Origin of the sequence: Anaeroglomus insulsum (genome assembly GCF_050689095.1) — a bacterium.
GTDB classification, from domain to species: domain Bacteria; phylum Planctomycetota; class Phycisphaerae; order Sedimentisphaerales; family Anaerohalosphaeraceae; genus Anaeroglomus; species Anaeroglomus insulsum.
Map to the genome: position 1 here is coordinate 57,672 of NZ_JBOGCL010000009.1, position 57,671 is coordinate 115,342.

Consider the following 57,671-nt stretch of genomic DNA (forward strand, 5'->3'; position numbering starts at 1 on the left):
AGGAATGATATTCATAAAAGGCCCGTTTATCGGTACTAATGTGATACCGTGCCCCAAATGCCTCCGGAATCAGCATCATCATGGCGTGCGGCATACTCCGGCCCGCACGGACCAATAGCTCCAGCATCTCGTCAAAATTGGCCGAATCACTGGCGCCGGGAGTCAGGACGGGAATCAAATCGGACAAATCTTCTCCAAGAATCGGCGACTTAAGATTTTGTTCCCGCATGCGCATACAGTTTCGATTGCCGCTGAGGGTGTTGATTTCGCCATTGTGCGCAATGCAACGGAAGGGGTGAGCCAGTTTCCAATTGGGAAAGGTATTGGTACTGTATCGCTGATGAACAATAGCCAGCGCCGATGTCATTCGCTCATCCGATAAATCCGGATAATATGCGAACAACTGCCAGGCCATGAACATTCCCTTATAACAGATGGTCCGGCAAGACAGGGTACTGACATAGAAATCATCCCCTTGCCTGCCGAGAGCAGCAACCTGTTTTTCCGCCCGTTTGCGGGCCATATACAACCGACATTCCAGGGCTTCGTCGCGATACGCCTTGCCATCCACAAACAGTTGTTTAATAGAGGGTTCCGCCTGTAAAGCGATCGGTCCAAGGCAATCATTCTTATAAGGTACATCACGCCAGCCCAGGACTTTCATCCCGTAATGTTCGATGGCCCGTTCCAAGATTGCATCACACTTGGCACGAAGCTGGGGATCCTTGGATCCGAACACCATCCCAACGCCGTAGGTGCCGGGATGCGACAGTTCAATCCCCTGCGTCTTACACACATCTGCAAAAAAATCATGCGGAATCTGGAACAGGATACCGGCGCCGTCGCCCGTAATATCATCGGCACTGGCCGCCCCGCGATGATGCAGATTCAAGAGCACCTGCTTGCCATATTCAAGGATCGCATGATCCCTACGCCCATTGATATTCACCACGGCACCGATACCACAAGCGTCGTGTTCATATCGTGACTCATATAAACCCTGATTTTCTGGTACCAAAATCATTCTCCGTTGTCTGGTTATAGTCCTATTTCTTTTTAGGGGTTACAAAATTCGGAATAGTTTAGCGAAATCCCCCTTCACTGTCAAGATTCAACCTTTTAGATGATGAAGATTTCTGCATTAAATCCGCATTTGTCGATAAAAAAACCCTGCTGGTCAATTTCCGCCAGCAGGGCCAATCTGTAAATTGTTGCGTTGTTATATCGCCTACCTCTTACCTTACAAACAGCATCTGAGCGTATGTGGGCAGCGGCCACATGTCAGCATCCACCAGCGTCTCCAGTTCGTCGGATGCCGCACGCACTTCGGCCATGGCCGGAACAACAATATCTTTGTAGGCATCGGCCTTTTTCTCGATGTTGGAAATCGCCTTTGCTTTGGCCATTGCCGCAGCTAAGGCGTCCAGGCCGTTGCTGAGACGATCAATTAACTCCGTCACCTTTGTCAGCAATTTCTTCTGTGAGTCGCAGGATGCCCCGGCATCGGAAACCGTGTTGAGACTGTCAGCGACGACCCCCGCAAATTCCATCGCCGCCGGCACAATCTGGCGACGACCGATATTGAGCATGGCACCCGCTTCGATGTTCAGCGTCTTGGCGTAATTTTCCAGCAGGATTTCCTCGCGTGCATGCAGCTCAACTTTACTCAGGACGTTATGTTTGCTGAACAGCTTAACATGTTCCGGCTCAGTGATGGTCTTGATCGAATCAACACAGTTGCGAATATTGGGCAAACCGCGTTTTTCCGCTTCGACAACCCAGTCTTCAGAATAGTTATCACCATTGAAGACAATACGAGCATGTTCCTTGGCGATCTTCTGGAGCAGCTTTTGAACATCTGCGTTGACACTCTTACTCTTTTCAAGCTGATCGGCAATTTCGCACAATACATCAGCCACGATAGTATTCAGCACAAACATCGGGCCGGCGGTGGATTGCGACGACCCAACCATACGAAATTCAAACTTGTTGCCGGTGAAAGCAAACGGACTGGTGCGGTTGCGGTCTGTGGTATCTTTGGGCAAAGGCGGCAGCGTAGTGACGCCAACTTTCATTTCACCGCCCTGCTTGCTGCTTTTAGCCTTGCCGGTAGCAAGCTGCTCGAAAATATCCGTAAGCTGATCGCCCAGGAAAATAGACACTATGGCCGGAGGTGCTTCGTTGGCCCCCAGACGATGATCGTTGCCGGGAGTTGCCACGGACGCACGAAGCATCTTGGAATATTTATCCACAGCCCGAATCACCGCACACAGGAAAACCAGAAACACCATATTGTCATGAGGCGTATTGCCCGGCTCCAGAAGGTTGACGCCGGTATCGGTGCACATGCTCCAGTTGTTGTGTTTGCCAGAACCATTGACGCCTGCAAACGGCTTTTCGTGCAGCAGGCATACAAATCCGTGCCGAAGAGCTGTTTTCTGCATCACATCCATCGTCAGCTGGTTATGATCCGTGGCAACATTGACCGTCGAAAAAATCGGGGCCAGTTCATACTGAGCCGGAGCCACTTCATTGTGCTGGGTCTTGGCCGAGACCCCCAGCTTCCACAGCTCGTTGTTCACTTCGTTCATATAGTTTGCAACGCGTTCATTCAGCGAGCCGAAATAGTGATCTTCCATTTCCTGGCCGCGAGGTGAGGGAGCCCCAAACAGCGTGCGGCCGGCCAGCATCAGATCCAGTCTCTTTTCGAAGAACCTGCGATCCACCAGGAAATATTCCTGTTCTGGCCCCAGCGTGGCCATCACCGACTTGACCTCGGTATTTCCAAGTACTTTCAGTACGCGCACTGCCTGTTTGCTAAGGGCTTCCATTGAGCGAAGCAGCGGCGTCTTCTTATCAAGAGCCACCCCCGTATAGCTGCAAAAAGCACAGGGAATATAAAGCGTAACATTTTTGCCAACCTCACGAATGAATGCCGGAGAGGTAATATCCCAGGCAGTGTAGCCACGGGCTTCAAATGTGGCCCGAAGTCCTCCGGAAGGGAATGAAGATGCATCTGGTTCGCCCTTGATCAGCTCTTTGCCGCCAAATTCAAGGATGGTGCGACCGTCGGCAGTAGGATTGATGAATGCATCATGTTTCTCAGCAGTCAAGCCTGTCATCGGCTGGAACCAATGGCAATAATGGGTTGCCCCCTTTTCAATGGCCCAGTCTTTCATGGCGTTGGCAATCACATCGGCAACCGCAGGGGTTATTTCCTGATTCCCCTTGCGAGCCTGGACAAATGCCTTATAGATATTCTTGGGAAGCCGCTCACGCATGACGGCATCATTAAATACATTTGACCCAAAAATCTCTTTAGTACATTTTGGCGTCTCCATTACAAGTTCTCCACAAAAAAAGTCTTCATTTCTTTGGTCATCATATGAGATTTACACGATGCAAATCCTATATCAGACACTGGACAATTACAATTTATTTAATCTTCATACAAATGCCGTGAATGCCCAACGATTCATTTGCATGATTTACCGGCAAGGGCCGACCCCGGAGAAACCGGAAGTCGGCCTGCATGAAGAACACCAAAAACGCAAAGAACCAGTCGTCCCCATTCACTATCCCCCCGCTATGAGTCTCATTTGAATTCACCCTGCCGCACTTTCGGCTGATCCCAAATGACTCACTGACTGCTGGTGGTTTTAGGTATTCTTCAGCAATATCCAATAATTATATTTGGTTTATATGCATATAGCGTGCCAAATTAGAAAATTCCCAAAAAAATCATTAACCTCTTACCAGACAGATAGTTACAGAGCATCCACCAGTCGCATCAACAATATCCAGAAATACAAATATGTAATTTAATAACCCGACATCTACATAATTGTAATGTTTTTTTACTATCCCCATAGAATCTCACATTCCTGGAGGACTGTACCAGACGCTGCAAAGCCCAAAATCCTCAAATAAAGAGCCCGGGGTTACATATTTGTAACCCCGGGCTTTCTTTGTAAAAAGCAGTCTGCCTATCAAGCAGCAGCGTTATCCAATCGCTTTCCCTCCCCTTTCACCGGTTCGTATGCGAATGCAATCCACCAGGTCCATGACAAATATTTTACCATCACCAATCTGACCGGTTCGTGCCGAACCAATGATTGCTTGGATGGTTTTCTCGACGAAATCTTCGTTCACAGCGATTTCGAGACGTATTTTCTTGAGCAGATTGACTTCAAATTTGACACCACGATAACTTTCCTCATACCCCATCTGGGCGCCGCAGCCCAGGGAATTAGTGACCGACATTTTTCCCACGTCGGCTTTGGCCAGGGCCTGTTTGACTTCTTCCAGTTTATGGGGTTGTATATAGGCAATAATCAGTTTCATCTGGATTCTCCATTTTACATTGTGCTAAAGACTTGAAATCCGCTATACGCTTCCATACCGTGTTCGCCAATATCCAGGCCGCGAAGTTCTTCTTCCCGGCTGACTCGAAGGCCCACGGTAAGGTCAATCACTTTGAATATAATCCCCATCATGATGACCACAAAAACAAGGGTGCTGAAACTGCCTACCATTTGAATGCCCAGTTGTGTGGGATTCCCGCTGTAAATAAATCCATCATTGGCCAATCCCAGAGAGCTTTTGCCGAATATGCCAATACAGATTGTACCGAATATACCGCACATGCCATGCACCGGCACAGCCCCCACTGGATCGTCAATATGCAGCTTATCCAGCAATTCAACACCAAGAACCACGATGATACCGGCAATGATTCCAATCACCATCGCTGCCCACGGATCCACATAGGCACAGGGGGCGGTAATTGCCACCAGACCTGCCAGGGCACCGTTCATGGCCATGGATAAATCCGGCTTGCCAAAACGGAACCACACCGTAGCCATCGCTGCAATCCCGCCTAACGCCGCAGCCAAATTGGTATTAATCGAAATCCGCGAAATAAGATCGCCATTGCCCACAGACAGGGTTGAGCCGGGATTGAACCCAAACCAGCCGAACCACAAAATGAACACGCCCAGCGAAGCCAGCGGGATATTATGGCCTGCCAGCACACGCGGCTTTCCATCGATCCCATATTTACCAAGACGCGGTTTGAGCATCACCGTTCCCACCAGAGCAGCAATACCGCCCACGGTATGCACCACCGTTGAACCCGCAAAGTCAGCAAAGCCCATTTTGCTCAGCCAGCCGCCGCCCCAGACCCAATGCCCCACAATCGGATAAACCAAAGCAGAAATGAGGAATGAATAGCTTAAATAGGCGACAAACTTCATCCGTTCAGCCATGCCGCCGGCAACGATGGTAGCAGCTGCTCCGCAAAATGCAGCCTGGAAAAGCCAGAACGCATATAAGGGAAGCCCGTTGACAGTGGAATCCAGCCCCGCCAGACAAAATCCCTTGATTCCGATGAATCCATTGCCATCGCCAAACATCAATCCATATCCTACCACAAAAAAGCCCAGCGAGGCCATGCAGAAATCCAGGAAGTTTTTGGTTAATATATTACAGGCATTTTTAGCTCTGATGAATCCGGTTTCGACCATACCAAAACCAGCCTGCATAAAAAATACCAGGAATGCTGCAATCAAGACCCATGCAGTATCCAATCCCTGCTTGAGGTCGGCCAGATTGATCCCTTCCTTGTCATCGGCCAGGGTAAGGCCGGGCATTGCCAACACCATCAAAAGGCACACACTTGTCAACCATCTACGACTTTTCACTGTTGTCATTTTGTTTTGACTCCCAAAATTATAGTTCGAATGCTGTTGTCACACTGGATTAATTCTTATAACAAAATCCATACCAGAACAAAAAACCCACGAAAAAGATACGTATCTTGTTTTAATGTATAGGGTTACAAATATGTCTCACGTGGGCCTGTATCTACATAAATGTAATCCATAGGCAACAAAACGACATATTTGTATGTTTAGATAATGACTCAAATATAAACCGGCGGTATCCTGGACAACAAGACACCGCCGGCTTTGGAGGAGGGTAATGCGATGGAACTTAACCGATGGCCGGAGATCCCCGCTCACCGGTTCGAATTCGGATGCAGTCTTCCAGATTAATCACAAAGATTTTACCATCACCAATTTGACCGGTACGTGCGGCCGAGATAATCGTATTGATGGTCTTTTCCACAAAAGTTTCGTTGACGGCAATTTCAAGGCGCACTTTCTTGAGCAAATTCACCTCAAATTTGACACCACGGTAACTTTCTTCATATCCCATCTGGGCCCCGCAGCCAAGCGAATTGGTGACCGACATTTTGCCCACCTCGGCTTTGGCCAGAGCGGCTTTGACTTCTTCCAGTTTATGGGGTTGTATATAGGCTATAATCAGTTTCATATTGATTCTCCGATAAGATGTTAACTAAAGATTTGAAATCCACAATAGGCTTCCATACCATGTTCGCCGATATCCAGCCCTTTACGTTCTTCTTCTGGATTCACGCGAAGCCCGACCGTTTTCTTCAGGAGAATAAACAATACCAGCCCTAATCCGAATGCCCAGAGAAACGCGGTTCCGGCACCCAGCAATTGAACACCCAGTTGTTTAAATCCGCCGCCATAAAACAACCCGCCATCCATAGCAAATAATCCATACGAAATCGTGCCCCACAATCCATTCACCCCATGCACACTGACCGCACCCACGGGGTCATCAATTTTAAGCACATAATCAAAGAATAAGACACTCAATACAACCAGAATACCTGCTACAGAACCAATGGCAATTGCACCCATTGGGGAGACGCCATCACACGGAGCAGTGATGGCGACCAGACCCGCCAGCGCACCGTTCAATGACATCGAGATATCCGGTTTTTTGATGACAACCCACGACGTAATCAATGCCAATACCGCACCAGCCGCCGCAGCCAGGTTGGTCGTAACGGCAATATAGCCAATGGACCCATTGCCCGCAGTTGTGCTGCCGGGATTGAATCCAAACCAGCCAAACCACAGGATAAACACACCCAGTGCAGCCAGCGGCAGATTGTGTCCCATGATCGCTTTGGGTTTTCCATCCGGTCCATATTTACCAATACGGGGACCGAGAATGATCGCACCGGCTAAGGCCAGCCAGCCGCCGATAGAATGGACCACGGTTGAGCCTGCAAAGTCATGAAAGCCCATTTTCGCCAGCCAGCTGTTATTATCGGTCAGCAGCAGATTGCCCCATGCCCAGGAACCGAATATGGGATATATGATCAGCGATATGATCGCACTGTAAATCAGATACGAAATAAATTTGGTTCGTTCGGCCATCGCGCCGGAAACAATCGTCGCGGCCGTTGCGGCAAAAACAGTCTGGAAGATCAGGAATGTCCAGTTCCAATCCGCTCCGGGTTCCGTTCCGGCCAGCCCAAACAGGCTCGTGCCGCAGAAACCGCTGCTATTGGCTCCGAACATCAGCCCAAAGCCAATCACAAAAAACACCAGACTGCCGATAGAAAAGTCCATCAGATTCTTCATTAATATATTGACCGCATTTTTGGCCCGGGTAAATCCGGTTTCCACCATCGCAAATCCGGCCTGCATGAAAAAGACCAGAAATGCAGCAATACAGGTCCAGACAATATTCAAATTGGTTTGTAATTCGGTTTTTGCCTCCGCCACCGGGTCCACGGGAGCTGGAGCGGCCTCGTCTGCCAGCGCCGCCCCCGCCCCAAGCATGAACAGCAAAATACCCGCAAAGAGTATGCTTTTATTTAGTTTGAGATTGTGTCGCATCTTCAATGCCTTTCCATTTTGATAGATTTGTTTAGAAACTGGTTGATAGGGTTATGCCGGTAAAGACATAGTCACTGTCGTTGTTACCGCGATACGTCGCATAGGTGTCTGCCGCACGCACATCACTATCCAACAGCGTTACATAATTAACACTGGGGGTCAATGTCCACCCCATGATGGGTATGGGAAAACCAATCGAGAGGGTCAGGTCCTGCATAGCACTGTCCGACAGGTTGCCCCAGTAAAACTTATTATACCCTTCGCTGCCCCAGCCGATACTGGCCGATGCAGTCATTCCAACCGGCATATCGGGGGATAATTCCATAATTTTTTCAATGGAATGGCTGACACTGAATGCAACGTAGGTTCCGTCCCCTTCATCGATGTCGCGGTACAGGGTCAGAGTCGGACTTAGCGGAATATCCAGGCCCAGGCCGGCATACACTTCCACGGTATCGCTGTCATCGGGTATACTCGGAAAGTAATAATAAATAGCTCCTACCGAATATTTAAACATGTCGAGTCCCGGAATCTTGTCGGCGTACCCAATTGTCCAGTCGTATTCGGTAAATTCCCAGTCATTGTCGTGGTAATCGGTCATATCGACATTGCCCCACAGCGATGCAGACCAATTCCCGTAAGTGAATCCCACCGAAGGCTGCATCACGTAGTCATCATTGAGCAGCTGGCCGCGCCAGATATACTTGCTCATGAATGCTGCGGATACGCCAACGCCCAGCGCAGGTTCATCGGACACAGCCGCTGCAGTGGTTTCTTCCGCATAGGTCGTCCAGGTCAATACACATACCAGTGCACATACGATTGCTTTTGCTGTTCTTGTCTTACTCATTGCATTCTCCATAATTCATTGTTCATTGTTTTGGTTTCTACTACAGGGTGTGAAGCTCAGGCCTGTTGCACCTCACAGAGAATCCAATAGCAACGAACGTGCCAATAGCAAGACGACTTTTTGAAAACAACTGTATGTATCTATGTAAAAAAGACTTACGAACACTGTGGCATTTTACATAAGATTTCTAAGTCAGGAATGGAGGATTGACAAAATAAAAGAGGACATACATATTTGTATGCCCTTCCCTGCGATATTACATTTTTGTATTTGCGGCTAAGGGAGGTATCCTGCCTGCCGTTTTGTCGCGGTCACTGGAGCATGAACCCCGCAATGGGGATCCGCTATATCATCCCCTCCGTCAGAGGTACTATTTGCGCAGGATATTATATTTTTTGATTTTATAGCCAAGAATACGCTCTGTGATCCCCAGTTCTTTGGCGGCATCACGCTGACAGCCCCCTGTCTTTTTCAGGGCATCAACAATCAATTCCTTCTCCAGTGATGCCACCCGGTCCAGCAGAGACAGATTGTCGAGCTGATGTGTTCTGTGGACCATTTGCAGCGATGGCGGGAGATGGTCAGATCGAATGACATCGCTGTCGCAGACCAGCACCGCCCGCTCGATGCAGTTTTCCAGCTCCCGCACATTGCCAGGCCAGTGGTAACTGGTCAGCATTTCAATGGCAGGGGTAGATATCCGATTAATGTTTTTGCTGTTTTCACGGGCATAGCGTTCAAGAAAATAATCCGCCAGCAGCATAATGTCATCTTTACGGTCCCGCAGCGGAGGGATGAATATCGGAAATACGTTGATGCGATAATACAAGTCCTCACGGAACAGCTTTTCTTTGATGCTTTCTTCGAGGTTTTTATTGGTCGCCACAATAATCCGGACATTGGATTTAATGGTTTCCGTGCCGCCAACCCGTTCAAATTCCTTAAACTGAATCACCCGCAAAAGTTTGACCTGAAGATTCAGTGAAAAATCGCCGATTTCATCGAGAAAGATTGTTCCCCCGTTGGCCAGTTCGAACCGCCCCAGCTTCCGTTCGGTTGCTCCGGTAAAGGCCCCCTTTTCATGACCAAATAATTCACTTTCCAGCAGCGTATCCGGCAACGCCGTACAATTCACTTTTACAAACGGTTTGTCGCTACGATGACTGTTATAATGAATGGCATGCGCCACAAGGTCTTTGCCAGTACCGCTTTCTCCACGGATCAGAACGGTCGCATTACTGTTGGCCACCTGTAAAATCAGACGATAGACTTCCTGGATGGCATTGCTGGTCCCGACCATGTTCTGTACCTTGAATTTGGTCTTTAATTCACGCAGCAGCCGTTCATTTTCACTGAGCAATTCTTTTTTATTTGACTCGATCGTTTTATTCAGCTTGACAGCCTGGGCAATCAGGGTAGCGATGACTTCCAGCAGCCGCACGTGAGAATCAAAATCTTCACCGGCCTTAACCTTCTTGTCAACACTGATGGCACCAATCGTAATGCCTTCCAGCTTGATCGGAACGCAAATAAAGCAGATCTTTTGACCTTTGGGAATCTTGCGCTGGCCGGTTTTGGCCAGAAACCGGGGGTCCAGCCGGATATCCGGCACAACCACCTCTTTACCCGTCTGCACGACCAGACCGGTAATCCCTTCCCCGACACGATAGGTGACATTTTTTTTGGACGCTTCATCAATGCCATGCGCCACCTTGATATCGATCATTTCACTGAGCGGATCCAGCAGGGTAATCAATCCGCGTTCAAGTTTCAGAAATGAATCCAGAGATTTTAGAATGGATTCAAGTGTGACTTCCAGATTCAGCGACATTGCAAAGGCCTTGGCTATATCTGCCAACAGGTCCACTTCACGCCCCAGCTTATTGGTCATATCTTTGCCTTATTATGGATAGAGCTGTATATTAGGTTATACATAATAACAATATTGTACTATATTATTCATAAAAATACAAATTTGTCCATTTTAATTATTCCTAAATAATACCCTTTTTATGCAGATACTGCCTGTCCGGTTATAGGGTATTGAAAAATCATGCCCTGGACCTTGTTTAAACCATGAAAAAACAAATATTTTCTTAGTTGAGGACTGATAAAATTCTGGATAAACCTCGGATAAGGGCTTCCATTGCATAAACAATGCTGAGTTGGTTTCGATGTCGTTTGCACAAAAACCCACAATTTGTTATAATCAGCCTTGTATTAGATGTCCAATCTTCTGGGGACGACGGGGTGCAGAAGAATTGTGCAGGCCTTTGACAACGGTTGTCTGGGCTCGCAAGTGATTGCTTAACTTTGGGGGTGTATGATGAACCAGTCGAATTATGAAGATAAGTTGACGGAATTGCTGAATGCCGCGGGTGATATTCCTGTCCCCCAGCGGGAAAAGATTATGTTTCTGGCCCGCCGCAGCACCGAGGGATATAAAATGCTTCAGGAGAAAATCAGCACGCTGCAGAATTCGCTGGATTATCTGCGTGTGGGCGTCAAATACCTGATTTTTGATCTGGAAGCCACCCGGCGGGAGAACGCAGAGCTTCGCAAACAACTCGAACAATTGCGGGGACCGAGCAGCCCGAATACAGAACCGGACAACAACCCGAACTTCGAATGACAGGCCGGGAATGACGGGCGTGAGTTGTATTATCAAATACTGTTCTGCCGGAGATTAAAATGAAAAAAATGATGCTTATAGTCTTTGCACTGACCCTGATATCGTCAACATTTGCAATAACCAATGTCAGCATGGAAGAATTGACCAACCAGGGCGTCTTCACGCAGGATAGTATGGGGCTGCCCGGAACAGGATATGACAGTAGTGATATGTTGTTTGAGGCATCCATTTCCTTTGTAGCCGTCCCGGAACCGTGTACCTTGCTGTTGTGCGGCGGCGGTGCAGCATTTTTATTTGGCTTCCTTCGAAAGAAATAACAACGCCCTGATCACCTTTAAATGGATTAATCCACAAAGACCCGCAGATTTGTCTGCGGGTCTTTTTTTTATCACTAAATTTCAGAGGAAATGCATTGCAGATATGCGACATTTATGATACCATATTGCTGTAATAGCAAATTACCAATCATACAAGGATTCAGGCCATGAAACAACGAATCAAACAAGCAGTTGACCTGTTCAATGAAGGCTATTCGTGCTCTCAAGCCATTGTAGCGGCCTTTGCAGACAACTTCAATTTAGACCGGAATACCGCTCTGAAAATTGCCTCGGGCCTGGGCGGTGGTGTTGGTCGAACCGGGGATATGTGCGGTGCCGTCACGGGAGCAGTACTTGTCCTGGGATTACAATTCGGAACCACAGACCCCAAAGATAAAACAGCCAAATTCGAGACCTATAAAAAAGTCCAGTTGTTTCTTGAAGAATTCAAACAGCAGGCAGGCTCACTCGTTTGCCGGGAATTGCTTGGATTTGATTTTAACACCCCGGAAGGAATCATACGATCCAAACAGCCCGGCGCTTTCGAACACTGTCCGGAATTTGTGCAGATTGCCGCCCAGATTTTAGAAGGCATGCTGCAACAATAAAAAACTGACCGTTGAGGTCGTTGTTTATGCGGACCACGAAAGTTTTTATAGTATATCGCAAAGCAGGCCAATTCAAGGCCCCGTATCGATTTCGAATCAAACCCGTATGAAATCGCAAATCATCTCGATCACCAACACTTTTCTCCAGAATCCAACGGCCCCTTATCGAGAAGGGATTGTTCGTCAAGCCATCCTCCAGTTTTGCACAGACCGAGGTATTCAAACAACGGTCGATAAAATGGGTAATATCCTGGCCGTCTTTGGTGCGAAATATTCAAATACCCCCCTCACATTTGTCGCCCATCAGGACCATCCCGGCTTTATTATCGAAAAAGACTCTGTCCGTAACAAGACAACCGCCCTCTTTTATGGGGGTGTCGAAAAGTCTTATTTCCATAAAGGTACCCCTATTCGAGTATTTACATCAACCGGCAGTATTCCAGGCAGGATAACCCAAGTTCAATTTGATGACAAAAATAAGCGAAAACGGGTATGGCTTGCATTAAATGGTCCGGCCCAAAAAGGAGATTTGGCGATGTGGGATTTGCCCACCTGCCAGATTCAAGACGATCTCTTGCACAGCAGGGCGTGTGATGACCTGATTGGGTGTGCTGCCATTCTGTGCCTTTTTGATCAACTGCATCGCAGGAAAATTCGTCGCAAAGTCCTTGGCTTGTTCACCGTGGCTGAAGAAGCCGGTTTGCATGGTGCCAAATATGTCTGTAAGCATAAGTCGTTACCCCAAGATCGCGTTATTATCTCGATCGAGACCAGCTCCGCGTTGCCGACAGCCCCTATTGGTAAAGGAGTTGTAATTCGGGTCGGTGACCGCAGTCGTATTTTTAATCCCAGCGTTATCCAATGGATGGTTACGATCGCAGCAAATCTTCAAAAACAAGACAAGACTTTCCTCTATCAGCGTCAATTAATGGATGCCGGCACATGTGAGGCATCAATATTTACTCAGTTCGGATACACAACTGGCGCTGTATGCATACCGCTTGGCAATTATCATAACCGGGATGCCAAAAAAGGGGTAATCGCATCGGAAATTGTATCGGTGAATGACTATCTGAATATGATAAAACTGTTTTTGGCTCTTGTCATCAAGGGGGGCGATGCGGTACAATTACATTTGACAAAAATGCCAACCTATAAAAAACGGATCGGCGAGCTTGGTGAATTATTCCTCGAATAAAAAGCGAAAGGAATGCTTATGGATGAAAAACTGGTAACCGCCGCTCAATTCGATACCCCGGAAAATGCACATCTGGCAAAAATCGACCTTGAAAATGCAGGAATTCAATGTTTTGTTGGCGATGAAAATATGCCTATAGCAGGTCTTTATTACACCCTCCCCACCTGCGGTATAAAATTGCTGGTGCGTAACAGCGACTTGGAACGTGCCCGTCAAATCCTGCAGGAAGCCCAGAATAGCCATTTTGACTGGAATCAGGTTGATTTTTCCTCAATCGAAGAACAACAATAACGCACAGAAAGGATCGACCATGCCGCTCAAACAACATATCATTTTAGGCGTCCATATTACCGACAGAGTTCACCATGTCCAGTCTGTTCAGGAAACCCTGACCCAATACGGATGCAGCATCCGGACCCGTCTGGGTCTGCACGAAGCGGATAAAGGATATTGTTCACCCAATGGACTATTGATTCTTGAAATGACCGACGACCTGCCAACCGCACAGGAGCTGGCCAGCAAGCTCAACGCAATCGAGGGGGTTGAAGTCAAGACGATGGTTTTTGGACACCCCTGATTGACTCCTCTCAGGTCGTGCCGGCGCTGGACACCGGGCATAAATAGGTTCGCAGAACACTTTCCAGTTTGGCTCGATCGATGGGTTTGGTAAGATATCCATCGCAGCCTGCCTGGCGGCATTTTTCCTCATCCCCTTTCATGGCATGGGCGGTTAATGCAATCACAGGGGTCTGGATGCCCATCGCTTTGATCTGGCGGGTTGCATCATAGCCGTTCATCACGGGCATCTGCATGTCCATCAAAACCAGGTCATACCGGCCATGACCTATTTCTTCCACAGCCTTCTGACCATCTTCGACAATGGTAACCTCAAGCCCCATTTTTTGCAGCATAATGCGAATCAAAGTCTGGTTGGCCCGGGCATCTTCTGCTACCAGAATGTTTCCTTTTAGAGGAATGAGAGCTTGATTGCCCTCGGGCCGTACGGTGTCAAGGGAGCTGTGAGACGATGGTGCAGTAGGACTCTGTGCTCCAGTTCCCAGAGGCAATTGAATAGTAAAGACGGTACCCCGTCCTGGCTCACTGTAAAGCGAAATCCGTCCTCCAAGCAATTCCACGAGTTGGCGGGTAATCGTTAGCCCCAGACCAGTTCCCCCATATTTGCGTGTGTGGCTGCCATCTGCCTGAGTAAACGCCTCAAACACCAGAAGCTGCTTATCCTTGGGTATCCCGATACCGGTATCTTCAACATCAAAGCGGACATAAGACGTCTGGTTGATGGTTTCCAGGGTAACATGCAAATAGACATGACCTTGTTCGGTAAATTTAATGGCATTGTTGACCAGATTCACCAGGCATTGTCGCAGACGGACCGGATCCGTTCGCATCATGTCCGGCAGCTTACTGCCGTATATGACATCAAAATCAAGGTTCTTTTGCGAGCACATCGGCCGAAACAGGGATTCCAATTCTTCAAGCATTTGAATCAAGGAAAAATCTATTTGCTCTGTACTGAGTTTCCCGGCCTCAATTTTTGAAAAATCCAGAATGTCATTGATTATTTGCAGCAGATTTTTGCCGCTGGATAGAATGGTTTCCACATACTTTGCCTGTTCGTCCGACAAGGGCTCGTCTCTGAGCAATTCACCAAATCCGAGGATGGCATTCATCGGGGTTCTGATTTCATGACTCATATTGGCGAGAAACTCACTTTTTGCTCGATTGGCCTGAGTCGCCTGTTTGGCCATCAAATTGGCACGTTCTACCGACATCTTTAATCGCTGGTTAGAGAGCTTCAGTTCCCTGGTGCGATCATTGATCATTTCCTCAAGGTGATCGCGGTGCTTTCGCAATTCAGCTTCAGCCTGCATACGATCTGTCATTTCTTTTTGGATCTGGCCCAGCATTTGATTGAATGTATCAATCAAAACCCCCACCTCATCATTGTAATATTTGACCGCTCGGACCGAGTAGTCTTTCCGATATGTCACATCTCTGGCAATATTGGTCAGGGCCAGAATCGGCTGTGATATTAAACGCTGAAGCCAGCTGGATAACACATAACCAATAACTAATCCGAATCCAATAACGCCAATGATAATCATGATATTTCTTTTAAGATTGGCCTTGAGAGGCTGTAAATCCGAACATAAAATCAGATGACCAATGACATCCCCGTCCAAAACGATATTTTTCCGGACAACCAGTTCATCCCCAACAAATGACCAGCCTTCGACAGCAGAATGGTCATGAATAGCAGGCCGGGTGTTTTTGCGAACATAGCGTGCAAATTCGGGGCGCGCGGGGGTCTGAATCACAACGTAAAGGACAGAAGGGCGAGCCTGAAACGATTCCAGCAGGCCAGCTGCAATTTGTGTGTCTTCAAAAGCAACAGCTGCCTTGCAATTATCTGCAGCAATCTGAGTCTGCATCACGATATCTTTAATCATATTCTGCCGGAAGGCGTATTGATTCCAGGCAATCATGGCCCCGCCTGACAGCAGCAAAACAACCAGACAGATGCTCATCAGCACAGCAAGCAGTTTGCGGCGAATTGTCAAATCATTTATCCATTTCATATCTCGCCTCGAACGATACACGACACTCATACTCAGGGTGTTGGCCTGGCGGTTTCCTTTTTATAGACTTTGCGTGCAAGCTGAAGTAACTGCGAACTAATCTTCAACGCTTTTGCTTCCGCCGAAATCAGATTGATATCGAATCGCATTTTGTTATTTTCTGTAACAAATTCGATGACTCCACCAAGGCTGGCAAAATTGCTGATATCGCTAACGGTCAAAATGGGTTTTTTCTCTAACCCTTTCAGAATCTCTGCAAGCCGTTCTTTTTCTGCGGCTCCCACAAATAACAGATGACAGGACACAATGGTTTTTTGCAATTGGTCCAAATAATCCTCAACTGTTGCATCATGATTTTTCTTTTTTACCGTTTCGAAGCTGTCGATAAATATGACTTTCACGGCCCTGTCTTTAATGGTCTTATCGGCAAGTGAATTCAAGGGGGCTTTGAGAGAATCCTCACCGAGCACACAAAGGACAAAAGGAGTTGGGGGCTGGCCGGAATTATCGGACTTGGAGGAATTTTCAGGCCACTCGACAAACTTCATGAAGTTATATATAAATGCAGCCTTTAATTGGTATGCTGTAGCAAGATTTTTGCCGGTGTCGGCGTCGGCCAACAACGACGGCAGCAGACTCCCTGCAGACAGGAAGAAAGCTACTGCATACAACTGAATCCGTTGTCTGACAACAGAGACAACATCTGCATAGCTGTTGTTATTTTTGGCTTTATCACTACATTTCATTCTATTCTCTGACAGCCTCAGATACAACGTCATGATGCTGTCAGGTCGTCCAAATCAAGTCGAAAATTAATCAGAATAGAATTCAAGAAGGGGTTGAATTGCAATAATTAAGAAAACACGATGATTGTTATCTGTTCCCAGGTATCCGCTATCGATTTTTATGGGAACGGCAGGACAATCGAATGTCATCTTTGTTGAACCCAAAAATGATTATCGGTCCTCGATCACAGCTGTGCTTTTCAGCTCGTCAATATATTGCTCTATAGCTTTCTGGCGGAATTGACGATGGAGCTCATCGGAGATGAAGGGGCGAACCTGCTCCAGAGCAATAGCCACCGAAGGACGGCGTTCAATCAATTTGGCAATATGAAAACCGAATTCAGTTTCAAAAACATCGCTGATTTCACCGGGCTGCAGTGTCATCAGGACCGTCTCGAAACCTTCAACCATCTGTCCCGCAGAAAACCAGCCCAAATCACCTCCGCGATCCGGACAATCTGAATACATTTGTGCGAGTTTTGCGAACTCTGCCCCATGCCGTAATTGCTCCAGCACCGCACGCAATTCGGATTTGAGCTGTTCGGGATCAGAACCGGGTTTAATGTGTTTGACAATATGAGCAGCCCGCATCATCGGGGGCATCATAAATCGGGCCTGGTTATCCTCATAAAATTTGCGAATCTGCTTATCGGTGGGTTTTGGGGCCTGCGATTCAATTTTTTCAATGAGACGATGTCCTTGGATTTGGACTTCAATATCACTGCGAATCTGCTGTTCGGTCAGCTTATGATCGGCTAGAAAACGGTCGAAACCGACGCGTCCCCCATGGCGTTCAATCACCTCCCTCATGGCTTCATCCATATCTTTGGGGTCAATCGGGCTTTTCTGTCGCATTGCCTCCTGACGCAAAAGAACACTTTCAATCACATTTTCCCTGGCCCACTGAACAAGCTGCATTTCTCGGGCATCCTGTTCCATGTCTGCGAAAACACGCTCATACTCTGGCCGGAGACGGGCAATCTCTTCTTCGATGGTTTGAGGGGCAACACATTGGCCGTTTACATATAACGTCATCTTATCTCCATTTAGTCCGAATCTAAAACCGACATCACTGTCAGCAATTTATATCGTATTGTCAATCAAAAAATGAGGATTTGACTTGTAAACAATCCCCTTTTATATTATTCATCATATCTACACCTGCCCTCCGGCAGCATACTCTGTGTTTTATGCAAAGAAGACAATTTAATCTGTAGAAATCAAATAAAAGGAGTGTATTTATATGGATATGCATAATAAATACGACGAATCCTCTCAATCAATCCCGCCGTCTCCCCCGCAGCCTGGAGAAACACCGGTTCCACCTGCTCCTTCTCCTGCTATCCAATATATCAACATTCCGGCAGAAAACAAAAAGAGCGGATCTGGATGGAGAATATTTATAAATATTCTCTTAACGTTCTCGATTCTGACCAATATCGTCCTGTTTCTCGCCTTGACCGGACTTGTTATGATGTTACTGGTCAGCACCGGAGGTACAGAGCAATTTTCTGAAACGACCTTAATTAAAGGACCCGCGTCAAGCAAGATTGCCGTCATTAATCTGGTTGGGATTATCGAAAATACCCAAAGCGACGAAATTAGGCTGCTCACCGAGGAGGCGCTGAGAAGTCCAGACATTCGTGCTGTTATCCTCCGCATCAATAGTCCTGGCGGTACAGTATCTGCCAGTGATCAGATTCATTATTATATCACCAAGCTCAAACAGGAAACCGGTCTGCCGGTCCTGGCTTTTATGCAGTCGGTAGCCGCATCCGGTGGTTATTACAGCGCCGTAGCCTGTGATTACATCATAGCCGAGCCAACAGCGATTACCGGCTCTATTGGGGTCATTATGAGTCATATTGTGGTGAAAGACCTGCTAGAACAAAAGCTCGGGATTCAGCCTGAGGTCTTAAAAAGCGGAGAAAAAAAAGACTGGCCCAGCATGTTCTCGACAATGACGGACGAACAGAAGCGTTATCTTGATGAAAAACTCATCAAGCCGGCCTATGAACGTTTTGTCACACTGGTCTGCGAAGGCCGGCAAGCCCTGACCTCCCAGCAGGTTCATGCACTCGCTGACGGCAGTATTTATACCGCTCAGGAAGCTCAAATCAAAGGACTAATTGATGAAACCGGTTATTTTGAACAGGCTGTTGCGAAAGCCAAACAGATGGCAGGAATCAGCAATGCCCGCGTCGTCGAATTGGAACGCAGGATGACCTGGATGGATGTGCTCGGTGCCGAAAGCCGTCAATCCGTCATCCATTCCAAAATACTTGAAAAACTGGCTATCCCCCAACTGATGTATATGTGGGACGGCATGCACTGAGTCTTCGTCATTGTCTGAGTCAAATCAGTATTTTTTGCTGCGGATAATGGAAATGGCTAGCCACAGCCCCATGATCATCGCAATCAGATATCCGGCAATCCCGAATGCCTGAAGACTGAACAGTCCCAGAACGGTCCCATCCTGGGGCACCAGCAAACTGGATCCGATCAACAAGGCGGCAATAATAACCGCAAAACTGATCCGATTGGAGCTATTATCCAGTGTATCTTCCAATTCTTCAAGGTGGTCATGGTGGATATGGATTTTGAAATTCCCACGGCGAAATTTGCCGATAATTGCTGCCGCATCTTCCGGCAATCGCCCTGCCAATTCCGTTGCCCCCAGAGCAGCTTTTTTCAACTGATCAAATACATTTTTGGGATTGATTTGTTCTAATGCAAATTTGCGTGCATAGGGCTTGAGACATTCAATAATCTGGAAATCTTCATCGAGCGACCGGGCAAAGGATTCGATAGTCATCAGACTTTTAAGCATCAGCGTAAAATCCCGCGGAGCTCCGATCTGATACTTTCGGATAATCTCAAATCCACGGACCATGACCTCACGAAATGGAATATCCTTGAGCGGAAGCCCATAATAGGTGTTGATCATATCCTGGATATCACGTACCAGCTCGGGTTGACTGGAATGATCCGACAACATTTCCGCCCGTTCCAGCCCGTGCACAATCCGCCAGACGTCTCCGTCAACAATTGCCAATACGATGTATTGCAGCAGCAGTTTATCTTCATTGGTCAGCCGCCCCACCTGCCCGAAGTCCAGCGGGGCAAGAACATTTCCCTGCATGACAAGAAAATTGCCCGGATGGGGATCGGTATGAAAAAAACCGTGCTCAAAGACCTGTTGAAGGACAAAATCCGCTCCGCGACGCGCAATTATTTTAGGATCCAGTCCAACCGACACAAGGCGATCAATTTGGTTGGGTTTGACGCCTTCAATGTACTCCATGGTCAAAAGACCCTCTGAGCAATACCGCTCAAGGACCCGGGGAACATGAATGGCAGGATCGTTAGCAAAATTTCTGATAAATCGCTGCTGGTTGCGGCGTTCATTGGCATAATCGACCTCTTTGCTGACGGCCTCCGCAAATTCTCGAACCATACGTTGCGGATCAAATGTTTCTGGAGCTGCAAACCTGCCGCGAGCAAGCCGAGCAAGGTCTTTAAGGATTTCCAGCTCCGCCTGGATGGTTTTGACAATATCCGGCCGACGGATTTTAACAACTACTTCCTGGCCATCCTTTGTCCTGGCACGATGGACTTGGGCAATGCTGGCAGCGGCTATAGGTTCCGGATCAAACCGGTCGAATATCTCTTCCGGGTAGTTCCCAAGCTGTTTTTTTACTTCTACACGGATGATGGAATATTTTTCTGGACTTACACGGTCCTGAAGCAATTCCAATTCCTGGATAAATTCCACCGGCAATAAGTCCGGACGTGTGCTGAGCAACTGTCCAAGCTTGATAAAGGTTGGCCCCAATTCCTCCATCGCCAAACGGACTCGCCTGGCCAATGAGGCTTGAGCAATTTCCTTTCTGGCAGGCAAAGGAATTACTTTTGAGCCTAAGCCAACTCTGAGATGTCTGCCAACAATACCGGCCAATTCCTCAAAACCATACTTCATAAGTACGGCCATGATATGACGGTATCGCTGCAAGCGGACAATTCCCCGCCGTATTCCGCTGAATAATTTCAGCAAGGCTTAACTCCCTTTGGAGGCCAATAGCTGATCGAGCTTCTGCTCAACGCGTTTCAAATCATCTTTGGTAGCCAGGGGGATAGAAGCGATCGCCTTTTTAACCTGCTCAGACACCAATTTTTCCATGTCAGAGCGCGTTTTTTCGGCTGTTTCGAGGATTTCTTTGACAAAACCGCTTTTTTGATCACGCTCCGCCTGCCCTCTTTTGACATAGTCGTCAAAAATTTGCTCCGCTTTTTCCCGGGTCATGGTCATGGCACCCAGCCCCGCCAGAAACATCTTATCTAATGTTTCAAACATTCGTTGGCTCCCTTATGTAGTTTTTGAAATGAAGCTCCGGATGACAGCCGTTCTGCCATTCAAGATTTGATTATATCAAAAATTTATACTACGTGCAAGAAGTTTACGTTCGCAACATAATACATTGCAGATATTAAAACTCTCTTTTCATTGAAGATTTTTTTAAATTTTTTTATTTTATTATCCACTTTTCGTCGGTGCCAAACGGCTATCATTACGGTCGGAGGCCCCTGTTCTTATGAAGCGGTAATATGTGTGTGCATTTTAGACATAGAGGGTAAGAAGGGGTTGTTTGAAGATTAATACGCCATTTCTACCGCCGGCAATGAAATACCTGACAGTCTCATACTGTTTCGTTGCCGGCCTTTTCTTTATTTCCTGTTTTTTAGTGACTTTTGGAGTAATTTCTGTATAATGTCTGCTGATTTGTAGAATTATGGATAGATATAATATTATGAAGTGTGAGAATATGAGAAAAGGATTACTTGCTCTTCTTTTAGGAATTTTTGGGGGATTATGTCTGGCAAACTGTATGGATTGTGAACCTGCGACATCCTCCGGCCCCACCCTGCATATGGCATATAACAGCGAAGGATTGGGTAATGGTGTTGATGTGTTTATGTATTTTGTCCCCCTTGTCGCCCCCACCAGTGTTGATGCCTACAAAGATCCCAATACGACGTTGAATGCTAAAATCATATCTCGAACGTCTGAAGACAAAAAAAATTCTTTTGTGACCAAATGCGTCTTCGAGATTACAGGGTCAGGTGTTTACGAAATTTTTTTTGACCCGAATGAAATGATTGCATTCAACGCCAAACATTCCAATAAACCCAAAGTGATGCGTAATATGCTCAAATCCATTCGCATGGATGGCCCCCTGGTTGGACTGCTGGAAATATCCGGAACGATTAAAAACAACACACGACAGGTCAATAATGTCTCTGTGCGTTTCGATATGGATGGAAAAAGTTCAGTGACCGCGCATTTGTATGACATTAAAAAAACCCAAGAGGGTTTTCTCTACCAAAATCGTTCCAATGAGCAAATAGCCCGAATCAATGCATTGACCTTTACTCGCGGCGGCAATCCTCCCCAAATGGGTGCAGAGGTCAGCTCGATTGCCGGTCAAGCCGATTCCGAAGGCTTCTTTTCGGCATTTAAAGCCATGATTGCCAACTGGTTCATCCCCCCGATGCCCATCACGGACATCGGCAGTGAAACGATGATGAATTTCGGGCTGGCGCTGGATTCCACTCAATCCACCTTTACATTCCCCTTCGCCGAAAATCTCCGTCAAAGCCTCTCGCTGCTGGTCGCTCAAAAATTAAATCAGAACGCGAATCTTCACTAGGTTACACAAACCAAGATTCTGTTTAGAGCTATCTTATTTTTTGGCTACAAAAGGACTTAATTCACGAAGCCGGTGAATAATCGGCGGCAGTTTTTCAGCGACAAAATCCACTTCCTGCTCGGTATTATAGCGGCTCAGACTAAAGCGAATCGAACCGTGAGCTGCAGTAAAGGGTACCCCCATTGCCCGCAGCACATGAGAAGGCTCCAGTGATCCGGAGGTACAGGCAGAACCTGAGCTGGCACATATTCCGAAGCGGTCCAGCATCATAAGAATGGATTCTCCTTCAATATATTCAAAACTGATATTCAGCGTATTGGGAAGACGGTTTTCGGAGTCCCCATTGACCATACAATCCGGGCATGTAGCCAGAATTCGAGCTTCCAGTTTATCCCGCAGGGCTTTGACCCGGGTATTTTCCTCATCCAGATAACGCAACGCCAGCTCACAGGCCTTGCCGAGAGCAACAATGCCTGGTACGTTCTCAGTGCCGCCCCGACGATTATTTTCCTGATGGCCGCCAAGCAGATAAGGCGATAGCCGAGTTCCCCGACGGACATACAGAACCCCAATACCCTTGGGGGCATGCAGCTTGTGACCTGAAAGACTGAGCATATCAATATTGCTGGCCTTGAGATTCAGCGGAATTTTTCCCACAGCCTGTACCGCATCGGTATGGAATGGGACCCCTTTGGCCTTGCAGATTGATGCGATTTTCTCGATCGGAAATATCACACCGGTTTCATTATTAGCGTACATAATAGACACAATAGCAGTATCATCATTAATTGCGGATTCAAGCTCGGCCAGGTTGAGACAGCCATGCTTATCAACACCCAACTCGATGATACGGTAGCCATGCTGCTCCAGATTACGGCAGGGACTCAGGACCGCCGGATGTTCCACGCGTGTTGTAATGACCGTACGTTTATGAGGAACAATGGAAAGAGTGCCCAAAATGGCTGCATTGTCGCTTTCCGTGCCGCAACTGGTAAAAATAATTTCATCCGGCTCACAGCCCAGCAGTGCGGCAACCTGCTGGCGAGCTTTTCGTATTGCGCGGCCAACCTGACCGCCAAAGGTGTGCATGCTCGAGGGATTACCATAGTAATCGGTCAGGTACGGCATCATTTCCTGCAATACTTCAGGATCGACACGTGTGGTTGCATTATTATCCATATATATGACGGAACTCATGGCAGTCTCTCCGTGTGGTTATTCAGCCTGGAGGGCATCTTTTTCTTCTTCAACGATCAGATCTTCGGCGACAAATTCTCGTAATTTAGCCTGTACCAGATCTTTCATCGTAACTTCCGACATCTTGCAGCTGGCACACATTCCGCGAAGGGCAACAATCACTTTGTTGCCTTCCACATCCACCAGTTCGAGGTCTCCTCCATGCGATCGAATCACGGGGCGAATCTGCTCCCGTATCGTGTCCTGAATCAGTTGTATCTTCTGAATATTGGACAGCTTCCTGTGCCGGGGGGCGGGAACCGGCGATTGCTGATTATTCTTTTTACCCCGGACATCCTGCAAAATATGTTCAATTTCTCCATGGCAGCCGCCGCAGCCGCCGCCGGCTTTACAGAAATTGGTCACTTGTTCAACGGTCGTCAGGTCATTTTCCGAGATAACCCGCCGAATCTCCAAATCTGTAACACCAAAGCACGTACAGACAATCTTGCCTTCCTTATGGGCAGCAGTCTTGCCTTTGTTGCGGTAATAGGCAATCGCCGCCTCGAGGGCCTCTTGTCCCATAACCGAGCAGTGCATTTTTTGTTCGGGAAGACCTCCCAGCCTGTCTGCAATTTGCTGATTGGTAATCTTTTCGGCCTCTTCCAGAGTCATCCCCTTGATCATCTCTGTCAATACGGAAGAAGAGGCAATCGCACTGGCGCATCCAAAGGTCTGAAATTTAGCATCCGCAATCCGACCATTCTGATCCAGTTTAAATGTCAGCGTCAGCGCATCCCCACAGGCCAGCGAGCCGACCTCGCCAATCCCATCATAATCTTCAATTTTACCTACATTGCGAGGGTTGGTAAAATGATCCATGACTTGATCTGTATAATCCCACATCGGACACACTCCATCATAATTGAGCGGGTCGCCGTAAATATCGCATCTATTACGACTGACTCACTTTCAACGCGTTATCAAAGTCTTCTACGATATCATCTATATGTTCTGTTCCCACAGAAACACGAATAAAATCAGGCGTTACACCCGCAGCAAGCTGATCCGCCTCGGTTAATTGCTGATGCGTTGTACTGGCCGGATGGATGACAAGGGTTTTGCTGTCCAATATATTCGCCAGGTGACTTGCCAGTTTTACGGCATTAATAAATTTCACACCGGCAGACTTGCCTCCCTTGACGCCAAACCCCAGAATCGCCCCCTGCCCTTTGGGCAGATATTTCATCGCCAGCGGATAACAAGGGTGACTGGGCAGGCCCGGGTAATTGACCCAACTGACCGCAGGATGCTTTTCCAGAAACTCGGCCAATCTTTTGGCATTTTCACAGTGTCTGGCCGCCCGCAGGTGCAGGGTTTCAACGCCCTGCAAAAGTTGAAATGCATTAAATGGCGACAGACATGCTCCGGTATCCCGCAGAACATGGGTGCGAATTTTCACACTATAGGCCAGATTGCCGAAGCTTTTGACATATTGCAATCCATGATAGCTCTCATCCGGTTCGGTCAGGCCGGGAAATTTGCCATTGTCCCATCTGAAACGCCCCGAATCGATAACCATTCCGCCGATGCTGGTACCGTGGCCGCCTATCAATTTTGTACAGGAATACACAACGATATCAACGCCATGTTCAATCGGCTGAAAAAGCATCGGGGTGGCAACCGTATTATCACAAATCACCGGCAGGCCATTGTCATGGGCGATTTTTGTGATCGCTGGATAATCCAGAACATCATTTTTCGGATTACCAATGGTCTCGATATAGACCGCACGTGTATTTTTCCGAATAGCCTTTCGGAAATTCTCAGGATCATTCGGATTGACGGTTGTCACTTCGATACCCATCTGCGGCAGGGTATGCGAAAACAGCGTATGAGTGCCGCCATAGAGCGAACTGCTGGACACAACATGACATCCGGCAGGACAGATGTTGAATATGGCCGCCGTAATTGCTGCCATGCCCGAAGCAAAAGCCACCCCGGCAACACCGCCTTCCAGTTCCGCCATTCGTTTTTCGAGGACATCCGTGGTAGGATTCATCAGGCGGGTATAGATATTGCCGAATTCCTTGAGGGCAAACAAATTGGCGGCATGTTCGCTGTCTCTAAATACATAGCTTGTCGTCTGGTAAATCGGCACCGCCCTGCTCAGGGTGGTCGGATCTGCGGTCTGGCCGGCATGAAGAGCCAGGGTTTCCAGTTTGTATTTCTTTTTGTTGGTTTCCATGGTCATTTACCTATTAGGAGTTATCTGAATCTGCAAAAGGATTACGATTTGTCCGGCAGGACTTCAAGCATTCGATCCAGTGCTCTGCGAGCCTTTTGGGCAATCACCGGCGGGACAGCAATCACCGTCTGCATATCCTCCAGCGACCACAGCAGCTTTTCGAGCGTGATTTTCTTCATATTCGGACAAATGGCCTTGTCACTGACCGGGTAAAATGCTTTATGCGGATATTTTTTCCGGAGAGAATGCAATAGTCCTTCTTCTGTTGCAATGATAAATTGAGTTGCCGGGGATTTCCCTGCAAAGGCAATCATCTGGCTGGTACTCAGCAGCTGGTCCGCAACAGCACGCACTGCTGGTCCGCATTCAGGGTGAGCAAGCACAACTGCTCCGGGATGTGCACTGCGTGCCTCGGTGATCTGCTCTGCTGACATTCGGACATGGGTTGGGCAAAAACCCGGCCACAGAATCATTTTCCGTCCGGAACGTTCCTGGACAAATGCACCAAGATGCTGATCCGGGACAAAAATAATCTCCCTGTCGGCAGGCAGATGGGAAACCAGCTTCACGGCGTTTGAGCTGGTACAGCAGTAATCACTCAGCGCCTTGACTTCGGCGGTGGAATTGACATAACAGACCACAAGAGCATCCGGATGCTCGCCTTTGAATTGGGTCAGCTGCTCTGCGGTAATCATATCGGCCATCGGGCAGCCGGCGTGTTTATCCGGCAGCAGCACCGTTTTGTGCGGAGATAAAATCGCTGCAGTCTCGGCCATGAAATAGACCCCACAGAACACAATCACATCCGCCTGCGTGCCTGCCGCCTGAACACTTAAGCCCAACGAATCACCAACGAAATCGGCAATATCCTGTATTTCAGGAGTCTGGTAATTATGAGCCAGAATGACCGCATTCCGTTTCTTTTTCAATTCCAGAATTTTATCGACTAACGACGAATTCACAATACTACTCCGAATTTTTCTCCGCCGTCTTCCTGCGACCGCGGGTTACATATAGTGATTCCGGCTTGGCAATGGTCACCACAGCGCCGGGCGGGACAGATTCCCGTATCCAGACATTGCCGCCAATAACAGCCCCCTTGCCAATCACGATATCCCCCAGAATGGTCGCTTCGGCATACACAGTAACATCATCCTCCAACGTCGGATGCCGTTTTTTCCCGCGTATGATGTTGCCATGTTCGTCTTTGGGAAAGCTTACCGCACCCAGCGTAACACCCTGGTAAATCTTGACATTATTTCCAATTACAGCCGTCTCGCCAATAACCACACCTGTCCCATGGTCAATGAAGAACCGCCTGCCAACCTGGGCTCCAGGGTGGATATCAATCCCGGTTTGTGAATGTGCATATTCTGCCATCATCCGGGGAATCAGGGGGATATCCATCCGATACAACTCATGGGCAACCCGATGAATTGCAATCGCACACAAATGCGGATAACTGAGAACAATTTCTTCAGGTGCTTTTGCCGCCGGGTCTCCATCAAAAGCCGCCTGGACATCTTCTTTAAGCATTTGGCGGATCTCGGGAATCTGGTTTAGCAATTTTTCACAACATTCTCCGGCCAGAATTCTGCAGTCACAGGCGGGGCATTCCTTTAATTTACAATTGAATCGCAACGCCAGCTCGATTTGTTCTGCCAATTCCCGCCGAACCATAACGAGAATTTCCTGCACGATAGAGCGGATGTTTTCACTGCTGACTGGCCGTTTGCCGGTATAACCCGGAAACAATAGCTCCATCAGTGAATTCAGGACAAACAATATCTTGTCTCGGACGGGCAAGTTCTTGACATCGATAAAGTTGGTCCCCATATCATCCTGATAGGATGCCAAGATGGCCTGAGTCAAGCTGTCAATTTGCTTGCTGTCAAAACTTTTATGCGACATATCACACCTGAGATACGGTTATGGATGAGGTTATTTATACTAATCCTACTTGAAATTTCCCGTTTCGTCACGGCTAAGTATAGCAGCTTCAACCGCGTGCCTCTTTTGCTCGCGGAATAATCACGTATAAATCGTGTGGGTGCGTTTGTATAAGCAAACATATCTGTATTTGAAAAACCCAAGACACATATTCACCCTAAACAGATTCCAGAATATCTCGAGATATTCCAAGGTCAATACCTTATAAAATACAACGGCGGGATTCACAAGCTTTGTGAAGACTGTCCCGCCGCGCTGTTTCTTTTGACCAATAGGAACTTATATTTGATGGCTTCCGCCCTGCTGAATCTTGTCGGCACGTTCAGCTAACTCTTTGAGGGTCGTGTTATCCAAGACACTCATTAAAGCCTTGTATAATTCCGTCCAAATCAGACGCGTGGCACAATCTGGACATTTGGGACAGAATTCAGTGTGTTCTACGCACTCTATAGGAATGAGCGGCCCCTCAAGGGTGGTGAAAATTTCACTGAGCTTAATCTCAGCTGGATTTCTGGCCAGCATATATCCTCCGCGAGGACCCCGAACACTGCGGACCAGACCCGAGGATTTGAGCATAGCTACAAGCTGCTCCAGATACTTATTGGAAATATCCTCGCGATCTGCAATGGATTTGATCTGAAGAGGTTTCTTTCCATATTCGAGAGCCAGTTCCATCATAGCTCTCATCCCATAGCGTGTTCTTGAAGATAATTTCATAACCTAACTCCCATATTCCTATTCATTCTATAGTTATATACTACTCATTTTTGTCAACATTGTGCAATTCAATATTATTTTTTCTCTATTTTCCGTACAAATCATAAATTTTCAATACTTTTTTCGAGGAAACTTGCTGGGAAATCCATCGAATATATCTTATACACCTGCTAAATATAGACTTACGATACGCCTTGACATTTTTTGGGGGAGGGGTATAATGCTTTTGGAAAAGGATTGAGATGATCATAGCAACATTTAATGTAAATTCCATCCGGAGCCGTATCGATATACTCAATGCGTGGCTGGCGAAACATAAGCCCCAGATTCTGTGCGTCCAGGAAACCAAGGTACAAAACACTGATTTTCCCTTAGAAGCATTCAAAGATTCAGGGTATCATATTTTATATCATGGGCAAAAAAAGTACAATGGGGTTGCCATATTCAGCGATATTCCGACTCAAGATGTCCAAATAGGATTGCCTCAGGATCCTGCAAAAGAGGCAAGGTTTATCAAAATATCCTATAAAAACGTGGTTGTCGTAAACACCTATATTCCTCAGGGGCAATCTCTTCAAAGTGAGAAGTTCCAATACAAATTAAAGTGGTTTTCGTGGCTAAAAGACTATTTCGACAAAACTTACACACCAGACCAGCCGATAGTATGGGTGGGCGATCTGAATGTCGCTCTCGAAGATAAAGACGTGTATGATCCCAAAAACCTGTGGGGTGACGTGTGTTTTTGTCAGGAAATCCAGGATGCCTTACGCGAGGTCATGAAATGGGGGTTTGTGGATTTATTTCGCCAATTCCATCCACAGCCGGAACAATACACGTTCTGGGATTATCGTGTTCCCAATGGTTTCAAACGCAATATGGGGTGGCGGCTGGATTATATTATGGCAACCCCCATCATGGCTCAACACTGTATCGACTGCCGCATCGACAAAGCTCCTCGGGAATTGGAAAAACCCAGCGATCACACCCCGGTTGTCGCCGAATTCAAATCATTTTGAGAATAGGCAATTATCTTGATTTTTTGTCGCAGATAGGTATAGTTTCTCCGTCTTGCGGCAGATGACAGTAACTGCCGCTGTGGAGTATCATGTTAAAGGTGCAAGGTTGTATGGGCCCTGTATCAATATCATATGAAGAATTTTCACGTCTGATTGGACGACGGACACAGACTCTGCTCAGAGCCGCCAGCTTTCTGGTGATGCAGCACCAGAATAATCTTGGCAAACTGACGCGTCCTCTGCTGGGGGAATTACTGGCCCAAGCCACCCAGACGGAAGAACTTCTGGATTCCTATGGAGCCCGAAACAACAGTCAATGGGCAGGCTTCCGTTCGATGACTGCCGCCATCAAGCTGTATTCCAATGTCGGTTATGAATTGCTCCATATTCAGCATTCCATACCCGCTTATCGGCTTTTGCCTGTTGAGCAGGATTTTACCATCGGAACCCAGAAGGCCATAGCATTTGTTGAAGAAATTCTCTATCGGGCAACAGAGCGTCTCCTGCAGGAAGCGGCCTGGCTGCATATTCCGATCCCCCATTCCATTCCAACCCCGGAAACTTATGCAGAGTCACTGCCCATGGGGCGTTTACCGCATGATTTAGCCATTCGTAAACTCGAAACGGTTTCCAACACGGTAACCCTTCTGGCAACCGCGTTTTTGAACCTTGCCGCCGAATGCAAGCAGGCTCTTCCCAAGGGTCTTGTTGCTTCCCGAGAATATCATTATGAAATGACCGGCCCCATTAGTGAAGAAAAGCTTCGGTCACTGGAACTCCGTTTCCATAATCTGCAGTCCCTGTATGACACGTATGTTTCAACCACAGAAACCGAGGTTTTGGACAAAGACTTGCCGGTCTTGCGGGGACACATCAGCGTTGTCCTGCATCTGCTGCGTACGGCACGGGATTTTGCCCATTACTATGAACGTCACGCAGGCCCCACTTCGCTTCATGTGCCCGGGGCCAAAAAGCTGGTTGAACCCGAACAACTGCTGGACACGCTGCTTCACTATTCGATCTGTTTTGTGAGCGAATATCTGACCTGTGCGGAGCTGTTGTGCCAAAATATGCTCCGCCGCTATACGGAAAACACCCGTATTGAAGTTCGCGTTCCCCCCTATCGGGGATTTCATGTCCGTCCCTCGACGCTGATTTCAAAACTGGTGCTGCATTATGGAAGCGACGTGCGGATGGAGCTGGAAGGCGAGTCGTACGATGCCCGTTCTCCGCTGGAGCTGTTCAGGGCCAATGAAAAAATCAATGCCAACAAACGGCGGTCGCTGGCAGCGGAGACGATTCGCCTGGGGCTGGTCCCCACTCAGGTCAGCGGCACGGATACCAAAACCCTCATTCGCAGTATCATTATGACACTGGCCGATTATGGCAAAGTCATCATTTATGAACAGCCGCTTAAACTGGATGATATGACCATTCAGCAGGATGCCAGACTGATTGAGCAGGTCACGGATGAAATTGCCAAATTGCTGGTGATGGGCAAAATCGACATCGCCACAGAAATGAAAGTGACATTCTTTGGGGACAAACGCGTTCTGGAGGATATTCGCCTGCTGGCCGAATGCGGTTATGGGGAAGATAATTTTGGCAACAATATCCCGCTGCCGGAACGCCTGAAATACCTGCGGCAATAACCGCATAAAAACTCCGTTATTCTCCGTTTCACACTTGCCAGAATCTGCCGGGATTGTTATAAAACACGCTTTTGAGCTTATTTATAATCATGGATTGAGGATAAGGATCTTGTGATGGAACAGCAGTTTGTGTTAACGGTAGCCGGCGAACTGAATATCTCGGCCAGACAAGTCGCCGCAACCGCTGAGCTTCTGGCCGATGGTGCGACCGTACCCTTCATTGCCCGCTACCGCAAAGAAATGACTGGCAGTCTTGATGAAGTGGCTGTAACCCATATCCGGGATCGTCTCCAGCAGCTAAAAGAACTCCATGCCCGTCGCGACAGCATTCTGGCATCGCTGAAGGAGCGTGAATTGCTGACGCCGGAACTCGAATCAGCCATCATGGCAGCCCAGACCATGACGGAACTGGAAGACATCTATCTGCCGTATCGTCCCAAACGACGCACCCGGGCAACGATCGCCAGGGAGAAAGGACTGGAGCCTCTGGCCATGCTGATTCTGGAGCAAAAAGACACTACCCAGCCAGAGATTGCGGCTGCTGAGTATGTCAATCCTGAAAAAGGCGTGGACAATCCTGAACAAGCCCTGGCCGGTGCCTGCGACATCCTTGCTGAAATGCTCAGCGAGGACCCGAACAGCCGTGCCAAAATCCGTGAATTGTATTTTACGGCAGGCCAGTTTTCATCCAAAGTGCTGGAAGACAAAAAGGCAGAGGCTGCCAAATACCAGGACTACTTCGATTGGACCGAACCGGTTGCCACAGCCCCATCCCATCGGATTCTGGCCATGCGTCGGGGAGAAAACGAAGGTTTCCTGATCCTGCGCATTCTGGCCCCCAAAGAAACGGCTCTACAGCTTTTATACGCCATGTATATTCGCTCCAGCAATGCCTGTACGCCGTATCTCCGCAAAGCCATTGACGATGGATATGACCGGCTGCTGTCACCCTCGATGGAAACCGAGGTGCGGCTGGAGACCAAAAAACGTGCCGATATGGAGGCAATCAAAATATTCGCTGAAAATCTGCGGCAGCTTCTGCTGGCATCTCCGCTGGGCCAGAAAAACATCATGGCAATCGATCCGGGCTATCGTACCGGCTGCAAGGTTGTCTTTCTGGATAAACAGGGCAAGCTGTGCGGCAACGAGGTGATATATCCGCATAACGGTGAACAGGCCGCAAAACGCGAAGCGGAGCGTATTCGTCACTGGTGTCAGGAATATCAGATCGAAGCGATTGCGATTGGTAACGGTACAGCCGGTCGTGAAACCGAGGATTTTATCAGGTCCCTTGAATTGGACAAAAGCATCCTCATCGTGATGGTCAATGAAAGCGGTGCCTCAGTCTATTCCGCCTCGGAGGCAGCCAGGGAGGAATTTCCAGATTATGACCTGACCGTTCGCGGAGCTGTATCCATTGGCCGTCGGCTGATGGACCCGCTGGCTGAACTGGTCAAAATCGACCCGAAATCCATCGGTGTCGGCCAGTATCAGCACGATGTAGATCAAAGCCTGCTCAAACAATCCCTGGATGACGTGGTCATCAGCTGCGTCAACAGTGTCGGCGTTGAAGTCAATACCGCATCCAAGCAGTTACTGATGTATGTATCCGGCCTCGGGCCTGCCTTAGCCCAGAAAATCGTCGATTATCGCAACGAACACGGTCCCTTCCTAAGCCGACAAAGCCTGACCAACGTTCCGCGTCTGGGGGCCAAGGCATTTGAGCAGGCCGCCGGTTTTTTACGGATTCGTGATGCTGAAAATCCGCTGGATGCCAGCGCTGTCCATCCGGAAAGTTATCCGATCGTGGAGCGGATGGCTTCGGACTTGAATTGTTCTGTCAGGCAATTGATGAACGATGCCGCACTGCGGTCCAAAATAAAACTCGAAACCTATAAAACCGATACGATTGGCCTGGAAACCCTGAATGACATTATGCAGGAACTGGCCAAGCCGGGCCGGGATCCCCGTAAACAGTTTGAGTCCTTCAAATTCGCCGACGGAATTACGAAAATCGAAGATCTTTCCGCCGGCATGAAATTACCCGGGATTGTGACCAATATCACGGCTTTCGGTGTTTTTGTCGATATCGGAGTGCATCAGGACGGCCTGGTACACATCAGTGAATTGGCAGATCGGTTTGTTAAAGATCCAGCTGATGTCGTCAAGGTTCACCAAAAGGTTCAGGTGACGGTTCTGGAGGTCGATATCCCCCGAAAGCGGATCCGCCTGTCGATGAAACAAGGCAAACCTGAAGGCAAAGCCATGGAGAAAAAAGACACGCCGCGAAAAACTCCGCCCAAGTCACCGGCGCCCAAGTCCTCAGGAAAGCTGATCGACCAGCTGCGATTCGGCGATGTTCGTTTGTCCTGATTTCTGAACATTCCGCGAAAACAAAAAAAGGGCCGTTGATAACGGCCCTTTCGATTTTAATCTATCCTTGCGGCGACTAAGCCTTCGCGTCATTCGGCGTGTTGGGGTCAGCCGGCTCTTTCGGCTTTGCCGGAATATCTTCAATCAATTCATTCAGCGATTTGGTTAATTCTGTCGCTTTATACTGCGGAATCACATACAGCCAGTTGGCTGTTTTTTTGGCCAGCATTTCAGCTGCATCGCGTGCCAGCAGCTTAGCTTCTTTTTTCTTGAGCTGCTCTTCAGATTCGACACCTTTTTCTTTCACCACTTCGGATTTGTCCGTAAACTCAACGTTCAGTTTCAGATACCACTTCTCTTCTTTTTTGCCCAGGTCAAGCGTATAGACCGTCGAGTCATTCAGCTTGCAGATATAATGGCGGTCCAGTGTTAAGCCGTCGACTTTCTCTTTGGGATTCACATCCTCAAAGTTCAGATTACCCAGTGCACTGAATACACTGCGATGGGCTGTCCCCTTGAGCTGTTTGCCAGCAGGCAACGCCGCCAGGGTAACCACATCGCCGCCATTGTCCGATTGAAGAGTATAGCTTAGATTGTTCGGATCAGTCACCGTGACTTCGAGAATCTTTTTGGTATCCACCTGAAGAAGCTGGGTGTCCAGATAATCCAGCGGACGGCTGGATATCCAGGGCGACTGCAGCGTCAGATAAGCCTTGTTATCTTCAGCCCGACGCACAAAGACTCCCTCCGATTCCGGCTTGCTCTCTGAAACCAGCAGGCCCACAATGGTCTGGCCTGCACTATCTTTGAAGGTCACGGTTGTCCTGGCAGTATCCTCCGTAAGCCCCAGTTCGGCGTGAAAAGCAGGATCTTCAGTCTGCAATTCCGCCGTGCGAATATCAAGACATTGATTGACCAGTTCGTTGACTTTCTTGGTGCTGGCCGGATAGTTGTCTTTTTCGGCAACCACAAATCGCTTTTCGGATTTGACAAGGGTCACTTTCTGGGTTCCCTTTTCGCCGGTGACAAGGATTGTATGGATCTTATCCACATCCAACCCGCCAATCAGCGGTCCAATGATCAGACTGCTGCTTTGCCTGACGTTCCCTATCTTATCCACCAGAATTGCTGCAGCCACGCAAACAACCGCAACAAGTCCCAATATCGCAAGTTTTCTGTCATTCATTGTGATTCTCCCTGTTTGATTCAAGGCTGAATTTTATCTTACTGTCTGTTGAGCATCTGCGTTCTTTTATGCATCACTGGCATGGCTGACATAATGACGACGCATGAAACTCCGGCGCAAACCAAGCACCACGGCAATCAGCAGAATCAGAGCCGGACCGGGCAGCGTGCACAGATTTTTCAGCTTGCTTCCCAGGCCTTCAATCTGCTTGACTTTCTGCATTTTGACATCACGCAGCTCTTTTTCCTTCTCACGCAGTTTCAGCTCAATAGCCTGTTTTTCCTCAAGGATGGTCTTGTTGATTAATTCATCTTCCTTGCGATCAACGGCGGCCAGTTTCTGATTCAGTTCCTGCTCAAACGCCTTGATTTGATTCATAATTTCTGTCTCTTTATCCGCCGTTTTGGCATCGGCCTCGGCCTCAATTGCATCCACACGCGTAAAGGGCCGGCTGTATTGGCCGCGTGAACGAACCGCCATCAGGGCACTGGACCCGGACAGGTCTTCAATGGCATTGAGCACGAGGTTGCTGTTATCGCCAACCACTGCTGTACCAAAGAAAGTCTGCTGGTAGGCAACAATATCGCTGATGAAATCGACATCGGCAAACACCATCACCGCACAGGTTTCCGCCGCTTCGGTCAACCCTGTGACTTTCTTCATCACCGGCGGTTTTTTCTCGCCTTCAGGTTTGTCCGTCTCAGCGCCCTCGGTTTTTTCTTCGACTTCAATCCCGTCCGGGAAAGCCGATTTGAATTTACCGGTAATTGCATACCCCATCACAACCGGTTCGCTTCCATCGCGGAATTTCCGCAGGAACTCAGCGTAATCCGGATTCATGATTTCATAGGGGCTATCCACTTTCCAGGCATTTCCTTTTGACGTTGTTTGTATCAGAGGCGTGTATTTGATATCCGATGCTGTATCGGGATGAATTTTCTTCAACACACCCGGGAACATCATGCTGACTTCATTGAGCATCGCTGTCGCGGGGGATTCCGCACTGAAACACTGTTCGGCAGACGTCAATTTCATAATCCCCATAATCTTCATCGGCCGGTCGGTGGGCCGGGGCGACCCCATCACCGCCAGTGTGCGGTCGCCGGCAAAGGTCAGCTTGGGCATTTCCAGCCCCCATGCCTGCAGCAGTTTGTCCAAACTGGATTCAGTCGAGGGAGTTTGTCCCATCTGTGCCTGCATGGGATCTGGACGATCCACCACACAATGCGGGTCCACAAAAATCATGGCACGTTTGCCCTTGAGAATGTATTGATCAATAGCAAACTGGGTCTTTTCGGGCAGGGCTTTGGGGTGGATCACCAGCAGCATATCCACGTCGGAGATGGTGTCGGTATCGGCGGGAATCGAAACAACTTCATACTTTTCCTTAATCTGACGGATAATCCCCCAGGCCTGACGAGGCTGCTGGCCCTGCATCCGCATCATATACGCCATATATCCTGACACATCGTCTCCCATGACCGGCAGCGAACTGAGCACACCAATTTTAGTCTTCTGGCGAGTGACGGCAGTGTCAATCAGATAGCTGATATCATATTCAACAAAGCTTTGCCGATCCGGAGTAAAAAATTCGATGGTCTTGGTCACACCAAACTGGGTCTGAACCACCAGCCCAAAAAAGAAACTCTCTTCCTGGCTGATGGTAAACCGCTTGAGTTTGTATCGAATCGCCGCCATTTCCTCTTCGGTATAAGGGCGGGGGTCGATCACTTCCAGCTTGACATTCCCTTTGGATTGCGTGACATATTCTTCCAACAACGCTCGCACAAAGGTGTAATAATTGGTGTAAAAGCGAATCTGGTCGGGAGCCTTCATCGAGGCGGTTTTGCTGTAAAACAATTTAATGGTAATCGGCTGGGTCAGCCCATTCAGAATTTGTTTGGTTCCGTCCGACAGCGTATAGAGCTTGCGTTCGGTAATATCCAGACGCATGGATTTGCCAAGCTTATGGACGATACTGACCAGCGAAACCGCAATCACAACAATGAATGTGATTGCCATCGTGATTTTGAAGGTTCGATTCATCAGGCAGCCTTCCTTTCTTCCAGAACCACAGTGCACGCGCCAATCCAGGCGACAATCAGGATGATGAAATAGGCAATATCCTTCAGTTCAACAACACCGCGAAGGATGGAGTCAAAATGGGACTGAATACTCATCATTTCAATCAGAGCAACCACGCTGGCCGGCAGCATTGTGGACAGATAATTGACCGTTGTCGGCATGCCGGCATAGACCAGGATACCGCAGGCGGCCCCGGATAAAATGAAGCTGACGACCTGATTTTTCGTAATAGCGGAAAAAAACGAACCTATAGCCAGAAATGTTCCTGCCAGCAGGAAGGAACCAATATAGCCGGTGATAATCAGTCCGGTATCGGGATGCCCGAGGTAATACACCGTGACCGGCAGCGGAAACGTCAGCAGCAGCGCGATTCCCAGAAAGCCCCAGGCGGCAAAAAACTTCCCCAGAACCGCCTGGTGAATGGTAATCGGCAGCGTCAGGAGCAGCTCTATCGAGCCGTTTTTGCGTTCTTCGGCCCACAACCGCATCGCAGCCGCCGGAACCATGAAGATAAACAGCAGCGGCAGGCTCTGGAAAAACAGCCTGAGTTCCGCCTGACGAATCTCAAAAAAACCGTCCTTAAACGGCAAATACCCGGCAAAGAACAAAAAGATCACCAGAAACACATACGCCACGGGTGTGGCGAAATACCCTTTTAATTCACGCTTGAAAACTGATAGAAAACCGTTCATAGCATCATTCTCCGTTTCATTAGGGGCTACGCGGTCTTTTTGGTGGACGTGATCTTGCGGAAGACCTCATCCAGACTGCATTTGTGCTTTTCAATCAGGGCCTGCGGGGTGGAATCCACCAGGATTTTGCCGCGGGCGATAATAATCGTACGGGTGCAAATCTGCTCCACTTCCTCCAGAATATGCGTGGAAACGATAATGCATTTGTCTTTGGCCATCCCATTAATCAGCTTGCGAACCTCATATTTCTGATTGGGATCCAGGCCGTCAGTCGGCTCGTCAAGAATCAGAACCTGCGGGTCGTGAATCAAGGCCTGAGCCAGCCCAACCCTGCGACGATACCCTTTGGACAGCGTGTCAATGGTCTGGTGATAAACCGACTCTATCGAACACAGGGGAACCACCCTGTCCAACGCTTTCTTTCGGGCCTGTCCTTTAATGCGCCGTGCATCACAGACAAAATTTAAAAATCCGCCAACGGTCATCTCGTTATAAGCCGGAGCATTTTCTGCCAAATAACCGATACTCTGGCGTACACCGATGGGGTCTGTGATAATATCATGGCCACAAACGGTCGCTGTTCCGCTGTCCGGTTTCAGAAAGCAGGCCAGCATCTTCATGGCTGTACTTTTTCCGGCGCCATTAGGCCCCAGAAAACCCAGCACGTCGCCCTTTTGGACCTTGAATACAATGTCGTCCACGGCCACGACGGGGCCAAAACTACGGCGTAAACGCTGTACATCAATCATGCTCTATTCTCCTTTGATTCGTTTCCGAATTCATTTGGTCACAAAATCGAGGATGCCACCGTCTCTATTACCTGACTAAACAAGAAAACTTCTCCTCATGACACAATTTGCATGTGCCCAGTTACACCCGCCTTCGGAAATTATGATTAACAAAAAAATACGCAAAAAAGCCCTTCTGGTTCGCGCATTTTTTACCTCATTTACGGGGTTTGTCAAGCCCATATTTAGCGTACATAGGCCTTATTATTGCTGTCCGATAAATTCAGGGACAAGCTCCCGCAGGGTTTCTATAATCCGCGAACGATTCTGGGTATGTGCCACTTCAAGCAGTTTTTCAATGCCGTTACGGAGCACCTGCCGATCCTTGGGAATGTTTTTCCAGACCGCGATTTTGGGATGCTTGGTCGGCAGCATATTCTCGCCTTCAATCGAGAGTTCTTCAAACAGTTTTTCCCCGGGGCGAAGACCGGTAAATTCAATCTCAATATCCTCCCCCGGACGGAATCCGCTGAGCGTAATTAATTCCCTCGCCAGGTCCACAATCTTAACCGGTTCTCCCATATCCAACACAAAGATTTCACCGCCTTCTCCCATCGCCGCCGCCTGAAGCACAAGCTGACTGGCCTCTGGAATCGTCATAAAATAGCGGCGCATTTCCGGATGGGTCACCGTAACCGGCCCGCCAGCGGCAATCTGCTGTTTGAAAATCGGCACCACAGACCCGTTGGACCCCAGCACATTACCAAACCGCACCGTAACATAGTGGGTCTTGCTGGTCTTGTTCAAGTCCTGAATATACATCTCAGCCACACGCTTGGAGGATCCCATAATACTGGTTGGATTGACGGCTTTGTCGGTCGAAATCATCACAAAACATTCCGCCCCATACGCATCCGCCGCATCCGCCACGGTACGTGTCCCAATCACGTTATTCTTGATAGCCTCGCCGGGATTCAGCTCCATCAACGGTACGTGTTTATGAGCTGCCGCATGAATCACGACCTGAGGGCGGTAGTCAGCAAAAAAACGTTCTATTCTTATTTTATCGGTAATATCTGCTATCACGGGAATCATCGATACGTTGCTGAATTTCTGCTTCAATTCCCGCTCGATAAAAAACAATGGATTTTCAGCTTGTTCCAGCAGCAACAGCTGTTTGGGACCGAAAGTGCAGACTTGACGGCACATTTCCGAACCAATCGAACCGCCGGCGCCAGTTACGAGAATCACTTTGTTGGCCAGAAAGCCCCGAATCTGCTCCATATCCAGCTGTACTTCTTCGCGTCCCAGCAAGTCGTTGATTTCAACATCTCGCATCTGTGATACACGAAGCTTGCCCGAAGCAATATCCGTCAGCGACGGGACGGTACTGAATCGGATCTTGGTCCCCTGACAAACCTGGACCACCCGGCGAAGCTGCTTGCGGTTGGCACTGGGGATGGCGATGGCGATTTCATCCACTGCCTGTTTGCGGCAGATTTGCGGCAATTGGTCCACACCGCCCAACACAGGAATACCGTGAATTTCCGACCCCTGTTTGGCCGGGTCATCGTCAACAAACCCAACCACTTCGTATTGCGTATCTTTGCGACGCATCATTTCCCGCAGAAGAGCCTCGCCGGCGTTACCCGCTCCGACAATCAGAAAACGACGAGCCGTCCCGCGAGTTTCAGAAAAGAATTCCTCATGGTACAGACGAATCACCATGCGAATCCCCGACAGCAGCATTATCGTGGTGAATAAATCCAGCATGAGGACTCCCTCAAGTCGGGTCTGCACGTCCCGCAGCTGCCCTTTCCGGGTCATTAGGAAGGCTTGTTCCTGACTGTTTTCAGGAGCTTTGGCCAGTTGGGCTGAAATCGTGTTGATTCGACTGACTTCCAGGAGATCGCGAAGCCCCTGCAGATTGGCGTGGCGGCACCTATACTTCCAGGACTCCTGTTCCGTAAGCGAGGTTGCGATTTTTTGCTCAAGTTCAGCGATGTCCTGCCGCACTTTTACTATTGCTGAATCCGGAATCAGTATCGCTCCAGCCAGACCATAGGTATACCAGCCTGCAATCAGGATAATCGCGCTGACCAGCGACGCCTTGGCTATTTTCAGCAGATCGGAAACACCGACATACCGCCACCACCCACGGTATTGCTTGAAATAGGCAAAGACAATCAATTTGATCGGCAGCACAAATGCCAGCAGAATCGGAAACGGATAAATCACCCATCGCCGCAGTACCTGCATGCTGTACATGAATAAAAAGGCCAGTCCCAGCGCTGCGGTAAATGCCGCAACATGCGTCAGAATAATCAACGTCTTTCGATACTGGATAAGCCCCTTGGAGAGCTTTTGATCCACCCCATACGGACTGGGTTCTGTTTGGGTTTCATTCCTGTAAGGCATTTTTGACTCCTGATTAAGAGATCAGGCGATCGGTGGCACGACGGCCCGCTCTTGTTTCTGTTGGCGAAGGAGGCATCTGGAACTCTTGATCGGAAGGAAATTCCAGGCTTATCCACACTTTTTGAATGGGCACTTTATCTACTTTTCTTCGCATGAGCGAATAAATAATCGTCATGCTCGAAAAAATATAGCTAATCACCATCGCAGCAATCAACGCGGTTATCCCCAGCATCAGAACCCCAATCATCACGCTGGCGATTTTTTCTGACCAGTTAGCCGGACCTGCCGGGGCATTAAGCAGATAAAACAAGCTGGGTTCCGCCCAGATGCGTTCCAGTTTGCTGGGACCATGTTCAGGCTGATAGATGCCCAGACGTATCGAATGATAGGTGACCCACAAAACCACAAATAATACCCCCCGCATCACCAGGTAAAAAAATGTTCCCAGCAGCGTCTGAACAACCAGATAAAACAGCATCCATACCGGTTTATTCAGAACATAACTGATGGATCGCCCGATGGCATCCAAACCAGTCGTGCCTTCATAGGCAATGGCGGGAAACATCAGACCGGTACCCGACAGCGAAGCTGCCAGCAATAGCGCTAACAGGACTCCCGCAACCAGCAAAAATGGCAAGAGCAATCCGAGTGCCAACTCGCCTATCCAGGGAAGGAAATTCACGGCAAGTCCAAAAAGAATCAAAATCAGTGCAAAGCCCCCCATCAACATCGCAGGAATCAGCGGCGCCGAAATCAAACTGAATAATTTGTCGCCGACAAACTCCAGTGACTCAAATACCCCCGGCTTTTCATTATTGGCACATTCCAGGGCTGCACACCGACAGATTGCCCCCCCCGCCACACACAAAATGACAAAGACATAGGTGCAAAACAGAATGCTGTAAACGGTATGATATTGAAATGCCCAGGCCACAGAACGAAAACACAGCGTGATGTTCTGCCAGATTCGATAAGCCACCCCGGCAGTTCCGGCCTGCTGAGCATAAGGGCTGGGAGATTCAAACTTAAATAACGCCTTATAAAAGATTAGGGTCGAATCGGTAATGCGGTCCGTCCAGAAATGCCAAAGCGTCGAAAATACCCCCTGGCCGGAACATTTGCCCATATTCTCCCGAATAAATCCCTCGGCACGGCTGGGGTGCTGCAGATAGGATGCCAGTTCAGTCTCCTGAATATAGGCGGCAGAATCGCCACCAAATAAACCTTTGGGGACTTGCCGTTTCGGACTGACAACCACCGAATGGGAACAGCAATCCATCGCAAAGCCACCGGCGCAAATCAAGACTACCGCCAAAAAGGCGATCAGCACTTTGGCTGGCCCAACAGCCAGCTTAAAGGCCATCGCCAACCGAGGCAGTGCCATCTCTTCCCACATTTGCAAGAGGCCGGGCTCCTGCATCATATCAATACCCTCTGAAGACTATCCTTTGCTATGTCAACAATCGACACGTATTATCCTTTATCACGCTTAAATTTCAACAAAAAATCCAGGCAGGATTTGTTTTCTCCTTTTCTCACCATGCAAAGTCGATGAATATGCGGATTTTTGCTTGCGAAAATTGGAGTTTTACGGTACAGTTGTATGGGTAAATAACTGCTTTGAAAAGGACTTAAGGAATGTTAAAAAATCCAGTACGCATCGGGCTAATCGGTTTTGGTACAGTGGGGTCTGGGGTTGCAAGACTCTTACTGGAAGAAACAGATGCGATTTATCAACGCACCGGGATTCGCTTGGAACTGGCCTGTGTGGTAGACAAAGACACCAGTACTAAACGCCCCGTGCAATTACCGCCGGGGTTATTAACCAATGATTTCGGGCGAATCCTGAACGATCCCACCATTCAAATCGGAATTGAACTTGTCGGCGGTCTTGATTTTGCCAAACACGTCCATCAGCAATTTCTCTCGGCCGGCAAACACGTTGTGACTGCGAATAAGGCTTTATTGGCAGAATTTGGACAGGAATTATTTGCATTGGCCAAAAAACAGCAGAAATGTATCGCCTTTGAGGCAAGTTGTGCAGGAGGCATACCCATTATCTCCGCTCTCCGCACCGGCTTATCTGCCAATCGCATCACCGCACTCTATGGAATCCTAAATGGAACCTGCAACTATATCCTGACCAACATGACCCAGAAAGGCCTGGACTTTCCGACCGCCCTGGCCCAGGCACAACAAAAAGGCTATGCCGAAGCAGACCCAACTCTGGATATTAATGGTACAGATACAGCACATAAACTTGCTATCTTAGCAAGTCTTGCGTTTGGCTATCAATTTAATACAAAACACATCAGCATTGAGGGCATAGACAATATTCAGATAGAAGATATCAAGAATGCCCAGGAAATGGGCTATGTCCTCAAATTACTTGCCATTGGCCAAGCCGATCAGAAAGGAGCTATTTCACTGCGTGTACATCCTTCTCTGATTCATGAAGACACTCCTCTGGCCCGTGTGGGTGGCCCCTTTAACACGCTCAGTGTCTTTGGTCATGCCGTGGGCAATACGATGTTCTTTGGCCGTGGAGCAGGCATGATGCCTACCGCCAGTGCTGTTGTGGCAGATGTCATTGAAATTGCCCTGGGCAACAGTCAGCGGCTATTTGATGCCATGCCTATGCTGCGACACAACCAACACCCGACGATTCAGAACATCGATGATATCACCAGCCGGTATTATATTCGTCTGATGGCAAAAGATGTGCCGGGCGTGACGGCCCAATATGCCCAGGTACTCGGCAAACACAATATCAGTATCAGCGGAGCTATTCAGCATGAGGGCATTGGACCGAACAATACCGTGCCCGTGGTGGTAACAACGCATCCCACTCAGCAGAAGAATATGAACGCGGCGCTGGATGAATTATCCAGACTGGATGTCATCGGTTCCAGGCCTATTTGCATACGGATTGTTGAAATTCCGGAGGACAAAGATTGAAGCCCAAATATGTAATCATTGTGCCTGATGGAGCAGCGGATAATCCGCAGGATGTCTTTGGCGGCAAGACCGTAATTGAAGCGGCCGAAACACCGCATATGGATGCGATTGCCGCTCAGGGAAGACAGGGCATCGTCCAGACCGTGCCCAAAGGCCTTCAGCCGGGCAGTGATGTTGCGATGATGAGCCTGCTGGGCTATGATCCGCAAAAAAATTATACCGGGCGTGCTCCGATTGAAGCCGCAGCCCAGGATATTCCGCTGGAACCGGGAGACTGGGTTTTCCGCTGCAATCTGGTCACGACGGCGGATGGTTTGATGGCCGATCATAGTGCTGGACATATCTCCACCAAAGAGGGGACAGAGCTGATCCGCGAATTTGAACAGTTAATTCAAAACCCGAATTTTCGATTCTACCCAGGGGTTGGATATCGTCATTTATGTGTCATTCATGGTACTGATTTTGCCAAAGTAGAAACCTGTCCACCGCACGATTTTATTGGTGAAAAAGTCAGCAAAATACTGCCCAAAGGCAAAAAATCGGAATTGCTGAAGGATTTGATTGCCCAATCGGTTCAATTTTTCGATAATCATCCGATTAACCGCGTCCGCAAGGATCTCAAGGAAAATCCTGTGACCAGCATTTGGCTGTGGGGACAGGGCCAGCGGGCTTTTTTGGAAAAATTCAGCAAAGTCTATGGGAAATCCGGTGCTGCCATTACCGCCGTGGACCTGGTTCGCGGACTGGCTAAACTGATTGGATTTGATCTAATCAAAGTCGAGGGTGCAACCGGATACCTCGATACCAACTATGCCGGTAAAGGTCAGGCGGCAATTGAAGCCTTAAACAAATATGATCTGGTGCTGGTCCACATTGAGGCGCCGGACGAGGCCGGCCATAACGGCAGTCCGCATCAGAAGAAAAAAGCCATTGAAATGATCGACAAACATATTGTCGGCCCGGTATTCCATGCATTAAAACAATATGAGCAATGGCGCATCCTCGTCATGCCCGACCATCCGACCCCGGTGGACAGCCGCTGCCACTGCGACCAGCCCGTTCCCTTTGCCATGGCTGGAACGGGCATCAAGGGTATTCTGCAGAAACCGTTCAGCGAACCCAACAGCTTCGCTTCCGGATTCCGAATTGAACGAGGTGCGGATTTGATGGAATATTTTCTAAAACTATAAATTATTTTGAAGGAGCGATGCATGATGCGTAAATACATTCTGTTGTCTATGATCGTTGGCTTGCTGGGGGGGCCTTGTGGTGTCCTGTCTGAAATATGCCAAGGGGACACTTTCACGCACAAAACCAGCGGGCAGACCTATCACGGGTATGCCGAACAGGATCCCGTAAACGGGAAAACCACCATTCACACAACCGAATCCGGACCGATTCAGGTCAATCTTGCTGAATATACCATCACACCCGACTATCAGGGCAGGAATAAACATGTTGTCGTATTTACGTTTAGCGATGCCATCGAATCAGATATTATAACCAAAGCGTTTGAAAAAGCGATTGTCGAAGAATCCAATAAAGGCCCCCTGCTCATCATTCTTGAAATTGATAGTCCCGGAGGACGTGTGGATCTGGCCATGCGGATTTGTTCTGCAATCACCAAAACCCGAAATTGTACAACCGCAGCATTTATTCGCGGCGGCAAAAACAGCGGGGCCTATTCAGCTGCTGCAGCTATTGCTCTGGCCTGCAATAAAATATACATGTCCGGTGCCACCGTGATGGGGGCAGCAACCGTTGTCGCGTCCTCGGAAAACGGGATTGTGGAACTGGAACGTATGGTGGGAAACAATGTTGGCGAAAAAATACGTTCTGCCTGGCGGAATTATCTGGCCTCCCTGGCCGAACAGAACAATCGTCCGGTCGCCCTGGCACGGGCTATGGAAAATAAGGATATAGAAGTGCTGCGGATCCGTCGTAACGGCAAAATCATGTATATCGAATCCTCCGAAAAACAACCCACGGATGAAATCATCAGTATTTATAATCGTAAGGGGCAACTGGTTACGCTTCCCGCTCAGGAAGCAGTCAACTGCTCTATGGCAGACAAGGTCGTTTCTTCGTTTGAAGAAGTCCTTGCCGATGCCAACGCTTCCGACGCTGAGATCCGCCGTCCTGAACAAATGGCCCAGGCCAGAGAAGAACTTGAAAAAATCAAAAGAAAGTTTAATCAGTTAAAAAATTCGTTTGACACCAAAGTCAAGACCCTGATTGCCAAGGATCGAAACCGGGGAATGACGCTGGTTGAAGCCAAAAAGTCTTTTCGTGAAATCATTCAGGAAGTCAAATACCTGATTAAGCTCAAGCAAACCTATCCAGATGTTCCCTGTGAAGAGCAAGAATTACAGGATTTATTAAACTCCCTGCAGGCAGAATATGATAGTTTATAATGTCTTTTTTCTTGAACCTTAGCAAAGATATACGGAAGATAGTATAGGATCGTTTTTTATCCGCTGAAATGGCAGGATAAAAAACCCGTAAAATAGGATATTTTAGGATACTGGAAATAATTCGGGAGGATTAACTATGACACGGAACAGTCTTCTTTTAAGCCTTTTAGCAATAATCCTGGCCGCTGGGTTATCCGTTAAGGCAGACACATTTAAGAATAAACAGACAGGTGAAATCTTTTATGGTTTCAGAACACTCAAAACGACTGCAGACAAAACACTTGTTTATAATGAAAACGAAAAAAAGTTGTCACCTATCAAGTTAGAGGATTATGAGGTCACTTTAGATAATAATGGACGGCGCAACAGTGTTGTGTTGGTGTCCATTACGGATGCGGAAGCACTCCTTTCTCAAGCCGTAACTAAAACAATCTGTGATGCCATCACCAAGGGAGCGAACAGCGGACCGCGTTTTGTTTTGGTCAAAATCGACTGTCCTGGCGGACGCGGTGAATATATGAAAGAAATCTGTTCAACCTTATCTAAAATTGATATATGTCCCACAGTCGCCTATATTTCCGGCGGCCCGTTTGGTGGAGCCCATTCCGCAGCAACGGCGATCGCCCTGGCCTGTGACAAGATTTATATTGCCCCCAACGCCACGATCTCTGCATTAGGCCCCTTTGTCAGCACGTCGAGCGGACACTCGGAAACGGATTTCATTAAAATCTACAGTCCGGATTCGCTGGCCACATACAGCGTTTACGCAGCCACGCTTGCAGAAAACAGCCAGCGTCCTGGCATCCTCGCTAAAGCCTTATTAGATAAAAAGATAGGTTTAGTTGAGGTCATTGATACCAGCGGCAATCAATCCATCGTTCAAAAAGATGCGCTTTTAGCCAATCAGACAGTCGTCAAAACTCTGTGCGAAGGAATAACGCCCAGTGCAACGGCAACCTCGGATGCAACAACAGGCACAGCACCACAAACCACAAGCGTTTCCGACATACACGGTCGTGTTTTGCAATTAACCCCCGCGGATGCCATTCGATTCAAATTAGTTGATGCGGTTGCCGATTCCATTCGTTCTGTATTGAGTGATATGAATGCTTCAGATGCACAGCTTGCGAATGCACCAGGAATTGATACAACAATCAAACAGTTTATCGCGGCAAAAAGAAATATAGGACTATCATTATCCCGTATCAGTTTCCTTGAAAATCGCACGGCCACGCTTGAAGCACAGCTTAAAACAATTGAAGAGCAGGACAGAACAACACCTGTCCGACGGTCCCGTACCACCAACGACATCGGAGGGTTTACACGAGGACAAGTGATCATTCCATCGTCTGATTACTACTACTATTATGACCAGTCCACGATGGTTGACCAGAATCTTATCAACTCCCAGCAAATGACTCCCAGCACCCCTTCGACAACGACAAATCAGCGTACTCCGCTTCGAACAAATCCCAAAAGCCGATTTAACCGAGTGCAGGAATCGGAAACTGTCGTTTCCAATGAGCCGGCATTAGCGGCAGCTGACGTCAACCGCGAACTCTCTTTTGTACTGAATAATTTAATTGGAGAATACCGAACAGCTATTTCGCTTTCTAACCGCTGGATAGGCGCCTTGCCTCCGGAAATAACCGTACAAACCTTGCAACGCAATTTGGAATCTGCAATCGCTTTATCTGACAATTTGAGATTTCGGTCACAATAAAGCCAGATGTTCATTTTAGACTCTGCACATATTGGGACTTGTTATCAATCCATAATCAGCATATTGCCAATCCATATTATGGCTTTTATAATATTGCGGCATATATCTTGTATAGCATGCTCGTTTGATACACAAGGGATTGTTCTTGACTGTCCTACTCAAAATGTCTATTCTACGCACTTTAGGAATATAATTGTAATGAAGTTGCCGAGATTTGGTTGGTTGTTTTTGAAGGCATAAAAGATGAACAAAGGATACATTTTTTTAACCGCGCTAGGGATTGCCGGATGCTTTCTGGCCTCCTGCGGCCCCAAAAACAATCGGAATGCAACTGCGGAACCGCAAGTCGATTTAAATACCACGATTGGACAATTAGCTCAAATCAGTTACAGCCCTACAGTACCCGTTCGCGGTTACGGTATGGTGGCCGGACTGTGGGGGGCAGGGTCCTCGGAATGTCCGCCGCAATTACGACCTGAACTGGAAAAATATATCTGGCAGAAAATGCCGAATGCAACCTCCGGAGAGATCAGGAGTTTTATTGAAAGCACAGATACAGCCATCGTTGAAATAATCGGTGAAATTCCCGCTCTTTCCATGGCAGGTGATCGGTTTGATCTTCAAATCAAACCCCTGACGAAAACACAGACGACCTCTCTTCGAGGCGGCTATTTATTCACGGCCGACCTCAAAGAAATGAATCGCATGCAAACCTATAGCCAATTTGCCAAAACCATAGGCAGTGCCGAAGGGCAAATTTTTACCACAATAGACCCTGCCACTCAACAGGAGCGTTATTACATATTCAATGGCGGGAGTACCTCACTGAAATCTCCTATTACCTTAACTTTAAAACAATCCAGCTTCAGGGCTTCGTATGCCATTCGCAATCGCATTAATGAACGCTTCGGAAGCTCAACTGCAAACGCGATATCCAGTACGGATATTCAAATTACCATTCCTTTGCAATATCGCCATCGTCGTCAGGAATTTCTTTCCATGCTGCAGCTTTTATATTTATCTGAAGACGAAGCCCTGCGAACAGAGCGTATTGATATGCTGTGTGAGCGATTACGCGACCCAGCCAAAGCCAAGGAGTCTGAACTTGCACTTGAAGCCATTGGCCGCCCCTGTCTGTACAGACTCGCCGCCCTGCTGGATGAGCAAAACAATCCGACTGTGCGTTTTCATGCCGCTCGATGTATGCTTAATATAGGAGACAGTCGCGGTATCAGTATTCTGCGAAGCATGGCCATGGATGATCACTCCAGTCTCCAGCTTGAGGCCATCCAATCCCTGAGCAATGCCAAATTGAAAGATATTGAGACATTCCTGTCACAGTTATTATCCAATGACAACATCGATGTACGACTGGCTGCCTATGAACAGCTCCTGAACCACAACAGTGTTTTTGTCAGACGTATTCTGGTTGGAACCGATTTCTTTATCGACCTGGTTAATTCTTCCGGTTCCAAAGTGATCTATGCTGTCCAAAAAGGAACTGCCGGACTGATTTTATTCGGGGCCCCCATTAGCTGCCAGAATGACTTGTTTTTGGATCAAGGCAATGTGATGATGAATGCCAGGCCCGGAGATAAATATGTATCTCTGGTCCGCAGGCACCCAGCTCGTCCTAAACTGGTTGGTCCCTTTTTAAGCAGTTTTTATCTTGAAGACATCATTCGTACCCTCGGCCATGCCTCCGAAATCGACAAGAAAAAGTACCCCCGGCCAGGACTGGGACTAAACTACTCTGAGATTCTTGATATTGTCGAACAGCTTTGTCGAGAGAAACTTGTTCCTGCAGAATTCATCCACGGACCACTGTCTGATGCCGGTGCATTTGTAGAGAAAATGAATCAAACGGCCGATAATACAATGGCCCCTGCGGCCCAAACCAAATAATAACTTGAACGGATTTGACTCCATCTTTTTATGAAACTTGAAAAAATTATTATTAATGGATTTAAAAGTTTTGCTGACAAAACCGAACTTCGCTTTAATCAGCCCATAACCGCTATTGTTGGCCCAAATGGCTGCGGCAAAAGCAATGTTGTGGATGCAATTAAGTGGGTTTTAGGCAATCAAAGCCCCAAAAGCCTGCGAAGCGGACAAATGCTAGATGTGATATTCAGCGGATGCAGCAGCCGAAAGCCCAGCAGTATGGCTGAAGTGACCCTGCATTTTTCAGATGTCAGAGGATTAGGGCTGGAACAGGACGAATTAGAGATATCACGTCGGTTATTTCGCAGCGGTGAAAGCGAATATCTGATTAATGGCAAATCCTGCCGCCTGAAAGATATCAAAGAATTATTTCTTGATACCGGCGTGGGTGTCAGTGCGTATTCGATTATCGAACAAGGACAAATTGATCAGCTTTTGAAATCTTCGACTCAGGACCGGCGGATTATTTTCGAAGAAGCAGCGGGTATCAGTAAATTCAAGTCCCACAAGAAAGAGGCTCTTCGTAAGCTGGAGCGAACAGAACAAAACCTGCTGCGTCTGGCCGATATCGTCAATGAAGTCCAAAAACAGCTCCGCAGCATTAAGCTCCAGGCGGGCAAGGCTCGCAGTTATCTTGAATACAGTCAGCGACTCAAGGAGCTGCGAGTCAACTATTCTCTGGCCGAATATCATAAAATTATCACAAGCTGCCGTGACAAAGAAGAGGTCCTTGCCGGCTGGCAGGAAAAATTTGCCGCAACCGCTGCCGCGGTTGCCCGCTATGACGCCGCCGCGGGGGAAATAACAGCCAAGATTCAAGAGAATGAAAATCAAATAAATCGATGGGATAACACGCTTGTTGCCTCGCGGAGCCGGATTGAGCAGCATGCTGAGCGTATTCATTATCTGAATGCGCGCATCGACGAACTGGCGGAACGCAAGAAGACCTCTTTGTCCCAGGCAGCCAAACTATCTGAGCAGATTCGCCATCTCAGCAGCGAACTGGAGATATGTCGGCAGGAATTGGAAACCAGCCAGAAGGATCTGTCTGTCCGGACCGAACAGCTTGCCCAGGCAGAGGACATTCTGTCGCGAATCAATACCCAGTGTGCAGAATTGCAGGCTAAGCTGGAGGATGAAAAATCCGGAATCATCGATATTGTTCGCCGTACCGCCCAATTGCATAATGAGATTCAAAGCCTGAATACTTATCGCAACAATCTTGCCGGCCAGAAAACGCGTCTTTCAGGACGTGCCAGTCAGGCAGAAGGCCAGCTGGCCGAATGGCTGACAGAAAAGGCTCAATGTCAGTCGCGTCTGGAAGATATTCTGGGTGTAATCTCACAGCTCCAGGGCACTCTGGAGGCCAAACGCGCAGAAATGGAGACCGTTGGCGGACAGAAAACGGCCGCCATGAATGAACTGGCACGCTGCAAAGAACAGCGAAGCGGTATCAACAGTGAGCTGAATGTCCTTAAGGATATGGAGTCCCGGCGTCAAGGCGTCAACAGCGTTATCCGTTCGATTTTGAAAGAGCGTGAAATCAATCAATCCGACTATATCGAGGGAATCGTTGCCGATATCCTGTCGGCAGACATGCAGTATTCGCAGGCTATTGAAGCCGCCCTGGAAGGCAAAACGGATGCCCTTGTGATAAACAGCACGTCGCGTTTTCTTGCCGATACAGGGATGCGCAATAAACTGGATGGCCGGCTGACGGTGCTGTGCATGGATCGTCTGGAGCCCTTGGTGGATACCGCGGATCTGGCCGGCAAGGTCGGCGTTTTGGGCAGACTGGCGGAGTTTGTACGCTTTGATCCCGCCTACGGTCCTTTGGTCTGGTCGCTGTTGGGAAAGACCATCCTGGTTGAATCGCTCAATGCGGGTCTGGAACTGGCTGGCCAATACAGCAGTTATCGTTTTGTGACTCTTCAAGGCGAAGTGCTTAGCGACGGTTATCTGCTTTGCGCCGGCCCGCAGGGAAAAACGTCCGGGCTGATCTCCCGTAAAAGCCGCATTCACCAGCTTGAACAGCATCTTGCCGAGATGAACAGCCACATTCACCAACTTGAACAAACGCTCGAGCAAACGGAACACAAAAATGAGCATCTGGCCGAACTGTGCAAGGAACTCCGTACCAGCATCTATGAGGCCAATACGGAGAAGGTGGATACCGAATCTCGGATGCGCATGATCGAACAGAATATCAAACGTCTGGCGCAGGAGCAGCCGATTATCCTCAGCGAAATTCAGGTGCTTGAAGAGGAAATCTCCAAATCCGTCCAGAAAGAGCATGAGTCCCGCAGAAAGCTGGAAGAACTGGAGGAAATCAACACCCAGCGAACAGCTCAGATTCAGCGCATTCAGCAAATGCTGGATGAACAGCGCCGTGTGCTGCAAAGCCGATCGTCGGAAGTCACCGAATTAAAAATACAGATCGGCCGATTCAGCGAACAGCAAAAATCCATTCGTCAGCGTTCTGCAGCGATTACCAGTCAGATTCAGCATGCCCGCATGTCGGCGGAGACATGCCGGATGGACGCTATTACCTGTGACGAACAAATTGAGCAGGCCCAGCGCAATATTCTGTCTACCGAATCGGCAGTCTGTACTCTGTATGTAGAAAAAGAGGAGGCCCAGAAACAAAGTGTTCTTTTGCATGCTTTGCAGCAGGAGCTTTCGGCTCGGCAAAAGGAAAATGAGCAGTTCCTGCGGCAGGCTCGCACCGAACAATCCGAAATCGAGCAGCACATCCACCAGCTTCAGCTTGATTTATCTCAATTGAAAGTCAAGGATGAGGACCTGTGCCAGCGTGTTCGCGAAGAACTCCAGATTGAATTGACAGAGGCGTATCAGAATTACAGTACGCAGGATATCGACTGGGATATCGTCCGGGAAGAAATCCAGGATCTGCGAAGCAAAATCGAACGTCTCGGCAATGTTAATGTGGATGCCATCGAACAGCAGCAGCAGCTTGAGGAACGCTATGCCTTTCTGGCCTCGCAGGTGGAAGATCTCAACGCCAGCAAGGCTCAGCTGGAGCAGCTGATTGAGCGAATCAATCAGGAAAGCCGGGAGAAATTTCAGGAGACCTTCGATCAGGTGCGAATCCACTTCCAGGAACTGTTTCGGCTTTTATTTGGTGGCGGCAAGGCCGACATATTCCTCGAAAACCCGGAAGATGTTCTCGAATCGGGGATCGAAATTGTGGCTCGTCCGCCCGGCAAGGAAACCCGCACTATCAGTCTGCTGTCCGGCGGCGAAAAAACCATGACAGCGATTGCGATGCTGTTTGCAATATTCAAGAGCAAACCCTCGCCGTTCTGTGTGCTGGATGAAGTGGATGCGGCACTGGATGAGGCCAACAATGAACGGTTTAATCTGATTGTCAAGCAGTTCCAGCAGCTGTCACAATTCATCGTTATTACCCACTCCAAGCGGACGATGAGCATCGCCGATATGCTGTATGGAATAACCATGCAGACACAGGGCATCAGCAAGAAAATCAGTGTTCAGTTCGACAGCGACAAGCGTGATGATACGACTGAATCGGCTGTGGCTTAAACGACAGAAAACAACCTTCAGCAGCCGCCCGGTGCGGCGAGAGATTAACCTATGAAAGAACGGCTTGATAGTCATCGACTCCGCAATGGCATGGTCATCCTGGGCGAACCTATGCCGGAAGTGGAATCCGTCTCGTTTGATTTTTTACTCCCTGCCGGCAATGCATTTTATCCTGAGGGCAATTCCGGTGCGGGACAAATCATCACCGACTGGCTGTTTCGCGGGGCAGGTTCCCGGGACAGCCGCGCCCTGGTTGAGGCCCTCGATGAGCTTGGGATACACCGCAACAGCGCCATCTCCGCGGAGAATTTGTCTGTCAGTGCCTCGCTGGAATCCGCCAATCTGCCGGCAGCACTGGATTTATATGCGGATATCCTGACTGCTCCCCTGCTTGAGGACGAGCAATTCGAACCGTCTCGGCAACTGGCACTCCATGAACTGGCCGGGCTGGATGATGATCCGCAGCACAAAGTCCGCCTGCTGGTTACTGAACAATTTTACCCTGCCCCTTACAACCGCCCTACCGAAGGGAAAAAAGAGGACCTGGAACATATGACTGCCGATGCCTGCCGCCGGATTATTCAGCGGCAATTCGACTGGTCGCAATGTATCTTTTCCATTGCGGGCAAATATGACTTCCCCGCCGTCTGTGCCCTTCTGGAAAAGCGTTTTGCCCATTTGCCGGGAACCGGCGTGAAGCGTCCTGCGGCAGGGTCCTCTGGCCAGCATTACACCCACCAAGCCAACGATGGAGCCCAGGTACACATCGGCCTGATGACCCGCGTACCGACCATTCAGGATCCTCGTTATTATGAAATTATGGCCGCAGTATCCATCTTGTCGGGCGGAATGAGCAGCCGTCTGTTCACCGAAGTTCGCGAAAAACGGGGCTTATGCTATGCTGTCGGAGCCAGGTATCAGTCATTAAAAGACCATGCCGCGATCAGTTGCTACGCCGGGACGACCCCTCAGCAGGCTCAGGAAACCCTTGATGTCACCCTGGAACAATTCCGTCGGCTTCGGGAGGGCTTTTCCGATGAGGAACTGCATCGCGCCCAAATCGGCCTCAAGAGCACGCTGATTATGCAAAGCGAATCATCAGCCGCTCGAGCTGCAGGGATTGCCGGTGATTACTATTACCTGGGCAGAGTGCGGCCGTTATCAGAAATTCGTCAGAACATCGATGCCGTCAGCAGGTCATCTTTGCTGGCGTTTTTAAATGACAATCTATTCGATGATTTTACCGTTGCTACCATTGGCCCTAAACCCATTCAAGTTTAACTGAAAATGTTGACGCTATGATCTTTAAACACAAACAGCTCCAAAACGGATTAACCCTCATCGGAGAGTATCATCCTCAGGCTCAAACCACCGCCATGGGTTTTTTTGTCCGCACCGGTTCACGGGATGAAACGCCTGAAATCAGCGGGGTTTCCCACTTTTTAGAACACATGGTCTTCAAGGGAACTGACAGCCTGAACTGGCAGCAGGTCAATGAGGCCTTTGATGGCATCGGAGCCAAATTCAACGCCTTTACTGCCGAAGAGAATACCGTCTATTATGCCGCGGTCCTGCCGGAATTCCTGCCTGATGTGGCACGGTTGTGGTCACAGCTGATGCGTCCTTCACTGCGGGAGGAGGATTTCACTATTGAGAAAAACGTCATCCTCCAGGAAATCGCCATGTACAAGGATATGCCGCAATTCGATGTGCTCGACCAGGCACGCGCCCTGCATTTTGGCAGCCATCCCTGTGGCAACAGCACCCTCGGTACCGAGCAGACTATCGGAGATTTAAAAGTCGAGCAAATGCGTGACTATTTCAATCGTCGATATGCCCCCAATAACCTCGTTGCCGCTTGTTGCGGGAATTTTGATTTTGACCAGTTTTGTGAATTAATTGAATCTATCTGCGGAGATTGGAAACCAGCCCAGGCAGACCGTCCGCTCTCGTTTTTTGAAGGGACTCGTCAGCGAAAACACCTGCAAAAAGAAACACTCGCCCGGCATCACATCTGCCTGATCAGCCCCATGGTCTCCATGCAGGACCCTCGTCGGTTTGCTGCGTCGCTGCTGGGAATGATTATCGGCGATGACAGTGGGTCACGGTATTTCTGGTCGTTAGTCGATCCGGCCATCGCCGAGACAGCCTCCATGCAGGCTGAGACCATGGACGGAATCGGTGCGATGTATAGTTACATCTGCTGTGAACCCGCTGCCGCCCCCAAGGTAGCAGAGATCATCCAGGGGATTTTTTCTGATTTAAGTCGTAATGGCATACAGGAAAAGGAATTAACCGCAGCACAAAACAAAGTGCTTTCTGCGCTGACGCTTAAATCGGAACAGCCGATGGGCAGGATATTCGGCCTGGGATTCAACTGGGTCTATTCGCACTTGTATCGTACCCTGGCCGATGATATTGCGGCGATTCGGGCAATTACTGTCGATGATATCAATCGATTAATAGAAGAATTCCCTCCGGGACAATTCAGTTGTTTATCTATGGGGCCGGAGGTTTGGGAAATTCCTCTTTTCTGATAAAATAGGCGATTTCCTGTCTTGTGCAAAGCAAGAAGGATTGATATAATTGTGGTCAAGTTGAATTTGGAGGGGTCCTGTGAACCCGGAAAACCATCCAACTGAAGATCTGGACATCGATATTCTGCAATGTAAAGCAGATATCCTGCGAGCCTTACAGCAGGCTTCGCGATCAGCAACATTGCGCAATCCCGTTCAACCCTCCGTATCCGAATCTACTGAAGAACCCGATTTCTTTGCCCCCTCAGATACGCCAGCCGTCTCGAAATTAATACAAGACAATAACTATCCAGTCGGGGCACGCATTTTATCTTTTGAGCAAATGCAGAAAGCTGCCGAGACCCAAAAAAACGCTGTCTGTCCGGATGAAGTATCCACTCCGGCCGCAGTCCAGCCGGTCCCGGAGAAGGCCATTAACCCGCAAGCCAATCAAGAAAGCAACAGGGTCGATCTGCTCGAAAGCCAGGTTCAAGACTTGGAAAAACAGCTTTCTGAAGAACGATTACGAACCAGGGATCTACTGTCTGACCTGACTGCAATGCGTTTGCAGTCAGACAATGCAGAAGAACAATTAAAACGTCTTCTGGCTGAAATAGACGAACAGAAAGCCATCTATAATTCTCATCTTGCCCACACTACAGCCATTCAATCCTCGCTTGAGATTCAGGTTACTCAGGCCCAGGCGGAGCTTGAAACCAAAAATACAGAGCTGAAAAATACCCAGCAAAAACTGGCAGAACTTCAGCAATATTGCACGACTCGTGACCGCGAAATTCAGCAGCAGAAAACATTCGTGGATTCTATCCGGGCTGAATTAGCTGAAAAACAGCAGCAGCTTGAGCAGGTCCAGTCAACCCTTCAAGCTTATGAGCAGCAAATCAAGGTCCATTCGGATCATGCCGCGGAGATCGAACAAAAACAGCGACAGATTGAACAGCTCAAATTTGAGCAGATTGAACAACAGGAACAATTTCGGCACAATCAAGTCGCGATGGAATCTAAAATCGCATCCCTGGAACAACTGACCGACCAGCTCAAACAGGAAAATAACAGCCTTTCACAGGATTTGGCTTCCGCACGCAAAGCCCTGGCGGATATGGAAGAAGCTATGCTTCAAAGTCGTCGAAATATGGAAGCGACGCTTCATGAAAAAATGGCATTGGCTCATTCCTTGTCAGAAATAGAATCGCTGTCGCAACAGCAACAGGCAGAGCTGGCCGCCCTTCGCCATCACAATCAAACGCTTGCAGCTCAACTGCAAGAGATATCCGAACAATGCGAAGCCGTACGGTCGGAATTAACCCATCAAAATCGCCAGGCTGAAGATATCATCCATTCATTGAAATTGCGTATTGCTGAACTGGAAGACCAAATCGCCGAAAACGACGGATTAACGGACAGCCGAATATCGGAATTGAAGCACCTGATTGATGACCAAAAAAGCCTGCTGGAGAAGGCCGAACACCAGCGGCGAGAACTCGAAAATCGCCTGGCCGGCCTCCAGGCTGAAAATGACCGTCTTTGTGCGGCCAGACAGGAAACTCATTCGCTGCAGGAAGAATTGCGTCTTACACAGCAGCGGCTGGATAATGCCTCTAAGCAACTGGAACGGGCCAAAGGCGACCTCCAGCTTGTCGGTGAAGAAAACAATCAATTGCACCATTTGCTGTATCTGCGTGATCATGAACTGGAAAAACTCCAGACACAGATTCGGGAATTGCAGGGCCATACCTCGGAGCTTGAATGCTCTGCCCCTCCTCAGCCATGCTCTGAACATGCCGCCTCAGATGCACTCTCACAGCCTTCCGCAAGCGATGTTGATGGGGTTGCACCAATCCAGGAGGAATCGGACACTGAAATTCCGAGGTTTA

45 protein-coding genes (2 of these 45 cut by a window edge) are annotated in these 57,671 nt (G+C 48.5%); 20 read left to right on the forward strand and 25 right to left on the reverse strand.

Annotated elements, in window-relative coordinates; genetic code table 11:
* From gltB to ACQ9LF_RS09270, 8 genes are all read right to left on the reverse strand, one after another.
* Window positions 1-1,024, reverse strand: the beginning of a protein-coding gene (gltB, locus tag ACQ9LF_RS09235; RefSeq protein WP_462489106.1) for a glutamate synthase large subunit. It extends 3,530 nt beyond the left edge of the window; only the first 1,024 of its 4,554 coding nucleotides appear in the window; the start codon lies at window positions 1,022-1,024; its stop codon lies beyond the left edge, outside the window.
* Window positions 1,025-1,235: 211 nt separating this feature from the next.
* Window positions 1,236-3,341, reverse strand: a complete 2,106-nt coding sequence (locus tag ACQ9LF_RS09240) for a glutamine synthetase III family protein (RefSeq protein ID WP_462489107.1) — start codon at window positions 3,339-3,341, stop codon at window positions 1,236-1,238.
* 661 nt (window positions 3,342-4,002) lie between these two features.
* Window positions 4,003-4,344, reverse strand: a complete 342-nt coding sequence (locus tag ACQ9LF_RS09245; protein WP_462489108.1) for a P-II family nitrogen regulator — start codon at window positions 4,342-4,344, stop codon at window positions 4,003-4,005.
* A gap of 14 nt (window positions 4,345-4,358) precedes the next feature.
* Complete coding sequence (locus tag ACQ9LF_RS09250; protein WP_462489109.1) at window positions 4,359-5,651, reverse strand: ammonium transporter; 1,293 nt, start codon at window positions 5,649-5,651, stop codon at window positions 4,359-4,361.
* Window positions 5,652-5,994: 343 nt separating this feature from the next.
* Window positions 5,995-6,336, reverse strand: a complete 342-nt coding sequence (locus ACQ9LF_RS09255; protein ID WP_462489110.1) for a P-II family nitrogen regulator — start codon at window positions 6,334-6,336, stop codon at window positions 5,995-5,997.
* 20 nt (window positions 6,337-6,356) lie between these two features.
* Complete coding sequence (locus tag ACQ9LF_RS09260; RefSeq protein ID WP_462489111.1) at window positions 6,357-7,724, reverse strand: ammonium transporter; 1,368 nt, start codon at window positions 7,722-7,724, stop codon at window positions 6,357-6,359.
* Between the two features lie 31 nt (window positions 7,725-7,755).
* Window positions 7,756-8,574 carry a hypothetical protein gene (locus tag ACQ9LF_RS09265; RefSeq protein WP_462489112.1) on the reverse strand — a complete coding sequence of 273 codons (819 nt, stop codon included), beginning with the start codon at window positions 8,572-8,574 and terminating at the stop codon, window positions 7,756-7,758.
* 370 nt (window positions 8,575-8,944) lie between these two features.
* Window positions 8,945-10,465: a sigma 54-interacting transcriptional regulator gene (locus ACQ9LF_RS09270; RefSeq protein WP_462489113.1), complete on the reverse strand. Its 1,521-nt coding sequence runs from the start codon at window positions 10,463-10,465 to the stop codon at window positions 8,945-8,947.
* A gap of 432 nt (window positions 10,466-10,897) precedes the next feature.
* Here ACQ9LF_RS09270 and ACQ9LF_RS09275 point away from each other — a divergent pair, with 432 nt between their 5' ends.
* The 6 genes from ACQ9LF_RS09275 to ACQ9LF_RS09300 all read left to right on the forward strand — a co-directional run bounded on the left by ACQ9LF_RS09275 (window position 10,898) and on the right by ACQ9LF_RS09300 (window position 13,906).
* Window positions 10,898-11,206, forward strand: a complete 309-nt coding sequence (locus ACQ9LF_RS09275; protein WP_462489114.1) for a hypothetical protein — start codon at window positions 10,898-10,900, stop codon at window positions 11,204-11,206.
* Window positions 11,207-11,265: 59 nt separating this feature from the next.
* Window positions 11,266-11,523, forward strand: coding sequence for a hypothetical protein (locus ACQ9LF_RS09280; RefSeq protein ID WP_462489115.1), 258 nt, complete (start codon window positions 11,266-11,268; stop codon window positions 11,521-11,523).
* A gap of 167 nt (window positions 11,524-11,690) precedes the next feature.
* On the forward strand, window positions 11,691-12,131 hold the full coding sequence (locus ACQ9LF_RS09285; protein WP_462489116.1) for a C-GCAxxG-C-C family protein: 441 nt from the start codon (window positions 11,691-11,693) through the stop codon (window positions 12,129-12,131).
* 106 nt (window positions 12,132-12,237) lie between these two features.
* The gene (locus ACQ9LF_RS09290) at window positions 12,238-13,329 is read left to right on the forward strand and encodes a M20/M25/M40 family metallo-hydrolase (protein WP_462489117.1); all 1,092 of its coding nucleotides are present in this window, start codon (window positions 12,238-12,240) and stop codon (window positions 13,327-13,329) included.
* 18 nt (window positions 13,330-13,347) lie between these two features.
* The gene (locus tag ACQ9LF_RS09295; RefSeq protein WP_462489118.1) at window positions 13,348-13,620 is read left to right on the forward strand and encodes a putative signal transducing protein; all 273 of its coding nucleotides are present in this window, start codon (window positions 13,348-13,350) and stop codon (window positions 13,618-13,620) included.
* Window positions 13,621-13,639: 19 nt separating this feature from the next.
* Window positions 13,640-13,906, forward strand: a complete 267-nt coding sequence (locus ACQ9LF_RS09300; RefSeq protein WP_462489119.1) for a CPF_0552 family protein — start codon at window positions 13,640-13,642, stop codon at window positions 13,904-13,906.
* 10 nt (window positions 13,907-13,916) lie between these two features.
* Here the strand turns inward: ACQ9LF_RS09300 and ACQ9LF_RS09305 are convergent, their stop codons facing one another.
* The 3 genes from ACQ9LF_RS09305 to ACQ9LF_RS09315 all read right to left on the reverse strand — a co-directional run bounded on the left by ACQ9LF_RS09305 (window position 13,917) and on the right by ACQ9LF_RS09315 (window position 17,746).
* Window positions 13,917-15,926 carry an ATP-binding protein gene (locus ACQ9LF_RS09305; RefSeq protein WP_462489120.1) on the reverse strand — a complete coding sequence of 670 codons (2,010 nt, stop codon included), beginning with the start codon at window positions 15,924-15,926 and terminating at the stop codon, window positions 13,917-13,919.
* 32 nt (window positions 15,927-15,958) lie between these two features.
* Window positions 15,959-16,705 (reverse strand): YfiR family protein, encoded by a 747-nt coding sequence (locus ACQ9LF_RS09310; protein ID WP_462489121.1) that lies wholly within the window; start codon window positions 16,703-16,705, stop codon window positions 15,959-15,961.
* Window positions 16,706-16,882: 177 nt separating this feature from the next.
* A complete protein-coding gene (locus ACQ9LF_RS09315; protein WP_462489122.1) occupies window positions 16,883-17,746 on the reverse strand; it encodes a peptidylprolyl isomerase in 864 nt (287 codons plus the stop codon).
* A gap of 436 nt (window positions 17,747-18,182) precedes the next feature.
* On the opposite strand from ACQ9LF_RS09315, the gene sppA reads away from it, so the two are divergent.
* Window positions 18,183-19,046: a signal peptide peptidase SppA gene (gene sppA, locus ACQ9LF_RS09320; RefSeq protein WP_462489123.1), complete on the forward strand. Its 864-nt coding sequence runs from the start codon at window positions 18,183-18,185 to the stop codon at window positions 19,044-19,046.
* Window positions 19,047-19,070: 24 nt separating this feature from the next.
* On the opposite strand, the gene ACQ9LF_RS09325 is transcribed toward sppA, so the two are convergent.
* The gene (locus ACQ9LF_RS09325) at window positions 19,071-20,765 is read right to left on the reverse strand and encodes an ABC1 kinase family protein (protein ID WP_462489124.1); all 1,695 of its coding nucleotides are present in this window, start codon (window positions 20,763-20,765) and stop codon (window positions 19,071-19,073) included.
* Window positions 20,766-20,768: 3 nt separating this feature from the next.
* Window positions 20,769-21,065, reverse strand: a complete 297-nt coding sequence (locus ACQ9LF_RS09330; RefSeq protein ID WP_462489125.1) for a phasin family protein — start codon at window positions 21,063-21,065, stop codon at window positions 20,769-20,771.
* Between the two features lie 532 nt (window positions 21,066-21,597).
* Here ACQ9LF_RS09330 and ACQ9LF_RS09335 point away from each other — a divergent pair.
* Window positions 21,598-22,419 (forward strand): hypothetical protein, encoded by an 822-nt coding sequence (locus ACQ9LF_RS09335; protein WP_462489126.1) that lies wholly within the window; start codon window positions 21,598-21,600, stop codon window positions 22,417-22,419.
* A 33-nt stretch (window positions 22,420-22,452) separates the two neighbouring features.
* On the opposite strand, the gene nifS is transcribed toward ACQ9LF_RS09335, so the two are convergent.
* The 6 genes from nifS to ACQ9LF_RS09365 form a co-directional block, all read right to left on the reverse strand.
* Window positions 22,453-23,616 carry a cysteine desulfurase NifS gene (gene nifS / locus ACQ9LF_RS09340; RefSeq protein WP_462489127.1) on the reverse strand — a complete coding sequence of 388 codons (1,164 nt, stop codon included), beginning with the start codon at window positions 23,614-23,616 and terminating at the stop codon, window positions 22,453-22,455.
* Between the two features lie 18 nt (window positions 23,617-23,634).
* Window positions 23,635-24,501, reverse strand: a complete 867-nt coding sequence (nifU, locus tag ACQ9LF_RS09345; protein WP_462489128.1) for a Fe-S cluster assembly protein NifU — start codon at window positions 24,499-24,501, stop codon at window positions 23,635-23,637.
* A gap of 49 nt (window positions 24,502-24,550) precedes the next feature.
* Entirely contained in the window at window positions 24,551-25,843 is a 1,293-nt protein-coding gene (locus tag ACQ9LF_RS09350) for an O-acetylhomoserine aminocarboxypropyltransferase/cysteine synthase family protein (RefSeq protein ID WP_462489129.1), read from the reverse strand.
* A gap of 41 nt (window positions 25,844-25,884) precedes the next feature.
* Complete coding sequence (gene nadA, locus ACQ9LF_RS09355) at window positions 25,885-26,808, reverse strand: quinolinate synthase NadA (protein ID WP_462489187.1); 924 nt, start codon at window positions 26,806-26,808, stop codon at window positions 25,885-25,887.
* A 1-nt stretch (window position 26,809) separates the two neighbouring features.
* The gene (gene epsC, locus ACQ9LF_RS09360) at window positions 26,810-27,754 is read right to left on the reverse strand and encodes a serine O-acetyltransferase EpsC (RefSeq protein WP_462489130.1); all 945 of its coding nucleotides are present in this window, start codon (window positions 27,752-27,754) and stop codon (window positions 26,810-26,812) included.
* 318 nt (window positions 27,755-28,072) lie between these two features.
* Complete coding sequence (locus tag ACQ9LF_RS09365) at window positions 28,073-28,510, reverse strand: RrF2 family transcriptional regulator (RefSeq protein ID WP_462489131.1); 438 nt, start codon at window positions 28,508-28,510, stop codon at window positions 28,073-28,075.
* A 242-nt stretch (window positions 28,511-28,752) separates the two neighbouring features.
* Between ACQ9LF_RS09365 and xth the strand changes: the two genes are divergently transcribed.
* The 3 genes from xth (at window position 28,753) to ACQ9LF_RS09380 (ending at window position 33,551) form a co-directional block, all read left to right on the forward strand.
* Complete coding sequence (xth, locus tag ACQ9LF_RS09370) at window positions 28,753-29,526, forward strand: exodeoxyribonuclease III (protein WP_462489132.1); 774 nt, start codon at window positions 28,753-28,755, stop codon at window positions 29,524-29,526.
* Between the two features lie 110 nt (window positions 29,527-29,636).
* Window positions 29,637-31,178: an HPr family phosphocarrier protein gene (locus tag ACQ9LF_RS09375; protein ID WP_462489133.1), complete on the forward strand. Its 1,542-nt coding sequence runs from the start codon at window positions 29,637-29,639 to the stop codon at window positions 31,176-31,178.
* 114 nt (window positions 31,179-31,292) lie between these two features.
* Window positions 31,293-33,551 (forward strand): Tex family protein, encoded by a 2,259-nt coding sequence (locus ACQ9LF_RS09380; RefSeq protein WP_462489134.1) that lies wholly within the window; start codon window positions 31,293-31,295, stop codon window positions 33,549-33,551.
* A 76-nt stretch (window positions 33,552-33,627) separates the two neighbouring features.
* Here ACQ9LF_RS09380 and ACQ9LF_RS09385 read toward each other — a convergent pair whose 3' ends face one another.
* The 6 genes from ACQ9LF_RS09385 to ACQ9LF_RS09410 form a co-directional block, all read right to left on the reverse strand.
* Window positions 33,628-34,737 carry a DUF4340 domain-containing protein gene (locus ACQ9LF_RS09385; protein ID WP_462489135.1) on the reverse strand — a complete coding sequence of 370 codons (1,110 nt, stop codon included), beginning with the start codon at window positions 34,735-34,737 and terminating at the stop codon, window positions 33,628-33,630.
* A gap of 66 nt (window positions 34,738-34,803) precedes the next feature.
* Window positions 34,804-36,783 carry a GldG family protein gene (locus ACQ9LF_RS09390; RefSeq protein ID WP_462489136.1) on the reverse strand — a complete coding sequence of 660 codons (1,980 nt, stop codon included), beginning with the start codon at window positions 36,781-36,783 and terminating at the stop codon, window positions 34,804-34,806.
* On the reverse strand, window positions 36,783-37,514 hold the full coding sequence (locus ACQ9LF_RS09395) for an ABC transporter permease (RefSeq protein WP_462489137.1): 732 nt from the start codon (window positions 37,512-37,514) through the stop codon (window positions 36,783-36,785). Before ACQ9LF_RS09395 ends, ACQ9LF_RS09390 begins: the two co-directional genes overlap by 1 nt.
* Window positions 37,515-37,540: 26 nt before the next feature.
* Window positions 37,541-38,263 carry an ABC transporter ATP-binding protein gene (locus ACQ9LF_RS09400; protein WP_462489138.1) on the reverse strand — a complete coding sequence of 241 codons (723 nt, stop codon included), beginning with the start codon at window positions 38,261-38,263 and terminating at the stop codon, window positions 37,541-37,543.
* Between the two features lie 243 nt (window positions 38,264-38,506).
* Window positions 38,507-40,660 (reverse strand): polysaccharide biosynthesis protein, encoded by a 2,154-nt coding sequence (locus ACQ9LF_RS09405; protein ID WP_462489139.1) that lies wholly within the window; start codon window positions 40,658-40,660, stop codon window positions 38,507-38,509.
* A gap of 13 nt (window positions 40,661-40,673) precedes the next feature.
* Window positions 40,674-42,083 (reverse strand): hypothetical protein, encoded by a 1,410-nt coding sequence (locus ACQ9LF_RS09410; protein WP_462489140.1) that lies wholly within the window; start codon window positions 42,081-42,083, stop codon window positions 40,674-40,676.
* 215 nt (window positions 42,084-42,298) lie between these two features.
* Here ACQ9LF_RS09410 and ACQ9LF_RS09415 point away from each other — a divergent pair, with 215 nt between their 5' ends.
* From ACQ9LF_RS09415 to ACQ9LF_RS09455, 9 genes are all read left to right on the forward strand, one after another.
* Entirely contained in the window at window positions 42,299-43,618 is a 1,320-nt protein-coding gene (locus tag ACQ9LF_RS09415; RefSeq protein ID WP_462489141.1) for a homoserine dehydrogenase, read from the forward strand.
* On the forward strand, window positions 43,615-44,808 hold the full coding sequence (locus ACQ9LF_RS09420; RefSeq protein ID WP_462489142.1) for a cofactor-independent phosphoglycerate mutase: 1,194 nt from the start codon (window positions 43,615-43,617) through the stop codon (window positions 44,806-44,808). Before ACQ9LF_RS09415 ends, ACQ9LF_RS09420 begins: the two co-directional genes overlap by 4 nt.
* A 21-nt stretch (window positions 44,809-44,829) precedes the next feature.
* On the forward strand, window positions 44,830-46,032 hold the full coding sequence (locus ACQ9LF_RS09425; RefSeq protein WP_462489143.1) for a Clp protease/crotonase-like domain-containing protein: 1,203 nt from the start codon (window positions 44,830-44,832) through the stop codon (window positions 46,030-46,032).
* A 136-nt stretch (window positions 46,033-46,168) separates the two neighbouring features.
* Complete coding sequence (locus tag ACQ9LF_RS09430) at window positions 46,169-47,755, forward strand: Clp protease/crotonase-like domain-containing protein (protein ID WP_462489144.1); 1,587 nt, start codon at window positions 46,169-46,171, stop codon at window positions 47,753-47,755.
* Window positions 47,756-47,998: 243 nt separating this feature from the next.
* Complete coding sequence (locus ACQ9LF_RS09435) at window positions 47,999-49,660, forward strand: flagellar basal body P-ring protein FlgI (protein ID WP_462489145.1); 1,662 nt, start codon at window positions 47,999-48,001, stop codon at window positions 49,658-49,660.
* A 30-nt stretch (window positions 49,661-49,690) separates the two neighbouring features.
* Window positions 49,691-53,263 (forward strand): chromosome segregation protein SMC, encoded by a 3,573-nt coding sequence (gene smc, locus ACQ9LF_RS09440; protein ID WP_462489146.1) that lies wholly within the window; start codon window positions 49,691-49,693, stop codon window positions 53,261-53,263.
* A 51-nt stretch (window positions 53,264-53,314) separates the two neighbouring features.
* On the forward strand, window positions 53,315-54,544 hold the full coding sequence (locus ACQ9LF_RS09445) for a M16 family metallopeptidase (protein ID WP_462489147.1): 1,230 nt from the start codon (window positions 53,315-53,317) through the stop codon (window positions 54,542-54,544).
* Window positions 54,545-54,561: 17 nt separating this feature from the next.
* The gene (locus ACQ9LF_RS09450; protein ID WP_462489148.1) at window positions 54,562-55,800 is read left to right on the forward strand and encodes a M16 family metallopeptidase; all 1,239 of its coding nucleotides are present in this window, start codon (window positions 54,562-54,564) and stop codon (window positions 55,798-55,800) included.
* 79 nt (window positions 55,801-55,879) lie between these two features.
* A protein-coding gene (locus tag ACQ9LF_RS09455) for a coiled-coil domain-containing protein (RefSeq protein WP_462489149.1) crosses the window boundary here: on the forward strand, window positions 55,880-57,671 show its 5' portion. It continues 356 nt past the right edge of the window; only the first 1,792 of its 2,148 coding nucleotides appear in the window; its start codon is at window positions 55,880-55,882; the stop codon falls past the right edge of the window.

Coding starts and splice junctions, on each gene's coding strand:
- ACQ9LF_RS09305 (WP_462489120.1), bottom strand. CDS start 15,926: ATGAAATGGATAAATGATTTGACAATTCGCCGCAAACTGCTTGCTGTG.
- nifU (WP_462489128.1), bottom strand. CDS start 24,501: ATGTGGGATTATACAGATCAAGTCATGGATCATTTTACCAACCCTCGC.
- ACQ9LF_RS09265 (WP_462489112.1), bottom strand. CDS start 8,574: ATGAGTAAGACAAGAACAGCAAAAGCAATCGTATGTGCACTGGTATGT.
- ACQ9LF_RS09350 (WP_462489129.1), bottom strand. CDS start 25,843: ATGGAAACCAACAAAAAGAAATACAAACTGGAAACCCTGGCTCTTCAT.
- ACQ9LF_RS09375 (WP_462489133.1), top strand. CDS start 29,637: ATGGGCCCTGTATCAATATCATATGAAGAATTTTCACGTCTGATTGGA.
- ACQ9LF_RS09300 (WP_462489119.1), top strand. CDS start 13,640: ATGCCGCTCAAACAACATATCATTTTAGGCGTCCATATTACCGACAGA.
- ACQ9LF_RS09450 (WP_462489148.1), top strand. CDS start 54,562: ATGATCTTTAAACACAAACAGCTCCAAAACGGATTAACCCTCATCGGA.
- ACQ9LF_RS09290 (WP_462489117.1), top strand. CDS start 12,238: ATGAAATCGCAAATCATCTCGATCACCAACACTTTTCTCCAGAATCCA.
- ACQ9LF_RS09275 (WP_462489114.1), top strand. CDS start 10,898: ATGATGAACCAGTCGAATTATGAAGATAAGTTGACGGAATTGCTGAAT.
- ACQ9LF_RS09385 (WP_462489135.1), bottom strand. CDS start 34,737: ATGAATGACAGAAAACTTGCGATATTGGGACTTGTTGCGGTTGTTTGC.
- ACQ9LF_RS09435 (WP_462489145.1), top strand. CDS start 47,999: ATGAACAAAGGATACATTTTTTTAACCGCGCTAGGGATTGCCGGATGC.
- ACQ9LF_RS09395 (WP_462489137.1), bottom strand. CDS start 37,514: ATGAACGGTTTTCTATCAGTTTTCAAGCGTGAATTAAAAGGGTATTTC.
- ACQ9LF_RS09260 (WP_462489111.1), bottom strand. CDS start 7,724: ATGCGACACAATCTCAAACTAAATAAAAGCATACTCTTTGCGGGTATT.
- ACQ9LF_RS09380 (WP_462489134.1), top strand. CDS start 31,293: ATGGAACAGCAGTTTGTGTTAACGGTAGCCGGCGAACTGAATATCTCG.
- ACQ9LF_RS09335 (WP_462489126.1), top strand. CDS start 21,598: ATGGATTGTGAACCTGCGACATCCTCCGGCCCCACCCTGCATATGGCA.
- ACQ9LF_RS09315 (WP_462489122.1), bottom strand. CDS start 17,746: ATGACGTTATATGTAAACGGCCAATGTGTTGCCCCTCAAACCATCGAA.
- ACQ9LF_RS09415 (WP_462489141.1), top strand. CDS start 42,299: ATGTTAAAAAATCCAGTACGCATCGGGCTAATCGGTTTTGGTACAGTG.
- smc (WP_462489146.1), top strand. CDS start 49,691: ATGAAACTTGAAAAAATTATTATTAATGGATTTAAAAGTTTTGCTGAC.
- epsC (WP_462489130.1), bottom strand. CDS start 27,754: ATGTCGCATAAAAGTTTTGACAGCAAGCAAATTGACAGCTTGACTCAG.
- ACQ9LF_RS09255 (WP_462489110.1), bottom strand. CDS start 6,336: ATGAAACTGATTATAGCCTATATACAACCCCATAAACTGGAAGAAGTC.
- nifS (WP_462489127.1), bottom strand. CDS start 23,616: ATGAGTTCCGTCATATATATGGATAATAATGCAACCACACGTGTCGAT.
- ACQ9LF_RS09330 (WP_462489125.1), bottom strand. CDS start 21,065: ATGTTTGAAACATTAGATAAGATGTTTCTGGCGGGGCTGGGTGCCATG.
- ACQ9LF_RS09410 (WP_462489140.1), bottom strand. CDS start 42,083: ATGATGCAGGAGCCCGGCCTCTTGCAAATGTGGGAAGAGATGGCACTG.
- ACQ9LF_RS09445 (WP_462489147.1), top strand. CDS start 53,315: ATGAAAGAACGGCTTGATAGTCATCGACTCCGCAATGGCATGGTCATC.
- ACQ9LF_RS09295 (WP_462489118.1), top strand. CDS start 13,348: ATGGATGAAAAACTGGTAACCGCCGCTCAATTCGATACCCCGGAAAAT.
- ACQ9LF_RS09425 (WP_462489143.1), top strand. CDS start 44,830: ATGATGCGTAAATACATTCTGTTGTCTATGATCGTTGGCTTGCTGGGG.
- ACQ9LF_RS09270 (WP_462489113.1), bottom strand. CDS start 10,465: ATGACCAATAAGCTGGGGCGTGAAGTGGACCTGTTGGCAGATATAGCC.
- ACQ9LF_RS09285 (WP_462489116.1), top strand. CDS start 11,691: ATGAAACAACGAATCAAACAAGCAGTTGACCTGTTCAATGAAGGCTAT.
- ACQ9LF_RS09430 (WP_462489144.1), top strand. CDS start 46,169: ATGACACGGAACAGTCTTCTTTTAAGCCTTTTAGCAATAATCCTGGCC.
- sppA (WP_462489123.1), top strand. CDS start 18,183: ATGATGTTACTGGTCAGCACCGGAGGTACAGAGCAATTTTCTGAAACG.
- ACQ9LF_RS09400 (WP_462489138.1), bottom strand. CDS start 38,263: ATGATTGATGTACAGCGTTTACGCCGTAGTTTTGGCCCCGTCGTGGCC.
- ACQ9LF_RS09245 (WP_462489108.1), bottom strand. CDS start 4,344: ATGAAACTGATTATTGCCTATATACAACCCCATAAACTGGAAGAAGTC.
- xth (WP_462489132.1), top strand. CDS start 28,753: ATGATCATAGCAACATTTAATGTAAATTCCATCCGGAGCCGTATCGAT.
- ACQ9LF_RS09250 (WP_462489109.1), bottom strand. CDS start 5,651: ATGCCCGGCCTTACCCTGGCCGATGACAAGGAAGGGATCAATCTGGCC.
- ACQ9LF_RS09310 (WP_462489121.1), bottom strand. CDS start 16,705: ATGACGTTGTATCTGAGGCTGTCAGAGAATAGAATGAAATGTAGTGAT.
- ACQ9LF_RS09280 (WP_462489115.1), top strand. CDS start 11,266: ATGAAAAAAATGATGCTTATAGTCTTTGCACTGACCCTGATATCGTCA.
- ACQ9LF_RS09390 (WP_462489136.1), bottom strand. CDS start 36,783: ATGAATCGAACCTTCAAAATCACGATGGCAATCACATTCATTGTTGTG.
- ACQ9LF_RS09240 (WP_462489107.1), bottom strand. CDS start 3,341: ATGGAGACGCCAAAATGTACTAAAGAGATTTTTGGGTCAAATGTATTT.
- ACQ9LF_RS09365 (WP_462489131.1), bottom strand. CDS start 28,510: ATGAAATTATCTTCAAGAACACGCTATGGGATGAGAGCTATGATGGAA.
- ACQ9LF_RS09405 (WP_462489139.1), bottom strand. CDS start 40,660: ATGCCTTACAGGAATGAAACCCAAACAGAACCCAGTCCGTATGGGGTG.